The organism is Microcoleus sp. BR0-C5 (genome assembly GCF_036705045.1).
Taxonomy (GTDB): Bacteria; Cyanobacteriota; Cyanobacteriia; order Cyanobacteriales; family Microcoleaceae; genus Microcoleus.
In genome coordinates this window covers 1-57,671 of record NZ_JAUBTR010000019.1, presented here as the reverse complement: position 1 = coordinate 57,671, position 57,671 = coordinate 1, and the positions used below count along the sequence as shown (strand labels likewise).

The following is a 57,671-nucleotide window of genomic DNA, read 5'->3' as shown; positions in this document are numbered from 1 at the left end:
ATTTATATTTTGTGGAACAGGCATCTTGCCTGTTCATAAAAGGCTAATTGACAATGGTGCAATATCTCTGTTTTAACAGATTATACAATCATGTAGGGGCGGGTTTTACAAACAATATTTTCCCAAAATAGACAATCTCAAAAACCCGCCCCCACCCAACGGCAAATCTTCATCTTACTTCATTATGGATTTCATTTCCTGTGAGAAAAATTGAGCGATCGGACTATCAAACCCTGAGACACAAACCAAAAATAAAGTGCAATATTAATCCCGCTCAACAGCTTCGGTATTCCCTCCAGCAAGCTCGAAACTATCTCGTTTTTTAAAGGCAGCGCTTCTACAAAAAAGGCAACAAATAACAAACCAACGCCACTCAGCAGTAAAGGATAGGGAGTCGAGCGAAGTTGTCTCCTAAAAGCTAATCCGTATGCAATTGCCACCCAGGCGTAAAATATGACAATTGTCACTTTCGGGAAACCCAAACCTCCCAGATGAACTTGGGTGCGAAAAACTTCATAAAAGTAATACGGGAAGCGGGAAACGAGCGTGACTTTAGTCCTGAGAGGAAAGCGACTCGGGGGACTGAAGTCCCCGTGTCTTTCTTAGTTAGCAGAATGATATGGTAGTTAAGCAAGAACTTGACGTGGTTATTGGTTTGGTACTCTGGAAGTGGCAACATAAAGTTTTGTTGTTGTGGCTTGACTTGTCCACTATAATTCTCTCAACTAAATAAATCAACTAATTTATCGGAAAAAGAGGTGGCTAGAATCAAAAAAACAATGGGAGTACAGCAAGTATTACTGTCTCCTACCAAAGAAGTTGAAGCCGTGTTGCAATATCTCTGTCGGCAATCTGGAAAGTTATACAATAGCGCCGTTTATTTTACTCGTCAGACATTTTTTAAAACAGGAAAACTGCTGACAGGGAAGTTTGATTTATCTTTTGAACCGTCAATTTCTAAGTCGATGGTTGCCAAGTCGTTGCCTTCAACACCCATGCAGCAAACCTTGATGTCGGTAACAGAAGCGTTCAAAAGTTTCAAAGAGCTAAAAGCTTTGTACGGCAAAGGTCAATTGCATTTTAGACCCAAGCCTCCGAGCTATTTAACAGGTTCTAAGTTGTTTAAAGTTGCCTATCCAAATTCTGGTGGATTAAAGCCAGCGCTTGTCGGCGACCAGTTGAGATTTTCCCTGGGTTTAACAGTACGGCGCTGGCGCAGGGGTTTCTGAATTCTTTCTACCCATGCCGTCAAACATTGACTACTCAAAGGTTAAAGAATTCACAATTCTTCCGAAGAATGGTGCTTTCTACTTAGAAATGTCTTACGAAGTAGAATGTCAGCAGCACGCTTTAGATTATAGCCAAGCGTTATCAATCGATTTGGGGACTGCTGATAATTTAGCAGCTTGCGTTGATACGCTCGGAAATTCCTTTTTGATTGATGCTCGCGCCATGAAAGCGATGAATCAACTTTGGAACAAAAAAATAGCAACTAGAAAGGAAGGAAAGCCCACGGGCTACTGGGATAGCTGGCTAGACCGCGTAACCCGCAAGCGGAATCACCAAATGCGCGATGGAATTAATAAAGCTGCGAAGTTAATCGTCTCCCACTGCTTAAAGCATGGTATTGGAAATCTAGTAATTGGATGGAATCAGGGTTTCAAATCCAATGTCGATATGGGTAAACTGAATAATCAAAAGTTTGTTCAGATGCCGTTAGGAAAATTAAAAGATCGGCTGAGCCAGTTGTGTAATTTGTACGGCATTAAATTCACTGAAACAGAAGAAGCCTATACGTCTAAAAGTAGTTTTCTTGATGGAGACTCCCTACCCAAGTACGGTGAAAAACCGCCTGAGTGGAAAGCATCTGGGAAACGAATTAAACGTGGATTGTATCGCTCTGCCGATGGAACTGTAATCAATGCAGATCTAAACGGCGCTGCCAATATTCTAAGAAAAGTAGCCAGTAAGTTAGTTGTAAAGCTTGACCGACTGTGTAGACGGTGCTTGACCACCGTAGCGAGAGTAAAACTTTGGGTGTTACCTAAAGCTGCTTTGTCCGCAGAATCTCAGTGGCTTCAGCCCGCTTGAGTGTCAATGAACAGAAAGCACTGACGGGATTGTCACCCCCTCAACCCAAAACGCTCTAATTTAATCACCACTCTCCTGGATCTTAAGATTCCGCCACCAAGGCAAGTTTTATTTTTATTTATTATCACCTAAAACTCAGGAGAGTCTTAATCGCTTGGTAAACTCAATTTTAATACCTGTCCAACTGATACCTCGTGCTTGTGCGTCGCTACTACCACGGCACCTTCTAATCGCGGATCGTAACATCCCACCCACGCGGCAGGATGACATTCGTGCACTAAATACCCATAGAGCCAAATTGCTCCTCTACCTTCAATGACAATTCCTTGGCTTAATTGAACGTCTTGAGGAAGTTTCAAACCTTGTAAATCATCGGGTGTGATGATACCGTCTTGAGTGGTAATTCGCAAGCGCAAATGTTGGTAAGCTAAACCGTCTTGAGTTTGATGGGGGATTATTTTTAATTCAATAGGATTCATTGGATGCACAAATGGTTAATGCTGCGATCAAATCATATCATGTCCGGTAGTATGGGCGGGGGCGGGTTTATTATATTGTAGATTATGGGCAATTATTGTTGGCTCACGGGCCCCTACCAAATTTAACATCATACAAGTCCGAATCAAACAGACATGATTTCATCTACCTTTTTAGGGTAAATTGGGAATCCGATCGCCAACTTTGAGTCCCAATTGGGCCGCCCTTCCGCCTCTGAGTTCAATAACTCCGTCAACGGGAACATCCGGGCCGTAGTTGGGGCAGGTTTCGCTCAAACACGGCGGTACGTTAGGAATTATCGCCTGCACGACGCCTTCCCGCAGAAAAACCATATCCAGCTCAATCAACACGTTTTTCATCCAAAAACGCACGTTTCGCGCGGGATCGATCGGGAAAAGCATTCCTCTGTCGTCTGGCAATTCTGTGCGAAACATTAAACCTGTCGCTTGTTCTTGGGGAGTTTGCGCCACTTCTAGTGCGATCGCGCGATCGGCTATAATCGTGTTAACAGAAATTGGCAAAAGCTGACCCATATCTATCCCCCCAAACAGCGACATAAAGTTGGATTCAGTCAGATTTGGGTTTCCCGGAACAACTCCTAAATAATTCCCAGACTTTTTATCTTTCATAATAGTTTGGTTGTCGGCAACAGAAAGCTCTAAATCGCTAAACTTCATGCCTTCTGTCAAGACAATTTTATCATTGCCGTTGCCAAAATCTGTAATTATATCGGCTTGAGTAATAGTAGATGCGGCGGCGGTTTTTTCCATGACAAATAAATCATCGCCTGCCCCTCCTGTTAAGATATCCCTGCCTTCGCCGCCTATTAGCAAATCGTGACCCCGATCGCCAAAAATCCCATCTTCACCTTGTCCTCCATAGATTGTATCGCTTCCCTGCCCACCAGACAGCGTATCAGCGCCTTCATTTCCTGCTAGCAAGTCATTTTCCCGATCGCCAAAAATCCGGTCATTTCCCCCCAAACCTTGAATAGTATCATTACCCGCAAATCCTCTCATCGTATCGTTGCTGAGAGTTCCCGCGAGAAAATCGAAGCCGAAAGTACCGTCGATGTTAACCATTTTGCGTTTAATGATGCGTTTAATAGAAGGAAGATTTGGCGATCGGCATCCGCCAACCGGTACCAAAAGCTCGATCGCTAATTTTCAAACCAGGGGCTGCTTGCCGCCGTTTAAACTCCGCTTGCCTCACTAATTTTACTACCCGTTTAACCACCGCTTCATCGTGTCCTGCAGCGACAATTTTTTGGGCAGATTCGTGATGTTCTATCAACCGATACAAGATGTCATCCAAAACATCGTATGCAGGCAAAGAATCTTGGTCAATTTGACCCGGTTTCAGTTCAGCACTCGGCGCTTTACTAATAATATTAACCGGAATAATTTCCTTTCCCAGGGGCGGGCACGGGTGTGGGTACGGAGAGGGCGGGCACGGGGGCACCGCCCCTACATATCCGCCAGAATTCAGCCACCGACAAAGCGAATAAACGCGAGTTTTCGGCACATCGGAAATCACCGCCAATCCCCCATTCATATCGCCGTAGAGAGTGCAGTAACCCACCGCCATTTCCGACTTATTGCCCGTCGAAAGCAGCAAATGTCCGAACTTGTTAGAAATTGCCATCAACAGATTGCCTCGAATCCGCGATTGAATATTTTCCTCAGCAATCCCGAAAGTTGTGTTGACAAACAAATTGGCTAGAGTGCGATCGTAAGTTTTCATCAAATCGCCGATCGGCAAGAGTTCGATCGCGATGCCCAGATTTCGGGCTAATTCCAAAGCATCGTTAACAGAATGATCCGAACTGTAAGGAGAAGGCATCAACACCCCTAGAACATTTTCGGCCCCGATCGCGCAACTGGCGATCGCAGCCACCAAAGCCGAATCTATCCCGCCACTCAAACCGAGTACAACCTTAGAAAAACCGCACTTGCGAACATAATCTCGCACTCCCAAAACCAAAGCCGCCCAAATTTCGGCATCTCCTTCTGCCGGATGAAAACTCAAATCTGTTGTGGAACGGGCATCTTGCCCGTTCCCGCCGCTGCCAACGCCACTGCCGATCGAACCTAGTTTTTGTCGTCCTTCACATAATCCCAAATCTGTTGTGGAACGGGCATCTTGCCCGTTCCCGCTGCCAACTAAATCTTGTTTAGCTGGGTCATATTCCAGCAGCGCCAAATCAGTTTCAAAAGAAGCCAATACCTGAATTAAATCACCCTTTCGATTCACAGCAAAACTGCTGCCGTCAAAAATAATATCGTCATTTCCGCCTACCTGATTAGCGTAAACAATCGGTATTCCGCAGCGGATGGCGCTGTGCTGCAACATAGCCGATCGCACTCCCCGCTTCCCCGCAGAATAAGGCGATGCCGACAAATTCACCACTAAATCTACACCCAATTTTGCCAAATCGGAAACAGGATCGCCCGCGTAACTGCGTTTACCCCAAAACTCCTCATTGTTCCACAAATCTTCACAAATTGTCACGCCGATTTTGACTTTGCCAATAGTAAAATAATGGCTGTTTTGTCCCGGTTCAAAATATCTATCTTCGTCAAATACATCATAAGTAGGCAACAAGCGTTTATGAAAAACTTGTTTGACCACGCCATTTTGCAACAAAACAGCGCTATTAAACAATGATTTTCCGCCGAGTTTAACAGCATTAGCATTAGGTAAGGCAGTGCCGACTATGAGTGCCAACTCCGGTGGCAAAGCTTGCGCTAGTTGCAGCAACTGTGCACCTGCATCTGCAATGAAACTCGGATTGATTAACAAATCGCGCGGCGGATAACCGATCAGGGAAAGTTCCGGTGTTAGCAATAAGTTTGCGCCCTCAACCTCAGCTTTTTTCGCAGCCTCCAGAATTAGGTTGGAGTTGCCAAAGATATCACCAATAGTAGGGTTGAGTTGTGCGATCGCAATTTTCATCTCACCAAATCACCTAATAAATATTGCTAACAGTCCGCCCGCGCGGACTCACTTTCCTATAGTCCTAGATTTGAATGTAGCGAAAGATTACTTGGATTTGTAATGTTTCAACTCTTCCTCAATATAATAATTTACCAAATCCCGGTAAATATTTTCAACCACATCAGGATTCAAACCCGATTCTTGAGCCCACTCGCGCCGCTGCTGTAACATATCGTGAAAGCGATCGAAGGATTTAACGCTAGCTTCACTCGTTTTGAACCTTGCTGCCGCGATGACGTATTGAAATCTCTTGCTCAAAGCCTCGATCACTTCTCGATCGATGATATCAATTTCCTCCCGCACTTCGTGAATATTAGCGCATTCATCAGGGTCTTTCATCGTCTGCAATCCTTAATAGCTTCTATTCTAATGTTACTAAATTGATCCCAGAATGTCATCCAAGTAACAGCTAGATAAACACCAGTGGTTTATTTTTGAAAGGAGCAAAAGCGGCCGCATCAAAGCGGTACAAACTAGCAGGGCGGCCAGCCCCCCGCGAAACCTTAACACCGGTATCGCACAAAAAACCCAATTTTAACAATCGAGATCTAAAATTAGAATAATCAGAAAAACTTTCCCCCAAAATAGTTGTATAAAGCTGATACAAATCGCTCAAAGTAAAAACATCCGGCAAAACTTCAAAAGCTACCGGACTGTATTCAAGTTTGTTACGCAGTCGCCGGTATCCGTATTCGAGAATTTGATTGTGATCGAAGGCCAGCTTAGGAACTTGTTGCACGGGATACCAAGCAATGCCGCCGACGCGGTGGCCCACACCCGCCACTACACTCCCAGCAATTAACTCAGCTTCCTCAAAGCGAACCAAAGCAAAATAACTCACCGAAAGATAGCGATCGCCCCTGGTAATTTCCCGAGGATCGCGCCCCGGTTCTCCGAAAGTATACAATTGCTCCAGATACAAATTTTTTACCCGAATTTTCTCAGACAAAATTCGGTAAGCCGCATTTTCAAGAGACTCTCCCTGCCGCACCAAAGTACCGGGAAGACTCCAAGAATCGATAAACGGTTCGTCTTGCCGCATTACCAACAGTACCAACAAGCGGTTCTGCACGGCATCGACGGAAAAAATCACATTATCTACTCCTACTTTAAAGTCAGCTAATGAGCAACCTTCGCCCTTTTTCGTGCCTCGTGCCATGCGTACAAATGCTCCCTATTTATGTAATCTTCGATGGTCGGAGTCAGGGCTTGGGTGTCTCCTGTTTCCCGATAGAAGGTAGAAGAAACATTGGGACCATTCAAAGATGCGATCGCCACGTCTGCACCCATGCGCCTCAACTGCCACAAATCTAATTGTTCTGACGGATAACCCGGTCGCGGTACTATCAGCAAGTCCACTTGTTTTAACAATTGTTCAAATTTGTACCAGCGAGACAGTTGCCCCACCAAGTCCGAACCTATTACCAGCGTCAAATCTGCATTCGGCCACAGCAATCTTGCTTGTTCCACAGTTTCCACCGTCCTCGGACTGCTGAGTTCTGGATGCAAGCAAAGATTGTGTCTGGGCGAATTAATTTCTTGAATCATTAACAGCAGCATTGCCGATCGGTGTTCTAGAGAAGTTTGGTGCGACTTAAAAGGATTGTCCGACGCCCAAACAGCGACCCAATCAAAATGTTGCGAAAGCCAACTCAGAATTGTTTTATGTCCTGCTGTGGGTGGATCGGCACTTGTTCCAAAAAGAGCAATTTTCTGCATAGGGAATCGGTAATTGTTGACTGTTGACTGTTGACTGTTGACTGTTGACTGTTGACTGTTGACTGTTGACTGTTGACTGTTGACTACTGACTACTGACTACTGACTACTGACTTCAATCTAAAATCTAAAATCTAAAATCTAAAATCGATTGACTCTTTTTCGTTTTTTGGGTGAGAGTCTGCAAATCTGTTGAAATTTCCACTGACGGCGAAATCGGGTTGTCAAGTTGGCGAGTTTCGGGTCGAAGACTGGCGACAGAAGCAGCAGTGCGTTTGGCGATCTCCTCCAAACTTTCCTGGTTCTGGACTTGTTTACCATCCTTGACAACCAACTCCATTAATGGTACGTAATCATCGCTATTTTTAATAGTTTCTCCCGACAATCCCAAACAATCTCCGAGAATTTGCCCATTTTCAATATGTCTAAAAATTTGCTTTCTTCCTGGATATGTTACCTTGCCGCTTGCCTCTTTCATCACCGGAATTCCGTCAATTTCCACCAACTTATAAACACCGTTCACAGGGGAACCGCTGACCAACTTGGTTCCCAAACCGTAACCGTCAATGCAAGCACCGCTACTTTTTAATTTAGCAATTTCTCGATCGTCCAAATCACCACTAGCAAAAATTGGAACGCCCGGAAGGATCGATCGAACTTCCCGAGACAGCACCGCCAAATCGCCCGAATCCAGCCGCACGCCTTCCAACTGCATTTCACCGCTGTTTACTTGATCGGCCAACATCCGCGCCGCCGCCACAGTATCATAAGTATCGATCAGCAGCGGCGCCCCCGGAAAATAGCGGTGAAAAGCTGCAAACGCCTGATTCTCGGTGCCTTCGAGGGCAGCCACAGCCATTACCAAAGCATGGGCGATCGTACCGACAGGCTTGCGGCCCAACTTCAAAGCAGCCAAAACATTAGAAGTTCCATCGAAGCCCGCAGCCAGGGCAGCCCTAGCCGCCCAAACAGCAGCTTGAGGCCCAAAAGCCCTGCGCGTCCCGAATTCCAGCAACTTAGCCTCCGGGCCCGCCACATCGCGCAGCCGCGCGGCCCGCGTCGCAATCAAAGTTTGATAATTTATCGCATTCAATAAATAAGTTTCCACTAACTGAGCCTGCCACAGAGGAGCCTCAATTCGCAGCAGTGGCTCATTGGCAAACACCGCCGTCCCCTCCGGCACCGCCCAAACATCGCCAGTAAAACGGGCTGTGGCGAGTAAAGTCCAAAATCGCTCTCCTGCGCCGGCAAAAATCCCAGTGGACTGCAAAGCCTGAATTTGCGACTGAGAAAACCGAAATTTCTCCAGATAGTCGAGCACTTGGGCCAAACCCATCGCGATCGCGTAGCCAAAACCTTCTGGCAGCCTGCGCGCGAACAACTCAAAACTCGCGGCCCGCCCGTCGAGCCCTTCCCCGACGTAACAAGCGGCCATCGTTAGCTGGTAGAGATCGGTCAAAAGGCTGTAATCTGCTGAAGAAACCGTTAGTTCCTGGTCTTCTAAGATTTCTTCAAAACCTGTGAGCTGCAGGCTTTCTGTGGTAGTTTTCATAAAAAAAACCCCGGACAAACTTCTTTTTCTTAATTATAGTGACAAACACCATATCTTTTTGTAAATATTTGATGAAGATTGCAGATATTTGTCGGATAAATTCGCTTATAATGCCCTTTGATAGCGAATTTCGGTTAATTTGTACATTAATATTATGGTAAATTCAATATAAATATTGAATTTAACAAACTCAGGAATTAAGCACAAACACTCAAGCGTTCGGGGTTTTTTGCGAAAATATTTCCTTGCAGCCCTTGAATAGAGTTAGACAACCCGGTTTCTGAGCGTCGGAGGGCGATCGCGACTGCTTGAGTTGAGCAAGGAAAAATCTACCACCAAAAGGTCGATCGTCCAAAAATGCGTAATTTCTTAAACCTTCAGCTTGCTTTATTGTTGCAGACCAATAAGTAATTCAAATAAATATTGCTAAACTCATCTACAGCCCAAAAATCCGAGTAATATTAAAAGTATCAGAACTCAGACAAGAGAGGCAGATTCTATGAATCTTTCTAAATCTTTGGCAAACGCAATGCGTTACGTTTCGGAAGCAGCGGTGCGGATTTTTAGCCCCAGCGATGACAACTATCCAAATAGTGGAGTTCAACCTTTTGAGGGTAAGCTTTCCAAAAGTTCTAAATCCAAAGAATGAACAGCCATTCCGGCAGTTTATAGCGAGTTCGGCACAGGCATTCCGTTTAACAGTCAACGGTTAACAATTAACCGTTGACTGTTAACTTTTGACTTTTGATTTTGACCGAAAGCATCCAGGATACCCGCCACGTGATTCATTCCGAAAGCAGACTCAGGACCCAGAAATCAAAAACCTGTATCCGATAAGCAAGCCCCCGAATTTATCTCGCGCAAGTCAATGCTTCAATTCTTTAATCTAAAATCTAAAATCTAAAATCGATTGACTGTTAATAGTAATTGTAGGTGCGGTTTCTCTTCGTTCTACCCAACCTACAATTACCAATCACCAATTACACTGAACTTCCCCACTAGACAAAAGGTATATTCAGTGTAGAGTAAGCTTTTTAAAGAAAGATTCGGGCGCCCGGTTTACTGCGTATAAGTTAGAGAAACACAAGCAAAGCTAGAACCTTTTGTTGCACTAGGGTTGGTTCAGTAATTTTATCAAAAATCAAACTATATAGCAATCCTTGCAGGTGTCGTAAATGTTTTACCCACCTCATTGAACAAATCGCAGCACATTTTAAGTTGGTACTTCAATACCTTAGAGTAATTCTACTCATTGACAAAAGTGTTTTTAGCTTAACTGGTGACCAATGTGTAGGCCCTGGCTGCGGGCGATACCTAGCCAAAAGTTCGGGTCATTCCCCCGTCGGAAGACTGGCTGTAAGCTGGTCTTTTTGTTAGCTGAAAACTCTACTGTTAGTTAGGTCTTACGAGGGTTAATTGTCGTAAAGTGATTTTACAGGCAAGCTGCAAACAGGAGTGAGAACATTCAAGTAATTGCACGGAAGCTTTGAACGTTTGTTGGGAAATTGTTTGTGCCTCAATTGACTTGCAAGGAATTTCCCCTTCAAATACACCCCTGCTTACAGCCGCGATCGCACTCTCGAAAGGAATAGCTGATGCAGGTAAAACAAAACAAACTTTTCACTACTGAAGCGATCGATCGCTTATCTTCGCCGGAACGCCTCGACCAAATGATGCAGGTGGTTAGTCCTCGATCGTGGCTGCCACTAACTGCAATTGGCTGTTTAGTTGCTGCTGCGGGGGTTTGGAGTGCGATCGGGCGAATTCCGCTGACTGTTTCCGGTCAAGGCGTGTTGCTTCTGCCCCGCCGAGTCGTGCAATTTCAAGCTGCTAGTTCCGGTCAATTGGTAAAGCTAAATATCAAGCCTGGAGATGTTGTTAAACGGGGTCAGGAAATCGGTAGAATTGATAAACTAGACCTCAAGCAGCAGTTAGAGCAAGAAAAAGCAAAGTTAGCCCAACTGCAAGGGCAAAAAAAAGATACTAATAAGCTGCAAAAACAGCAAATTGCCCTGGAATTAAAAACCCTAGAACAGCAGCAAAAAGACCTTCAAGAAAGCTTGAATAGGGAGTCAGTTGCACCGATATTGCACCAGCAAAGTATGGCGGCATTAGAGCAAAAACGCCAAAGTTTGGAAGAAAGTTTGCGCCGCGAACAAATTGCGCCGGTACTGCGGCAGCAAACTCTGACAGCATTAGCAGAAAAACGCCAAAGTTTGGAAGAAAGTTTGCGGCGAGAACAAGTTGCGCCGATATTGCGGCAGCAAACTCTGGCCGCGATCGCCAAAAAACGGGACAGTCTTTTGCAGCGAAAACAGCACATCACTTCTTTGGTGGAAACTTTGCAGCAGCGGTTTGAAACTCGCCGCGTTCTTTACGAACAAGAGAGGGCGATTAGCGAGGATGTAATGCTGCAAGCGAGACAGGAATTCGCGGACTCTCAGATGCAATTGGCGGATATTGAAACGCAGTTAAAGGAACTCGACGTTCAGAAAACCAATAGCGATCGCGAATTCCTGCAAAATCTCAATAAAATTGACGACCTCAAAAACAGCCGGCAGCAACTCAAGGTAGAAGCTACCAATACCGAACGAGAGTACCTGCAAAATCTCAACCGCCTTAACGAAATTAAAAACAACCTCCAAGAACTTAAAGTTCAGAAAAGTAACACCGAACGGGAGTACCTGCAAAACCTGAACAAAATTGATGAAATCAAAACTAAGATTAAAGACATGGGAACCCAAGCGGTCAAACTAGCTCAACAAGATTTAGAGAAGTCGATCGCCCAAACAAATCAAATTCAGGAAGTTAAACGCAAGATTGCCCACTTGCAGAATCAGTTGACAGCCGACAGCAAAATTACCAGCCAATACGACGGCCGCGTTTTAGAAGTTAGCGCCGTTGCAGGTCAAATGCTGAACATCGGTACAAGGATCGGGACAGTTGAATCTAAAAATTCTCGCGAAAAAATGGTCAGTCTTGTTTATTTTGCTGACAGAGACGGCAAGCAAATTAAACCGGGAATGACCGTACAAGTTACCCCTAGCGTCGTCAAGCGGGAACGCTACGGCGGCATTGTCGGCAAAGTAACCCAAGTTTCTCCTTTTCCGGTTACTAATCAAGATATGTCGTCAATTATCGGCAATGAAAATTTGGCTGACAGCATCGCAAAAAACATAGCTGGTGGCGGTGCTCCCGTGCAAATATTTGTGGAATTGCAACAAGATCCGAACACTATCAGCGGTTACAAATGGTCTTCATCGAACGGGCCTCCTCTCAAGATTTCCCCCGGTACTACGGCGCTCGTTAGGGTTCAAATCGGGCAGTTAGCGCCGATTTCTTACGTGATTCCTATTTTTCGGTCTTTGACAGGAGTTTATTAATTTAGGACTAAGGCCAACTGTCACACTCCCATCGACTTGTAGGGTGCGTCAGACGAAGTTCTAGAATGATTATCGAGGATTTCGGGTCTAACGCACCTTACTATTAAACCGACCGTCTCTCTTGTTTATATCGAAGTCTAGATCCCCCCTAACCCCCCTTAAGAAGGGGGGGACAAGAGCAGTCAAAGTCAACCCCTACTCCCCAACAATCAGGGGGATTTAGGGGGATCGAGACTTGAATACCAGCAAAATTTATTATGGGTTTCAGCCTTATAGCCGATGAAAATACCCTGGATTCACAACTTTTTTACACCGCGCAAATTAAGGCGAGTTCGCACTCCCACCCTGTTACAAATGGAAGCAGTAGAATGCGGTGCTGCTGCTTTAGGAATTATTTTGAGTTACTGCGAACACCCGGTACCTTTAGCTCAATTGCGGAGCGAGTGTGGCGTTTCTCGCGATGGCAGTAAAGCTTCTAATATCCTTAAAGCAGCCCGAATTTACGGCTTAGATGCTAAAGGGTTTAAAAAAACTGTCGAAGAGTTGAAAGCTGTACCGCCACCTTTTATTGTTTTTTGGAATTTCAATCACTTTTTGGTGGTTGAGGGGATGAAGAAAAAGCGCGTTTATCTCAACGACCCCGCATCGGGGCCGAGGACTGTTTCTCTAGAAGAATTTAAGTCTGCTTATACTGGCGTTGTTTTGACTTTTGAGCCGGGGCAGGAGTTTAAAAAGGGCGGAAAAAAACCGAGTATTGCCCGTGCTTTAGATTCCCGATTGCAAAGTTCGCGTTGGGCGATCGCATTTTGTTTAATTGCTGGTTTATTACTGACTGTTCCCCGTTTAGCTGGGGCGGCATTTACCCAAATTTTTGTAGATGAAATTCTCGTCGAAAATCGTCAGGAGTGGCTGCGATCCTTAATATTAGGAATGTTGTTTGCCGCGGCTATTCAAGGGCTGCTAGCGCGAATGCGACTTTTCTATTTGCGGCGGCTGGCAAACAAGCTTGCGATTTCGATGTCGGGACAGTTTCTCTGGCATACTTTGCGCTTGCCTGTGGGATTTTACGCCCAGCGGTTTGCAGGTGAAATTAGCAGTCGCTGCCAAGTTAATGACAAGGTTGCTGAAATTTTATCGGGGAAACTTGCTGCAACTGCGATCGACGCGGTGATGATGGTTTTCTATGCGATAATTATGGTTATGTACGACTGGGTATTGACCAGTGTTGCGGCCGTTTTTGCAGCCTTAAACTTTTTGGCACTGCAATCTTTATCCCGCAGCCGCGTCGATGCTAACACCCGATTAGCTCAGGAAACAGGTAAGGTTGGCGGTGCTGCAATTGCAGGCATTCAATCTATAGAAACTGTCAAAGCTAGCGGTTTAGAATTCGATTTATTTTCTAAGTTTGCCGGATACTATGCCAAAATGAGCAACGCCCAGCAAGAATTGGCTTTGCCCACTCAAATTTTATCAATATTACCAGCATTTTTAACGGCATTAGCTGCAACTGCTATCTTAGTTGTCGGGGGCTTGCGGGTAATGAACGGCGGTTTGAGTATCGGGATGTTAATTGCCTATCAAAGTCTGACTCAACAATTCCTCCGACCTGTTAACAATCTCGTCAATTTTGGCAGCACTCTGCAAGAATTAGAAGCCGATTTAAACCGACTTGATGACGTTCTGCAAAACCCGATAGATCCAGAAGCAGACCGCGATACTTTTAATAGTAAAAACAACCAAATCACCATCGAACTAGATGCTTTTTACCTGCAAGGAAGCATTGAATTGCGCGGTGTCAGTTTTGGCTACAGCCGCTTGGAAGCGCCGCTAATTGAAGACTTAAACTTAAGTGTAAAACCTGGTCAGCGGGTAGCGTTAGTGGGGGGCAGCGGTTCTGGTAAATCTACTATTGCCAAACTTGTTACCGGGCTTTACGAACCAATGAATGGCGAAATTTTATTTGACGGGGTTCCTCGCAAATTGATTCCCCGTTCTATTCTAGCAAATTCGCTGGCAATGGTCGAACAAGAGATATTTCTATTTGCTGGCACTGTTCGGGAAAACCTGACGCTTTGGGACCCGACAGTACCGGAAGCAGATTTAGTGCAAGCGTGCATTGATGCGGCAATTCACGAACTTATCTTGAATATGCCGGGAGGATACGATGCTCAACTCAATGAAGGGGGAACAAATATGAGCGGCGGACAGCGGCAGCGCTTGGAAATTGCCAGGGCATTAGTGAGGAATCCAGCGGTGTTGGTGCTGGATGAAGCAACGAGTGCTCTGGATGCTGAAACAGAGTTAATTATCGATCGCAATTTAAGGCGTCGCGGTACTTCTTGTATTGTGGTTGCTCACCGTTTGAGTACGATTCGAGATTGCGATGAAATTATTATGCTCGCAGGGGGGAAAGTTGTTCAAAGAGGCACTCATGAGGAGTTGCAAAAGCTGGGAGGAGCTTATGCTCTTTTGGTTGGGAACGAACAATAAACAGCAGAAATACAGTAGCCAGCCCGACAGTCCGCCAGGGAATGAATTCCCTGTCTAATAGCTAAAGTCCTCTCAAGAGGACTGAAATGAGCGATGGTTTGATAGGGCTATTCAGTGTTCGCTATGGAGTCTTAGCTATTCAGTCGGTTTTAACCGACTTTAGCTATGAGACGGGGATTTTAATCACTCCTAGGATCTGTGGATTAGCCCGATCGATTCGATCGCACTGTCTTCTTTGAGGCAAGGCTTTAAACCCCTGCCCGACGTGATATTACTAATCGCCAATTACTAGCTATGCTCGATCTAAATCCTGTTAAGAAACTGCACCGAATTAAAGGAAATGAACCGCTGCTGCTGAATGACCCGCATCAGGTGTGGATTGTTCGATCGGGCGCGATCGCAGTTTTTGCAGCCAAGATACAAAGTGAGAAGCCGGCGGGCAACCGCTATTATCTGTTCGGCGTCAGTGCAGGCGAGGCTTTGTTTGGCGCTGCTACCACGCCCAACCAGGGCGGGCACGGGGGCACCGCCCCTACAAGGGGGGGAGAAATTTCAAAACCAGGTTGGGGACTTCTGGCGATCGCAATCGCGGAAACGGAACTGGAACAGATCGCGATCGCAGATTGTGCCGCTTTAGTGGCTGCTGGTGACGGCAAAAACATCGCCCTTGTGGAAGGGTGGATACAGCATTTGGGAGAACGGGCGATTCCCTACGGGATAGATCCGCCGCGCGTGCCGGAGGAAAAAGTTGCCCCAGAAACTGGGGTTGTAGCAGCCTCGCAGCAGATATCGCTAATTCCCGGTCAAATTCTGCGATCGCCGCCGGAAACAGTTGTCTGGGTGCGCGTCTCGTCGGGCGATGCGAGTGTCGGGGAATTGAAGTTAAATTCCGCTTCCCCAGCGTTTCCCCTGGCTGGGAATATGTTGCTGGTGGCATCCGGGGAAGTTGAGGTGCAAATTTTCTCAACAGCAGAAGTGGAAAATGCCGACTGGCTGCGCGCGAGTTTAGCTTTGCTGCACGAGTATTTCTGCTGCTGCTTGAATTTGCTGGTTTCCCGGCAAAAAGCCGAGGAATTCCGCCGCTTTCAGGAACGCGAACAGCTAAACTGCCAAGTCACTCAGACAGCTTTGGGAGAGTTAACCGAGGTGCTGCATCCCCGGAAAATCGTGTTGTCTGAGGAAGGAACACCGCTGTTAATCGCTGCTGGGGCTGTAGGTAAGGCACAAGGGATAACAGTCAATCCCCCGGCGGGTTCCGAAGATTTCAGCCGAGTTAAAGATCCGATGGAGGCGATCGCGCGATCGTCCCAATTTCGCACCCGCCGCGTGCTGCTGGTTGGATATTGGTGGCGGCAGAACTGCGGCCCGCTGTTGGCTTATACAAAGTCCGACAATCGACCTGTAGCTTTGTTGCCCGGTAAGGACGATCCTTATACTTTGTTCGATCCGATCGACCGCAGCCGCCAACGGGTAACTAAAGCAATCGCCCAAGAGTTGTCGCCAGAAACTCTCATGTTTTACCGGCCGCTGCCGCTATTAGTTCGCAACGCTGCGGAACTGTTTCGCTTCGGGACGAAGGGCTACGAAAAAGACATGATCGCTGCTTTCGGGCTGGGGATATTGGGAACGCTGCTGGGGATGGTGACGCCGCAAGCTACCTCGATTTTGGTCAATGATGCTATTCCTGACAGCGATCGTTTGTTACTGTGGCAGTTAGGGCTGGTATTGTTAGTTGCGGCGATCGGACGGGCTGTATTTAGCATCGCCCAAACCATTCTGACGCTGCGGATCGAAAATGTTGCCAGCGGCACTCTCCAGCCAGCAGTTTGGGATCGATTGCTGAGATTAAAACCGGCGTTTTTTCGCACCTATTCTTCTGGCGACTTGCTAACTCGCTTATTAGCTGTTAATCAAATTCGCGCCCAACTCAGCGGCACGACGCAGCGGACACTTTTGAGCGCGATATTTTCCCTGCTGAATTTGGGGCTGATGTTTATTTACAGCCTGCCACTGGCTTTAGTCGGAATTGGTTTAACTCTTATTGCGGTTATAGTAACAGTTACATCCAGCTTGCTCTTAATCCCAAAAGAGCGGCAGATGGAAACAGGAGAAGGCGACATTAACGGGCTGACAGTAGAACTAATTAACGGAGTATCAAAGCTGCGGGTAGCTGCTGCAGAAGGGCGAGCGTTTGCAGCTTGGGCGAAAAAATACAGCCAGCAAATCAAGCTAAGAACAGGAATTAAACGAATTGACGACAGTGTTTCAGTATTTAATGAAGCGCTGCCGTTAGTAAGTTCTATTCTGATGTTTTGGTTTGCAATTGTGTTCATGCAAACTCCTCAAACAGGAGGAGGCGGACTGAATATGGGAACCTTTCTTGCTTTTAATTCCGCCTTCGGCACCTTTCTTTCTGGCGTCACAGATTTGAGCAATACCCTAACTGATATTTTAGGAATTGTACCGCTGTGGGAGCGAGCCAAACCGATCGTCCAGGGCATCCCGGAATCTGACCCGACAAAAGCCGATCCCGGCCGCTTGCAAGGTCAAATTACTGTCGATAGGGCAACTTTCCGCTACCGGGAGGACGGGCCCCCAATTTTAGATGATGTCAGCATCAATATTCAACCGGGGGAATTTATCGCGATCGTCGGGCCGTCTGGTAGTGGCAAATCAACATTATTTCGGCTGTTATTGGGGTTTGAAATAGCACAAAGCGGCACTGTTTATTACGACAATCAAGATTTAGCAGGCCTCGACGTTCAAGCTGTGCGGCGGCAGTTAGGAGTAGTGCTGCAAAACGGCAGAATTAATGCTGGTTCAATGTTTGACAATATTACCTGCGGGGCGATGGTAACGCAGGAGGAAGCTTGGGAAGCGGCGCAAATGGCCGGTTTAGCCGCCGATATCGAACAAATGCCGATGGGAATGCACACGGTTGTCAGCGAGGGCGGCACGAATCTTTCGGGAGGACAGCGGCAGAGATTGTTAATTGCCCGCGCGATGGTTGTCAAACCAAAGGTTATCCTGATGGATGAAGCTACGAGTGCTTTGGACAACCGCACGCAGGCGATCGTTACTGAGAGTTTGGATAAGTTGAATGTGACGCGAGTTGTCATCGCCCACCGCCTGAGTACGGTTCGCAATGCCGATCGCATTTATGTAATTGAAGCAGGCCGTTTGGTGGAGGTGGGTTCGTTTGAGGAATTGATCGAACAGGGAGGATTGTTTGCTAGATTAGTTGAGCGACAGTTAGAGTAATGTAAGCGCGATTTCACACACCCCTAGGGGCGGGTTCACCAACAATATCTGGTAAAAATCAACAAGCTCGTAAACCCGCCCCCACCCACCAACAATACAAATCAACTGCTAATTTATAGGATAAAATGTTGATGTAAATCAAGGCGGGGGAGGGCGGGTTTATGGAATTGTTCGATCGGTGTTCGAGATTTTGGCGAACCCGCCCCTACAGCCATCACTATGAATCGAGCAGAATGAGGCTTATTCTTTTGTCAGCAAATCGGGCAACCACAACAAAATTAGCAATAGCAAGCAGGCGATAACTAAGCCAACGCTAAATATTGTAGTGTTACCCATATCGGGAGCTTGCTGCATCAGGTAAAATGGCTGTCTTGCATCCATATTTTTTAAATATTTATATAATCAGAATTTAGATGCGCTCTAGAGGTAAAAGCGGGTTGATAAAATCATTATTTTTAGTCGATTTCGGTTGGCAAAAACCGCCTTTATAAGAAGTATAATCGATTCAAATATACGTGATATGAGGTAAATAAAAACCCAGTTTATTTAAGAAACTGGGTTTCCATTGATGTTTTGTCCTTGAGTGTTTAAACTCAGCAGAAGCTCGATCGCTTCTAGTTACAAGCCGATCATTTCTTCTGTTAGCGATCGAAATTCCTTAATGCTTCCAAGAATTCCTTATTCATAGCCGGGCCTGGACCAAAATTAGGTCTTGGGCCGCTGACTGTGATCACAGGGATACCCGCAGCCCGAGCGCGATTGGCCATATTGGAATGGCCACCCGCGATCGCCTCTAATTCCAATTCGTCCAATTCTTCATTGATTGAGTTGGCCGATTCGGATGCTGCGATTTGGGACAACTGGGGCGATACTTCTTGCAAAAATTGATTGTTGGTTTCCATTTGATGTTTCCTCCTTATGTGGCTGAACTCAGCAGAAGCTCGATCGCTTCTAGTTAGAAGACGCTCTTTTTATCCTCTCCGTACATGGAGAAACCACTAGCAAATTTCGGCCTTGGCCCGCTGCCTGTGATCACAGGAATACCCGCAGCCCGAGCGCGATTGGCCATATTGGAATGGCCACCCGCGATCGCCTCTAATTCCAATTCGTTCAATTCTTCATCGATTGAGTTGACCGATTCTGATGCTGCGATTTGGGACAACAGGGGCGATACTTCTTGCAAAAATTGATTGTTGGTTTCCATTTGATGTTTCCTCCTGACATAATTAGTGAATTTTGCTTCCAAAAGCGATCGAACCAACTCCTAGCAAAGTTGCCTGCTATCCAACCTTTTTACCCGCTACTGAGTTAAAATTCAATACGGTTGACTTAACGCTTTTTGACGAATTTCCGTTCGCGATTTTATAGGCCATACAGGCATTCTTTGCAAGTCAGATTGTTCTTAAGTCCACTTCAACTGTGGTGAGTTGTCAGAATCCTGCCATCAGAGGTGGTGTGTTCTTAGTATCATCAGGATTGTCTGTATCTAAACGCCACTGCTCCATATAATCCCATAACATATGACCGCCTGCAATCGCATCTAATTCCGTATCGTTCAATTCTTCAGCAACAGAATTGGCTGGCGGCTGTTGCTGCTGCACGGCAGAATCTTGCTCAACTTCTGCAGAAAACTGATTGACCCCTTCAAATTCAAAAGACATGAGATTTGCTCCTGATTTAATTGTTAAGGAAGTAACTCCTTATTTGTTTTCTTCCAGCTAACCTAGTGCTGGTCTTGGCCTAAATTTAGTTTATGAAATTACCCGGATAAAGTCGCTAGCTCCAAGTTTAGTTTTGAACCTATAAAAACAACAGAGCTTTAACTCACCTTTAGTTGGGGAGATTACCTGAACTTTTGGCTAGGTATCGAAGATCCACACAAATATATACTGGCAACACTCTCTTCCAATGACTAAAGCTTGCGTGCCATGCCTGACCTTATTCAAGCGGTCAAAGCCTATATTTTAAGGCGGCACCTAGCCAAAAGTTTAGGATTTTTTCTCACAGAGGCTGAGTCGCAAGCTGACTATTTAGCTAATTTTCTACTCAACTAAAAGCTAGAAGCTTTTTAGGGTTATTATCTTACGCTGAAAATAGTAAATCATAAAAAAGACCATGAACTCAATTAAATTGTCTGGATTATCTGCTTCAATCGTACTATCGCTCTCCATCTTCCAGCAGCCGACCCATGCTCAAAAAGCAAGTACCTTTGCTACCAGTTGCACGGATTTTTCAATCAATGGCGCTCAATTATCTGCAACTTGTGAGAAAAAAAATGGTACAAATCAACGCACTTCCATTACCATTCAAGGGGTTCATAATAAAAATGGACAACTGGTACAAGGCAATATTGGGGAAGCAAGTACGTTCAACCGAACTTGCACAGACTTCGGTATTAATGGAGCTCAAATTTCTGCCAATTGCCGCACATCTAGCGGTGATTCTCGACATTCTTCTGTCACATTACTGGGAATTAATAATAACGATGGCAAGCTAATGTATTAATTATAGGAGGATTGAGCGTTTCTAAAGTCCGATCGGCAATTGTGAAAGTCCTAACCCCAGAGTCGTATAAACAAAGGGCGATCGAGATGCAAGAGGCGATCGGGCGGAGTCAAGCGCGCCGCTGACATTATCGAACAAGCTGTATGGACTGGGAAGCCTGTCTTGGCTTCTAAAATCTAAGATGTGGAGTCAAATCTAAAATCTAAAATCTAAAATCTAAAATCTAAAATCTAAAATCGACTGATGGCTCACGCACCTCTGGTGTGAGGAGCAAATTTATGCTATGTTCGACTGCAAAGTTGACCGCAGGCTGAATATGCTCACTTTTCCTGGCGTTGAAGTCACAGAGCTCATCTACGAAAGCGCAAACTCCCTGGTTTACCGAGCATTCCGACAACCCGACTGTCTCCCCGTCGTCCTCAAAATCCTCAAAGAAAATTATCCCACACCCCAAGAACTCGCCCGCTATCGCACAGAGTATAAAATTACACAATCTCTGAATCTGAGTGGCTGTATAAAAGCCTATGATTTGCAGCCATATCAAAACACGCTGGTGATGTTTGTGGAGGATTTTGGCGGCGAATCCTTGAAAATTTGGATGCAGCAGCAAAAATTTAGTATTGCAGAATTCTTGCGAATTGCGATCGCCACTACAGAAAGTTTACAACAAATTCACAGGACCCACATCATTCACAAAGACATTAACCCTTCAAATATTGTCTTCAATCCAGCTAACGGACAACTCAAAATCATCGATTTTGGCATTTCCACGCAGTTAACGCGCGAGAATTACACCATCAAAAATCCCAACATTTTAGAGGGAACTCTTGCTTATATGTCGCCGGAACAAACCGGCAGAATGAACCGAAGTTTAGATTACCGCACGGATTTTTATTCCCTGGGGGCTACCTTTTACGAACTGTTGACAAACAAATTGCCTTTTGACACTCAGGATGTGCTGGAATTGGTACACAGTCATCTCGCTAAACAGCCGTTATCTCCATCTCAGGTGAATCCCGAAATTCCGCAAATTGTTTCCGATATTGTGATGAAGTTGATGGGGAAAAATGCTGAGGAGCGGTATCAAAGTGCTTTGGGAATTAAAACCGATTTAGAAGAATGCTTGAATCAATTGCACAGCAATAATACAATATCACTTTTTCCGTTAGCTTGTCAAGACATTTCCGACAAGTTTCAAATACCCCAAAAACTTTACGGCAGGGAGCGAGAAATTGCAACTATTTTAACTGCTTTCGATCGAGCTTCCGACCAAAGCCAAATGTTTATGATTGCTGGTTATTCTGGCATTGGCAAAAGCGCGATCGTGCAAGAACTGTATAAACCGATTACTCAAAAGCGCGGCTATTTTATTTCCGGCAAATTCGACCAATATCAGAGGAATATTCCCTACAGTGCTGTTGTCATCGCCCTGCGAGAATTAGTCAAGCAACTATTAGCTGAAAGTGAAGCAAAACTCCAAGAGTGGCGGCAAAAATTATTCACAGCTTTAGGGATAAACGGTCAAGTCATAATTGATGTAATTTCCGAAGTAGAGTTAATAATAGGCAAGCAACCAGCCGTACCAGAGGTAGGGCCGAGCGAGAGCCAAAATCGTTTTAATTTAGTGTTTCAAAATTTCATTACAGTCTTTATTAAACCAGAACATCCTCTGACTGTATTTATAGACGATTTGCAGTGGGCTGATGGCGCTTCTCTCAAGTTAATCGAACTGTTAATGAGCGGTAGGACACCTGGTTTGTTTCTAATTGGCGCGTATCGGGATAACGAAGTTTCTCCCGCTCATCCGTTAAACTTGACAATTGAAGAAATTATCAAAAATGGAGCTAGTGTCGATCGCATTTTTCTGTCGCCTTTGGATTTAGCCACGGTTACTCAACTGATTGGCGATGCCCTGAATTGCCCGGAAGCAAGAGTCAAGTCCCTTGGCGAGTTAGTGTTTTTCAAAACGGGCGGTAATCCTTTCTTTATGAATGAATTTTTCAAATCACTTTATACGGAAGGGCTATTACAATTTGACTTAAACGCTTTTAGATGGGAATGGGATTTAGAGGAAATTCAAGCGAGGGGATTAACTGATAATGTTGTCGAGTTGATGGCTGAAAAAATTCAACAGCAGTCAGAGAAAACGCAGGAAACGTTAAAGATAGCAGCCTGCATTGGCAATCAATTCGATCTGAAAACATTAGCCTCACTTTGCAAAAATTCTGTGGGAGAAACGGCGGAGGATTTGTACGCAGCCGTTGCTGAAAATTTAGTCGTGTTGCTGGGGAATATGGGAGATGTGGAATTAGAAATTGCAGGGAAGTTCCCCAGTACGCAATCCGTAGAATACAAGTTTGTTCATGACAGAATTCAGCAAGCCGCTTGTTCCCTGATTGATGAACAGGATAAGCCGATCGTCCACAAACAAATAGGACAACTGCTGCTGCAAAATACTCCCATCGACAAGCGAGACGAAAAAATATTTGATATTGTTAATCAATTAAATTTCGGCTTAGAGTTGATTACTTCTCAGCCAGAAAAAGATGAACTGGCAGAATTAAACCTAATAGCAGGTCAAAAGGCTAAAGCATCAACTGCTTATCAGCCAGCTTTCAACTATCTGCAAACAGGAATAAATTTGCTGACAGTAAACACTTGGCTGCTGCAATACCAGCTCAGCTTGCAACTACATCAAGAAGCCGCACAGGTAGCCTACCGTTTGGGGAATTTTGAGCAAATGGAAGCTTTAGCTAACCTTGTCCTAGAAAATGCTAAAACTGTTCTAGAGCAAGTCCAAATATATGAGTTAAAGATTGAACATTGCATAAGAATAAGCAAGTTTAAAGAAGGGTTTAACCTTGGATTAAAAGTGCTACATTTGCTAGGAGTTGTTTGGCCACAATCTCCAAATAACATATATATAAAAGCGGAACCTTACAACTTAATTAACCTGCCCAAAATGACCGATCCAGAATCTCTAGCAGCTATGTCGATTCTGGGAGGAATGATAGGAATCGGCTATATAGGTATTCCAGAATTATTAGTGCCACTTGTGTTAACACAGATTGATTTATCTATTAAATTTGGCAATGCTCCTAAGTCTAGTTTTGCTTACGCAAGTTACGGAGTCATATTGTGTACAACTATACAAGATATTGAAAGTGGCTATAAATATGGAAGATTAGGTTTAAGGTTAGTAGAAAAATTAAATGCCAAATACCTGAAGGCTGGAGTTTTAGATATATTTGGCAATCATATATTGCATTGGAAAAAGCATCTTAAGGGAAGCTTGTCAATTTTAAAAGAGGCTTATTTCTGCGCTGTTGAAACAGGGAATATAGATTTTATTGGTTATTCTACTTTTGATTATTGTTTTAATGCCTACTCAGTAGGATGTGAACTTAAAGACTTAGAAAAAGAGTTAATTTATTTTTATGAAATACCGACCAATAAAAAAAACAATACTTGCTTGACTTGGTTAGCAATGTATTTACAAATTATTTTTAACTTATTAGGTAAGGCTGACAATCCAACTCAGCTAATAGGAGAGTTTTATAACGAAGAGAAATTTCTACCACTTCAGCCACTTCAGCTAGGATTGAGCGATAGACAAGGACTTTTATTGCTTTATCTAAATAAGTTGATATTGTGCTATTTGTTTGGAAAGTCCCAGGAAGCTGCTAAAAATGCAGTAGTTGCAGAACCATATTTAGATGGTGTGATGGGAATGACAGCTATACCTATCTTCCATTTTTATGATGCTCTAGCGCATTTAAGTGTATTTGCTGATTATTCAAATTTTGAAAAAGAAAATGCTCTCAAGCGGGTTAATGCTAATCAAGAAAAAATGCAGGTATGGGCGCATCACGCTCGCATGAATTACTTACATAAATTTTATCTAGTTGAAGCTGAAAAAGCGCGAGTTTTGGGGCAAGTTGTGGAAGCGATCGACTATTACGATCACGCAATTTCCCTCGCCAAAGAAAACGAGTACATCCACGAAGCCGCCCTCGCTTACGAACTCGCTGCCAAGTTCTATTTATCCAGGGGTAAAGAATTAACAGCCAAAGCTTATATGCAGGAAGCTCGCTACTGCTATCAACTCTGGGGTGCGGTGGCTAAAGTTAAAGATTTAGAAACGCGATATCCGCAATTATTTACCATCGAGCAACCTACACATAAAAACATTTCAACCACTACATTAACCAGGGGCAGCCGTTCTACTTCTTCCTTGGATATCGCTACAGTCATGAAAGCTTCCGAGGCCATTTCTGGGGAAATTGTACAGGATAAATTACTCTCCAGATTGATGAAAATTTTGATTGAAAATGTCGGCGCTCAAAAAGCATATTTAATTTTAGAAACCGAGAAAAAATTGCTGATTGAAGCTGAAGGTGTAATGAATGATGAACAGATAACAGTGCTGCAATCTGAGCCTGTTGAAAATTGCCCGGAACTTTCCGAAGCTATTATCAATTATGTCGCTAGAACCAAAGAAAATTTAGTGTTAAATGATGCCACTCGTGAAGGTAACTTTACGAATGATCCTTACATCAAATCACGTCAGCCTAAGTCTATTTTGTGTGCCGCTTTGATGAATCAAGGTCAACTCAGTGCTATTGTTTATCTCGAAAATAACCTCACTACACAAGCTTTTACGCCCGATCGCCTGGAAGTATTACAATTGCTATCTGGACAAGCAGCGATCGCACTTACCAATGCTAAACTCTACGCGGAAGTCAAGGAACGCGAAAACCGACTGACTCAATTTATCGACGCTATGCCAATTGGGGTAGCCGTGCATGACACCACCGGACAAATTACCTACGCAAATCAGACGGCACATCAACTAAGTGCTATTCCCACAATACCCGAAGCAAATACTGAGAAATTAGCAGAAGCTTGTCAACTTTATCTCGCGGGAACTAACGAGTTATATCCCGCCGCACAAATGCCAATCGTGCGTTCTTTGGCGGGTGAAACGGTTAAAGTAGATGATATCGAGTTCCACCGACCTGATAAGATTGTTTCTTTAGAGGTTTCTAGCACTCCAATTGTTGACGAAACAGGTAAAATTAATTATGCGATCGCCACATTTCAAGACATCACCGATCGCAAACAAGCCGAAAAGCTGCTAGCCGACTACAACCGCACCTTAGAACAGCAAGTGAGCGATCGCACTCTCGAACTTCAGCGAGAAATCATCGAGCGACAACGAGCCGAAGACGCAGCACAAGCAGCCAACCGAGCAAAAAGCACATTCCTGGCAAATATGAGCCACGAATTGCGGACTCCCCTCAATGCAATTCTGGGTTTTTCCCAACTGTTGAATCGTTCTTCTAACCTATTGCAGGAACAGCAAGAACACCTGAGTATTATCACCCGCAGCGGAGAACATTTGCTCGAACTGATTAACCAAGTATTAGATTTGTCCAAAATAGAAGCGGGACGCACGACTCTCAACCAGACCAATTTTGACCTCCACCGCCTGCTGGACGACATCGAAAATATGTTCCAACTTCCGGCACAAAATAAGGGATTGCAGTTATTAGTAGAGCGGATGCCAGACGTTCCCCAATATGTGCAAACTGATGAAATAAAATTGCGCCAAATCTTGATTAACTTGCTTTCTAACGCGATTAAATTTACCTCCGAAGGCTGCATTTATGTAAAAATTAAATATCAGGATTTTGCTCAGCAAATCTGGTTTGAGATAGAAGACACAGGAGATGGAATTGAGGCTAGTGAATTAGACAAGATATTTGAAGCTTTTGTTCAAACCAAAACCGGGGAAGAATCGCAACAAGGAACAGGATTAGGTTTAACGATCGCACGTTCTTTTGTGCAGTTAATGGGCGGTGAAATGACAGTCAGTTCTCGTGCTAGAGGCGGTACTATCTTCAAATTTGACATTAAAGTTAATCCAGTTGAAAGTGCCGATCGCCAACGGGAACAGCCAACCAGACGAGTTATTGCGATCGCACCCAATCAACCCCGCTATCGAATTCTCGTTGCAGACGACGCTTTTGACAACCGCCAACTGCTAGTTAAACTGCTTTCCGCGATCGGTTTTGAAGTCTACGAAGCCACAAATGGGATGGAAGCAATAGAAAAGTGGGAGCAATATTCGCCGCACTTAATCTTTATGGATATGCGGATGCCGGTGATGGATGGGTATGAAGCAACCAAACAAATTAAAGCCAAAGTATCATCAAGATCCACCATTGTTAACGGCGGGGATATCGAAAGTCAAGCAACAGCAATTATTGCCATAACAGCCAGTAGTTTTGAGGAAGATAAAGCTATGATTCTTTCTATCGGCTGCGATGATTTTATTCGCAAACCATTTAGAGAAGCAAACATATTTGATGATCTGCACAAATATATCGGGGTGAAATTCGTTTTTGAAGAACTAAATGCTGCGCCCACTTTAACAGAAAATGAAGTGAATGTATTGACAAAAACTGCTTTTTCTGAATTACCTCCAGAGTTAGTAGCCAATCTCCAGCAAGCCATTAGCAACCTCGATTTAGAACAGATGCAAACAGTCATCAATCAAATTCGCGAAATCAATCAGCCCTTAGCTAGGGCGAGCGCAGCTTGCATTAAAAATTTTCAGTACGAACAGTTGCTAAACTTAATACACACATTGAGGGATGAGACATGAACAAAAACCTCAGTTTTACCAGCGAAGAAAGTATTTTAGTTATTGATGATTGTCCTGAGAATTTAAAACTTTTAAGCGGGATACTATCTGTCGCTGGGTATAAAGTTCACCTAGCTCCCAGTGGGAAATTAGCTCTAAACTTTATCAATGCCAACTTACCAGACTTAATTTTACTCGATATTATGATGCCTCACATGGATGGCTACGAAGTCTGCGAGCAGCTCAAAGCTACTCCGAAAACTCAAGATATTCCAATAATTTTTATCAGCGCTTTGCAAGAAGTTTTCGATAAGGTAAAAGCATTTTATCTGGGCGGAGTAGACTATATTACAAAACCTTTTCAACAACAAGAAGTTTTAGTGCGCGTGGAAAACCAATTACGTATAAAAAGGATGTCTAAACAACTCATAGACCAAAATATTCTCGAAGAGCGCAACCGTATGGCGCGGGAAATTCACGACACCTTAGCGCAAACTTTTGCAGGCATTATCATACATTTGGGAGCAGCAGAGCGGGTAATAGCAGCCAATCCCGAACAAGCACAAGCACACATGAAAACAGTCTGCGAATTAGCTCGTTCTGGACTTGCTGAAGCACGGCGATCCGTAGAATCTTTGCGCCCGCAACTGTTAGAAGATGGCGATTTGTATAGCGCTCTCAACCAAATTGCAAAACAAATGTCATCAGATACTGATACGCGCACTATTTTAGAAGTAGTTGGCACAGCCTATTCCCTACCATTAGAGGTAGAAAATAACCTGTTGCGAATCGGGCAGGAAGCATTAACAAATATTTTCAAATATGCCAAAGCTACAGCGATCAAAATTGAGTTGGTTTACGAAACATCCAAGTTCCTTTTGCGGGTGAAAGACAACGGAAAGGGATTTGATACAGAAAGTATCTGTTTTAGGAATGGCTTTGGTTTATTGGGCATGAGAGAACGCGCCGATCGCATTAACGCGCAGCTAACTGTAAACAGCCACCCCGGAAACGGAACAGAAGTTATAGTTTCAGTTAATCGCCAGTAAAGTAAGGTGCACATTTCGCACCATATAGCAATCCTAAATAAGTAGTAAATTTTTTACCCCACCCCCACCCTCCCCTTACCAAAGGGAGGGAGTAAGAAATTCACAAATGATTTAGGATGACTATATAGCAATCCTCGCATCATTTGCATAATTATTGTAGGGGCAATCCCACGCCCGGTTGCCCGATAGATAGCGGGTAGGCAAAGAAAGGCACTACCCTACAAATTTATCTGAATCATTTAGGATGACTATAGATAGTAAGTTTGTCGTGAGATTTTCAGTTTTTTTAAAAAAAATTAACAGGTAAACATGATTAACCAATCAAATATTATTCGCGTTTTAATTGCCGACGATCATTATATTGTGCGGCAAGGTTTAGTGGCGCTGCTGAATCATGAATCAGATGTTAAAGTTGTGGCGCAAGCAAGCAACGGGCAGGAAGCTGTGACAATGTTTCGCGAATATCAGCCGGATGTAACGCTGATGGATATGCGGATGCCCCAAATGGATGGAGTCGCCGCCATTGCTGCGATTTGTGCGGAGTTTCCCAACGCCCGGATTGTGGTGCTGACGACTTATGATGGCGATGAAAACATCTATCGCGGATTGCAAGCTGGTGCAAAGGGCTATCTGCTGAAGGATGCGGAACCAGAGGAGCTTTTAGCAGCAATTCGGGCGGTTTTTGAGGGTAAAAAGTACATTCCGCTGGCAGTGGGTGTTAAGTTAGCCGATCGCCTGAGTGGGCCTGAATTGAGCGATCGCGAATTAGAAGTCATCCGCCTCATAGTCGCGGGTAAAAGCAACAGCGAGATTAGTGAAGTTCTGCACATCAGCGAAAGCACCGTCAAGTTTCACATCAACAATATTTTGAGCAAAATGGGAGTTAGCGATCGCACGCAGGCAGCAATTTCCGCCTTAAAACGGGGGATTGTCAGCCTGTAGTTTAATGAGCAGTATTTTTTTTACACATAAATATAGGAATCCTAAATCATTTGTGAATTTCTTACTCCCTCCCCTTGATAAGGGGAGGGTTGGGGTGGGGTAAAAAGTTGACGACTCATTTAGCATTGCTATATGACTATTATGACTGCAAATAATGATAAATAAGACCTTAAGTTTTATGTAAAAACTTTTTAGTAAGGCTAAGCTGGAGCTCCTAGGACAAATTAGCCCTGCTCAAAAAAAATGCTTTATTCATTTTTGTCCAAATCTCAAGTCAAAGTCCGCGTTTTAAAACAGTTTGCAGCCGCTATTTCGGCGTCTTTAGCTCTTAGTGCAATAACCAGTTTGAAACCCTCGCCGGTATTAGCAGCTAGCAATATCCCCCCCGCCAATCAAACTTCGACTCAGCTAGCCGCAAAACCTGATTCTAGCTTGCAGCTAGGGCAGTTACGCAGCACTGTTCCCGTGCAGACAATGCAGCTCGATCCGGGTGGATTTATCCCGATCGCGATCGGCGGTATGATAATTATTCTGGTGCTGCCATTATTTTTTGGCGGATTGGTAGTAATTGGCGATCGCGAAGTTGGCATTGTCAGTAAAAAGTTTAGCTTCGGCGGCAAGTCTTTACCGCCCGGAGATTTAATTGCCTTAAACGGAGAAGCTGGATATCAAGCTGATACTTTGCCCCCCGGTTGGCATTGGGGTTATTGGCCTTTGCAGTACAACGTTCGCAAAGAGTCTCTGACTGTGGTTCCCCAAGGTGAAATTGCTCTCATTATCGCAGCAGGTGGTCAGTCAATTCCGCCGCAGCGCATCCTCGGCAAAATCACAGAATGCGACAATTTTCAAGATGCTCGCAAATTCCTCAAAGGCGGCGGCGAAAAAGGTAGACAACTAGGTATCGTGACTGGCGGTAGCTATCGAATTAATACAGCATTATTTACAGTAATTACAGCGGCAAATGCTGCCAAACACGGGATGACAGCCGAACTATTAAAGCTGTACAAAATTGCCCCAGATAAAGTGGGGATTGTCACAACTTTTGACGGCGTTCCCATTCAAGATGGCGAAATTGCCGGCCCGATTATCCCGAATCACGACAACTTCCAAAACGCGCAAAAATTTATCGCCGCCGGCGGGCGGCGCGGTTTGCAGGAACAGGTTTTGCTTTCCGGTTCGTGGAACTTAAATCCTTGGTTTGTCGGGGTTGACCAAGTGGCGATGACCGAAATCCCGATCGGCTATGTCGGCGCGGTTATTTCCTATGTTGGCAAAACCTCGGAAGATGTGAGCGGCGCTGCTTTCACTCACGGAAATTTAGTAAATGTCGGCAACAAAGGGGTGTGGGTGACTCCTCTTTATCCAGGCAAACATCCGCTGAATACGCGCATTTTGAAAGTAGAGTTAGTGCCGACCACAAATATTGTTTTGAATTGGTCTGGCAAAACAGAAAGGCACAGTTATGATTCTAAACTTTCCTCTTTAACCGTGCGTTCTCAAGACGGTTTTGCCTTTGATTTAGAAGTAGCTCAGATTATTCACGTTGGAGCTCTGGATGCTCCGAAAGTCATCTCTCGCGTCGGTTCAATGCAGAATTTAGTAGACCACGTTTTGCAGCCGACAATTGGGAATTATTTCCGCAATTCGGCTCAAGCTTATTCTGTATTAGATTTTCTCTCCGCAAGAAGCGGCAGGCAAGCGGAAGCCGCCGAGTATATCAAAGCAGCTTTGCGTACCTACGACGTGCAGGCAATTGATACTTTAATCGGGGATATTTTGCCGCCTGCAGAGTTGATGCAAACTCAAACCGATCGCAAAATTGCTGAGGAACAGTGTAAGACTTATGAGGTGCAGCAATTAGCACAAACTCAGCGGCAACAATTGGTGCGGGAAACGGCGCTGGCTGAGATTCAACAAGAGATGGTGAAATCCGAACAAGGCGTGAAGATTTCTGAGTTGAAAGCGAATTCTCAGGTTAAACAAGCTCAAGGCGAAGCTGAGTCGATTCGGGTGAAGGGAAATGCTCAAGCTGAAGCTTATCGCGCGGGTGTGGTAGCTTTGGGAGGTTCTGGTTATACGGCTTTGCAGTTAATGCAAATTATAGGCGATCGCAACGTGCGAGTTGTGCCGGATGTTGCGGTTAGCGGCAACGGTAGCGGCGGCGGTTTGGTGGACGGTTTGCTGGGAATGATGTTGTGGAATCAAACGGGCAAAAATGGAGAAAATGGAGGAGAATTACCTGTCGTTAACCTACAGATATCGGAACCTGCATCCAAGTTACCGGTAGCCAAGGTGAATTCTGTTAAGCCGCCGGCATCTCGCCCTAATTCCCCTGTTGCGAATGCTGAGGCTGATATTAATTCGCGGTTTGATGAATTGCCGTTTGACGATCGATCTTTTAGTTAGGCTGTGCCGTTTGTACGATAGAATACTCATATACCCTGACTTCTTAAAGAAGTCAGGGTATCTAACGATTAACTCCCCACTTTGTGTTCATTGGCTAAGCGATCGCACTCAGCTTCTTCCATCGCAATATCGGCATCAATTTGCTCTTTATTGGCGTAGTAGTAAGCTAATGCTGCATGAACTTGTGCTAAATTTAAGTGGGGAATTTCGGCAATAATTTTTTCTGGTTTCATCCCCATTTTGTACCAAACAGCGATTCGTTGAACTGTTATTCTAGTGCCTGCGATGCGGGGGCGATTTCCACAGGTTTCTGGTGTAGAAATGATGAGAGTGCCAATATCAGTTAAAGTTGGCATAGATGAATCTGGGGTTAAAAATTAGAATTTGAGTATAGCATAAATTTATTAATTTTTTGAGCTATAATCAAATCAACTTGCCCTAAGTGTTCCACAAGATAAGAAGCGAGAGGATTTGCTATGTTAACTACTGTTCGAGAAGTTTACGATCGCGTTCTGTCTACCCTTTCACCAAAGGATAGACTGCGCTTGGCAACTCTTATTCTCAACGATTTGGTGCAGCAAAATCTGTCGGTTGTCGATGAAAGCGAGACTTGGACTGAGGAAGATAAACTCGATGTGACGGCATTTTCTTTGCAGTACGCGGCCACCATTTTTTCTGAAAATGAGGAGATGTAATAGTGTCTTTTAATCCTGGTGATGTGGTGACAGTTGATTTTCCTGGTGTCACTGGCATTAAACGTCGTCCGGCTGTAATTCTATCATCAGTTACCTATAACACAACCCGCCGCGATGTAATAGCTGGACTCCTGACTACACAGACAACTGCTTTAGGTTTAACTGATTATATACTCCAAGATTGGGCCGCCGCAGGTTTACGAGTCGCTTCAGTTTTTCGCAGTTTTATTGTCACTCTACCCCCATCTTCCAACTTAGTTCTAATTGGTCATCTGTCACAACGTGACTGGAAGGAGGTTCGTGCTTGTTTGAAAGTCGCTCTTGCGGATTGGGAATGATATAATTGTTACTGTTTGACTAAGAAACGTTCGATAACATACTCACATAGAGTAGTTGGTTCGGGAATGAGTAAACCATCTTTTCGCAACCCTTCTAAGTGAAATTCGATCGCTTCTTTAATTTGCTGCTGTACTTCTGCAAGGGTAGCGCCTGTGGCTGCACATCCGGGTAAATCTGGCGCATAAGCTGAATAAGCTGTTCTCCATTTAAATTGTGTGTCAAAAATCACTCAAATTATTGTGGGATGGGCTTCTAGCCCGTCCCGAATATGCAATTTAAACGCGCAACAGCTTAGTTATTGGGTGTTTTTTCAATGACAATGGCATAACGCATCATTTAGTCTAGAATTTAGAGTAGATTAGGATTGACGCACTGACCAAAGAAACCGGGTTTTTACCGAATCTGATGACTACAACCAAATATTTCGTAAAAAACCCGGTTTCTGAACCCCAAACAGTTTGTGTTGGCCAATTGCTATGACGCGAATTTCGCGAGTCTAGTGCTTGAAGAGTGATATCAAGGTGTAACAGGTAATGAAATGACGAACAGCCGATAACTTCGTTAAAAAAGGTTCGATAAAAAAGACTTGACAAGGGGCTGAAATCGTTATTATATATTACAGCGTACACAAGTCTTCATAAGAGTCGGTAGCCCCCACCAGTACCCCAAGTCCGATCCATAACCATCCAAACTCAGCGGTAGATGGCCTATTGGTGCTTGCAAATTAAAGGTCAGATCCGTGTAATTCAACCACTTGCCTCCTTTTCGCCAACCGATCCGATCGCCTATCTTACACTCCGTCTCACGATCAAGTTTACCCCCCACTTCTAACCAAATTTTCTTCTGGACGCTAAAGCCAAAACGACCCTGACTATATTTTACCCAAAGTTGGTCGATCGTCCGTAAATCATCGCAAGGAAAATTCTTGATATACTCCCCATTTAAGTAACCTTTCTCTTGAGGATTTTCTAGCAAGCAACGGTGTGTTTCTTGCTGCGCTTCTTTCCACTTCCCTGCTGCTAATAAATCCCGCAGATGAGAATAGTCAATACCCCGCGCCGATTTAAGCTGTACCGAAACAGCGGCAACCGTTGACGGAATTGGTTCCCGCAGATAACTCAACCAATCTTGCATCGACTGCGGCCGTTTTTGCGGATCGGATGCCATCCCTTTTTCTATTGCTAAACTTACCCAATCTTTAACCCCAAAATTTTTCGCAGGTGGCAATGCTTCATTTCTAAAATGCCGATTGATGGAAGCTGTTGGCACTTGTCCCGTTACCGCATAATATAAAGATGCAGCCAAAGCATAAATATCAACCGTTGGTTTACCACTACCTTCGATATGCTGTTCCCAAGGAGCAAAAGCAGGGTTATGAGGATGTCTGCTACTAATAATAGTTGGCATTAATTCATTCGCCAGACCAAAATCAATTAATACCGCTTGCCCATTGGGACGCAACATAATATTACCCGGATGGGCATCTTGATGGACAATTCCGGCTTGGTGAACATCACTTAATGCTTCTCCAATTTGGCGGATAATTGCCACTGCTTCTGTATCCGGGAGTCGTCCCTGTTGCTGTACGGTATTATATAAACTTTGCCCGACGACTAAATCCATTACCAAACAGTAAAGGCCTTTTTCCTCAAACAAATCGCTAATGCGGACAATTCCAGGGTGCGCGTTTTGGCAAAATTTTGCTAAGATTTGCCCTTCGCGGATAAATCTACGAACAAAGTTGGCGTATTCCGCGTCATTTTGCAAACTCAGATTCGGTGTTTTGAGGACAACTTGATAGTTAAGTTGCAAGTGTGTGGCCTTGTAAGTCATGCCAAATCCCCCCATTCCCAGGATAGTGTCGATGCGGTAGGGGCGAGTTTTGAGGATTTGTCCGGGCGTCCACAGCATGGCAGGTTGTTTAAATTCTATTTAGTTGCTAATTATGATAAACTGTCTCGCCTTTAAAAAGCAATAAAAAGGAAGCCTTCTCAGGATTTACGCACTCCGATTAAAGAAACCGGGTTGTTAGAAAATATCTCGGTGACAATGCGTCTTACCGTAAAAACCCGGTTTCTGGACTAAAGTCCTTACTACAAAGAAAAATATGTTTTTCAAAATTAGCAAATTGTGAAGTAATTGGTCAACTGCGAATTTGTCTTACCGATCGCAGTACAATCGATCGATATTGCATCTGAGGAATCTCCCCATGTCAGAACCGTTTTCTACTGAGATTAGCGATCGCATCTGCGCTCACATGAACGAAGACCACGCTAGTGCTGTAGTGCTGTACGCTCAAGCATTTGGCCACCAACCAGAGGCAACGGAAGCTCAAATGCTCGCTATTGATGCCAACGGCATGGATTTAACCGCTAAAGTCAATGACGAAACAGTGCCCGTCAGAGTAAATTTCGATCGCACTTTAAAAGACGCCGAAGATGCTCACCACACTCTCATTGAAATGGTGAAACAAGCTCGAAAAGTTGCTAAGTAGCCAATTGCGTACTATTTTGTTATAATTTTAACGTTTGCAGTACGGACTTTAGTCGGGTTCAATAGTTGTTAAGAACTCAAGTTCTTAGTAAAAACCTTTAGTTAGGTTAATCTTTTTTAAAGACTAAAGTCCGTACTGCAAAAAAAATAATAAAGTTTAATTTTACTCTAAAATATCAAATAAAATGACCGAAAATTACCCCAAATCCCAAGAATTAGATGTCGTCAAGGGCAGTAAAAATAACCATTTCGAGGCACTGGTAAAACGACTAGATTTGATGATTCGTGCCCGCTATTCGCTGCTGTACATTGTCGGCGCGGAGGAGGAACCAGTCGAAGCTGTAATTGCCCAAGTAGCGCTACAAGTAACTCCCGCGCGCCGAGTATTGTTCTGGGATCTCGTGCGCGGCTGGGAGGATAACGGTTCTGGGAAAGGTTCGGTAATGGCAGCACTCGATCGCGTCAGCAAAACTGCTGTTGAAGAATATACCATATTTGTCCTGCGGGATTTGCACCCAATTTTGAAATATCCATACACCGAAAAAAATGCGGCGGTAGTGCGGGAATTGCGGAATTTAACGCGGGAATTGAAGCGCAGCAAAAAAACTATAGTTCTGACTTCTCACACGCTGGAATTGCCGGAGGAATTGAAAGAAGAAGTAACTGTAATTGATTTTCCTTTGCCCAACGTACAAGAAATCGACAGTTTAATTTCCCACGTTGTGGAAAAGCCACAACAGTTGCAAGTTAGCGGTTTAGCAAGGGAACAGTTGGTTAAAGCTTGTCAAGGTTTGAGTCGCGCTAGAATCGGGCGGGTTTTGGCTAAAGCTTTGGCCGCCAAACAGCAAATTAACGAGTCAGATATTGACGGAGTTTTGGAGGAAAAACAGCAAGCAATTCGCCAAACTGGCATTTTGGAGTTTTTCAACTCCAGAGAATCCCTAAAAAGTGTGGGCGGCTTGGAGAATTTGAAACAGTGGGTAAAGATGCGGCAAGATGCTTTTACTGACGAAGCGCGACGCTACGGCATACCGAATCCTAAAGGCGTTTTGTTAGTAGGAATTCAAGGCACTGGCAAATCTTTATCTGCGAAAACTATTGCTTGCGAATGGCGTTTGCCACTGTTACGATTGGATACTGGGAGATTGTTTGGTGGCGTGGTCGGGGAAAGCGAAAGTCGCGTCAGGCAAATGATACAATTAGCAGAGGCGATCGCACCTTGCGTTTTGTGGATCGATGAAATAGATAAAGCCTTCGGCAACATTATCAGCGGTGGCGACGGCGATTCGGGAACTTCGCGCCGGGTATTCGGCAGTTTGATAACTTGGATGCAGGAAAAAACCAGTCCGGTGTTTATCGTCGCAACTGCAAATAACGTCAGGATTTTGCCGGCAGAGTTGCTGAGAAAGGGCAGGTTTGATGAAATTTTCTTCTTGAATTTGCCCTCTGAATCGGAACGACAAGATATTTTTAAAGTGCATTTGCAGCGTTTGCGGCCGACTAGATTGCGCGAGTTTGATTTGGAGATTTTGGCGAAACGCGCTGAGAATTTTAGCGGTGCAGAAATTGAACAAGTGGTAATAGATGGATTGTATCGAGCCTTTGGCACTTTTGTCAACGGACAGCGCCGGGATTTGATGACGGAGGATATTTTGAGGTCGATCGAGGATACTGTACCATTAGCTGCGATCGCGCGATCGCAAATTGAAGATTTGAAGCGCTGGGCGGCGGAAGCGGGCGCGAGAACAGCTTCTAACGATACTCACTTAATTGATGAATTGAAACGCTACAGCCAGCGGCGAAGGGATGCGGATGCGATCGACAATTAACCGAATTTAGCATTTGTTTGTAGTGAGGACTTTAGTTTTTAGTCCTGATTCACCAAAACTCACCCGCCCTCCCACACGCAACTACAAACCCAACCTAAAAATATCAGCAAAAATAGCATTTTCCCCAACCATTCTCCCCGCATCCGGCGAATCGTAAACCACTAACAGCGAATTCTTATCCCCCAAATATGGAAACAGCGACAACCCCTCAGCATTGTCCGTACCAACCTTAAAAGGCAAATCAAACAATACCTCCAAATCTCCCCCATCTTGTCCAGTAATACTGTCGCCCGATCGCCCTAAAATCCCCTTTAACCGAAAAACCCTCATCGCCCCAGATAAAGTCATCGTCGGCCCCGCTAAAACAATCAAATTTTCCCCGTTCCAGCACAATTCTCGCACGCCCAAACCGTTCAAATCAACAAAATGTTTCTTGTACAATCTCCCTCCTTCCCCAATTGCCTTAAGCCTTAAAACTCCCGCTTGGGCCTCTTCAACTTCTATTTCTAAAATTATCGCCCAACCCCGCAGCACAGGCCCCCGCAAACCAAGAAAAATCCGATTTCCGCGCACCGCCAACCCTTCAATATCAAACCCATTTTCTTTACTCGGAACCGGCACAGATAAATATAGACCGAGGTGGCTGTCATCTTTGAGTGCATCTGTCAGCAAATTGCCTGTTTCTGTCCGCTGAAGGCATCCCACTGTCAGTTGAATTTCGGGATTGTCTGAATCGGGAATTGACTCGCACAAAATCCCGTCTTTCATAGGAATGCGCGCCAGTAAATAGCGGTTGACCTCTGTCACGATTTGTGCTAATCTTTCAATGTCTTTGCCGGGGTCTTTGCCTTTAGCTTTTTTGCGTTTTGTACTGTGAGAACCCACCACCCAAAGATAATCGCTGCAGAAATCAATTCCTTCGATATCGATTTCGGATTCTCCAGGTAGATCGATAAAATCTGCGATCGCAAATCTTTGATGTTCTCCAAAAATATGAGGCGCGACAAGCGACAAACGCTCGATCGAAGTCGTTTCATCGGAACCCAGCCACAAATGGCCATCGGGAGTTAAAGCAACAGCGGATAAGTCTGTAATAATATCAGCGACTTCGCTGTTTAATTGCAGCATCAGCCGGCCGAGCAAAAAGGATTCTGGCATAATTATTAGGATCTAAACTATTCTTAGGGTAAGTCATTATAGTTAAACCTGCTTGAAACTCATAGGTTGCACCATTCTCAATCAGGCTTTTATGGGCGGGCTCGCGTGCCCAACCCATACTCCCCACAAGAAAGAAAATTCATCTGTTGTGGAACAGGCATCTTGCCTGTTGCTGACAATGGTGCAAAAAGAAAATTCATCTGTTGTGGAACAGGCATCTTGCCTGTTGCTGACAATGGTGCAAAAAGAAAATTCATCTGTTGTGGAACAGGCATCTTGCCTGTTGCTGACAATGGTGCAAGATTTGAGTTAAAACCCGCTGAAAATTAAAACAGAAAACTCAAACAGATATCCTCCTCAAGCCTCATAGCAAAAACTTCCGTTTTGGGATAAGGATTTTTAACCCCTAACGGGCCAAACGGCAGTCGGCGGTAATTATTCAGCAAACCGAACCTCCACAGACGGATAACACCCTAATTGAAACATTAACATCGCCGTTACCTTTCGTTACGATAAGGAGACAGAGAGAAAAACCTCTCATTCGTAAAATCAGAGGTAGCCATTATGAACGGTACATTTCGCGTCGGCAACCTGTTTGGGATTCCCTTCTTTGTCAACGCATCTTGGTTTTTAGTTCTGGGTTTAGTAACCTGGCAGTACGGTGGCGCATTAGCTGCCCTGTTTCCCACATTGGGCCCCGTAGCGCCCTGGATGCTGGGATTATTCACAGCGTTACTGTTATTTGCTTCCGTCTTAGCCCACGAATTAGGACACAGTTGGGTAGCCATTAAACAGGGAATTGGCGTGAAATCGATTTCGCTATTTCTGTTTGGCGGACTGGCTAATTTAGAAAGAGAATCCAAAACCCCAGCCGAAGCATTTTGGGTAGCAATTGCAGGTCCCTTGGTTAGCTTATTTTTGTCCGGTTTGTTAACAGCCATAGGCATGGGTGCTGGTCTCACAGGCCCCGCAGCCGCCATCGTCGGACTTTTAGCTTCCATCAACTTAGTTCTAGCCTTATTTAACTTAATTCCCGGTTTGCCCCTCGACGGCGGCAACATCCTCAAAGCGATCGTCTGGAAAATTACTGGCAACCCTTACAAAGGTGTAATTTTTGCTAGCCGCGTTGGTCAAATCATTGGTTGGATTGCCATTGCTACAGGCATTTTCGGCAATATCTGGAATCTAGTAATCGGTTGGTTCTTACTGCAAAATGCCGGTCAATCCGCACAATATGCCACAGTCCAAAATCAACTGGCAGGTTTGACAGCCGCAGATGCTGTTACCCCCGAAAGTCCGATCGTCTCCCAAGACTTGTCCCTCAGAGAATTTGCCAACAACTACGTGATCGGTAGCACTCAAACCTGGCGCAGGTTCCTGGCAACAGATGATGCCGGACAATTGGTAGGGGCGATCGACCTTGATGACCTCAAAACCATTCCTACCGGACGCTGGCCCGAAGTTTTAGTTAAAGAACTCCTGAAGCCGATCGAATTTTCCACCACCGTCAAACCAGAATTATCCCTCCTTGAAGTCGTCACCCTCCTAGAACAACTCAAAGTACAAGAACTCCCCGTCATTCGCGAAAACGGCGTTCTCGTCGGACTTGTAGAAAAAGCTGAAATTGCCCGCCTGCTACAAAGACGAGCCGAAGCGAACCCTGCTTAATATCCTCAGATACTTGACAAATAATAGTTAACCCCCTCGATTTCCCCTTACCAAAAGGGCGATCGGGGGGGTTAACTCTAGCTTCCCAAAAGTCAATTCAAACACTCAATTATTAGCAGCAAATCAACCATGATAATTATCAGAGTGTATAGACCTTTGAGCGAGGATTTTATCCCATCCCAAGACTATTGTGGCCGCAGCTAAAATAACTGTTTGGGGAGGAGGGCTGTTTCATTCGACCTAGGGGCCGTACCCGTGCCGGCTCTCTTGGTCTGACCTGCCGAACGAATCGTCTAGGTCGGGGGTAGGCATTCTTGGCACTACCCCTACAGCAAATTTATAGGATAAGATGCACATTCCGCCGCCGAAAGCTCCGATGCACATTGCGCCCCCTACCGCTCAATTTCATCAATCAAATCTAGTATTTTTTGATAATCAAAATTATATAGATGATTCCTCAGAACTTCCGCAAAAACATCATTATCGCTGCCGATTTCCTCAATACTTGTGGCAATCAAGTCGAAGTCAGCCTCACGGACTGCCTGTTTTAGATTCCTCGTCCATTCTGGGGAAACTTTTGGCTTGGAGTCCAGTGTAAATATTGCAGCACTATCAGATATTTTTTCTTGTACCATACTTGAACTCTGCGATAAATCATTGACTTCAGCATATGTATTGATTACTTCACCAGCACCCGCTGCGGTAACAACTTGAATATCAAACTTGAAGATAGTCCCTTGTCCCACTTCGCTCTCGACGGTAATGTCGCCGCCCATTAATCTTATGAACTCGCGGCTGATGTTTAATCCTAAACCCGTACCTGTTTGAACTTTTTTTTCTGATGAAGTTTGCACCAATAATTCAAATATGGTTTCTAATTTGTCGGGATAAATACCCACTCCTGTATCGGCTATTTCAAAAGTAATAAAAAAAAATTCTTGAGTTTCCCTAATATTTAAAAAATCTTTTTTTATAGGCTGAATTATTCCTCCTTGCTTGGAGCATACAGTGACTATAACTGAACCATTGTGGGTAAATTTAACCGCATTATCTAATAGATTAATTAGCACTTGTCGCAACTTAACATCATCAGTTTCTACGTATTGGGGAACATCGGCAGAGCAGTCAATAATTAATTGCAGTTTTTTATTTTTTATTGAAATTTTAAACATATTTTGCACGTCGCCCAGCAAGCGGTACAAGTCAAAAAGTTTGGCGTTTAGTGTCATGCGCCCAGCTTCTATTTTAGATAAGTCTAAGACTTGATTGATCAGTTGGAGCAGGTGCTCTCCGCTGCGGCGAATAATTTGGATATTTTCTTTTTCCGGCAAAGTTAAATTAGCGCTGGGTTCCATTAATTGAGCGAAGCCGAGAATGGCGTTGAGGGGGGTTCGCAATTCGTGGCTCATGTTGGCGAGAAAGAGGCTTTTAGTTTTGTTGGCAGCTTCTGCGGCTTCTTTGGCTTGTTGGAGTTCTTGTTCTGCTTGTTTACGATCGCTCATATCAATGATTATGCCGTGCCAGACAATATCTCCATTTTCGCGCAATTCAGGTCGAGAATAACCTTGCAGCCATTTGAGTTTTCCCGATGCTGTCACAATCCGCCACTCGTGGGAAAATAGTTCTAGATCAGTGGCACTTTTGACAATTGCCTCGAAGTGACTGGATCGATCGTCCGGGTGCATTTGTTCGTAGAGTAAAGCAGAGTTGTTCTGGATTTCCTCCGGCTCTAATTCTTGAATTTCTCGGCACAGAGGGCTGATATATTCCATCTTGACTGAGCCGTCGGGATGCTGCACGAATATGTAAAGTTCTCCGGGAACAGTGTTCGCTAATTTATGAAACAGAGCTTCGCTTTTTTGCAAGGCTAATTGTGCTTGTTTGCGATCGCCAATATCAATCCCAAATCCAAACAAGAAATCCAGACTGCCACCTTCGTCGAGCACCGGTGTGCCGTGCCACTCGACTAACAAAGTCCGATCGTCCGAAGTGAGAATGCGATGTTCGTTAACCGTTTGCTCCCGCGCTGTTACGCCCGTAAAAATCGAATGTAATCCGGCTCGATCGCTTGGGGGTACAAATGTAGCTAAGTAATCTTTGCCTGCAACTTCTGTGGCAGTATAGCCCACAGCTTCCAGCATACAGTTATTCGCCAGCAGGATTTTACCCTCAGAGTCGATCGCCACAAAAAAAATCGGAGAATTTTCGATAATCTTTAAGTTAAAGTCGCGCTCTTGACGGATAATTTTTTCAGCTTGCTGGCGCTCCTCAATTTCGAGCTGCAAGCGGGCATTGATCGAGGCTAGCTCCCTCGTGCGATCGACTACTTCAATTTCGAGGGTACGGTTGTAGTCAGCCAATATTTGCTCTGCGTGTTTGCGAGCCGTAATATCTGTAAAAACATTAAGAACATAAAGGATATTGTCCGCACCGTCAAACACCGGCAGCGCTCGCACTTCCAAACGAATATTTTGCCCGTCTCGGCGAATTTCCATATCTTCAGCAATCACCTCGAAGCCACTCAACGCCCGCACAAACGGCATTTGCTCGGCCGGGTACAGTTGATTAGTGCCTGTTATATAAGTTTGATAAGCTTCTGGTAGCTCTTGTGCGGTAGCATCGGGCATTTCTCCCCTGCCTAATATTTGCTCTCCCGCCGAATTCATGAAAATAACTGCGCCGCCCGGATTGATCGCCGAGACTCCAACGGGCAAATTTTCTACCAGTTGGGCAAATTTTTCTTCACTTTCTGCCAAAGCTTGAAAAGACTGTTTCAGTTGATCTGCCATCTCATTGAAAGACTGCGCTAATTCGCCGACTTCCTCAAGCCTACTGACAGTAACAGCGCGATCGAACTCTCTGGCGGCAATATCTTTAGCTGCTTCATTGAGCCGCCGCAGCGGCAGCGTTACCCACCTCGCTGTCAGCACTCCAGCAATTGTCGATAGCAGCAGCGCCCCCCAACAAAGTAAAATTGTAGTGCGCGTATTTTTGTTAATTTGCCCCATGAAATCAGATTCGGGAACTGCGATCGCAATCACCCAGTTCAAACCGTAAACATCAGAAAACGGCAGCACTTCCACAAAATATTCCTGCGCGTCTCGGCTAAATTTCAGTTGCTGCCGCTGCTTAATGTCGCCAAAGCCCCCGAAGTGTTCGTACAAATATTTACCTGCGGTGCGAATGACAGGAGTTTGGCTGTCTAAAACATTTAGCCGCTGCCGTTGCTGCTTTCCCGGCATCTTTCTAAAGGGTGATTCTTGACTCGAACTGGCAACCAGCAAGCCCGATCGTTCCATCACGAAAATTTGTCCCGTTTTGCTAAACTTGATGCGATGAAGATATTGCTCAAGCTCCGAGAGTGAAAAGTCTACGGCACAAACTCCCAGCAATTTACCATTTCGATCGCGAATTGGTTGGCTGGCAGCAATAAAAACAGTCCCAGGAGTAAAACCTGGATAAATGCTCGTCCAAATCGGTTTGTTTGCTGCGACAGCTTCTTTGTACCAGGGGCGGAGACGGGCATCGTAGGTTCTGGGTTCTGCCTTTAATTTAGCGGTGCGAGTGCCTCTGCCGTCTGTAGCGTAGTACATGCTCTGAAAGTTGCTAGACTTCGAGGCGGCGACAATTTGCAAGCTGTTGTCGTGAGGGTTGCGCCAAATGCCGAGATATTCTCCTGATTTTTCCGCACCGAAGGATATCCATTCAATGCTTTTAAAAGATCGCATTTGTTGCCAGAGGAACTTCTCTCCCCGAGGCTGCGGCTTTTCTAAGTGTAAGTTTAATTCACCGCCCTCGATCGCCGAGGCGTTAAGTTGATTTACCCACTGGGTAGGTTCGAGAAAAGAAATCAGCTTTTCTTCAACTCTCTTTCCCGTCTCCGCGATCAATTTCTCGGCGAGATCTTCGACTGCTTTGTCTCCGTTGCGAAAAGACAGATACCCGACAATCCCAACGGCTGCGACGATTTGCAGCACAAAAGAGGCCACTAGAAGGTGACGCAGGGGGATTTTTATTTGGTGTTGAGAAGTTTTGCTCGCGAATCGGGGCAACGGCATAGGCTGGTGACTAATTGCTCCCTAACACTTTAACTGTTCTAGCCTGTAATTTCACTCACGGGCGATCGAGGTGTTTCCTTGCCCTCAAAACCCCTCCCACACACACACCAATCAGGAGCAAGCACGAGACTTATACAATTTGAGATTTGAGATTTGAGATTTGAGATTAAATAATTGGCGATGAATGAGGAAGCTCGTGCTTTGGAGTTTGCCGACAGTTGCATTCTTTTTTTTAAACTGGTATGACGCACTCTTGGCCCAGAATACCTCTGCCATTTTCTTGCTTTGTTCGGTTTCGTAGCTCAACCTAACCTGCTTCTTGCCTGGAACCTCGACCATCGAAACTCAACATTCATCCGTTAAATCCGCTATACAATCCCTTGGTGAACATCCATGCGTTACATCCGTTACACCCGGTACACAATCCGTTGCCGAACTTCTCTTTAACAGCTACGCGGAAAATCCCCCGCTTGTCCAAACGGATATAGCGAGGGTCGAGAATAGGTATTCTCGGAAAATATAAAGTAGTGGCAGTGGCTTTTGTCTAGCCATTGCCATCTATAGAAGCCATACTTTTTGAGGCTCACAGAAAGATTTCAGAGCCAACTCTCTGCTTGCAGTCAATGCTTGAAGCCAAACCAACCTGTTCAAGCAAGAAGTCAAAGCAAGTCGTAAAAGCCTAGGATTCTTCTTCTTCTCGATCGATTTGGCGCAGGTGAATGTGCTTGCGTCCCAGAGAGATTTCAAATTCATCTCCTGGCTGGAGTTCCATCTGTTTGGTGTAGGCCGCTCCAATCAGTAAGTTGCCGTTAGATTGAACGCTAATCCGATAGCTGGCAGAGCGTCCGCCGCGTCCATTGCCGTTTTGCTTCCCGTCTAGCTGAATGCCTTCTGCATCAATCAGCGCATTCAGGAATTTCATCATGTTGACCCGTTCTACGCCGTTCTTGGTAACGGTGTAGTAGCCACAGGCTCTAGCTTTTTCTTCCTTGGTAAGGTTCTCTAGGTCTTTGACCTTTTTGATCAGATCTTCGCCTTCAAGGGGTTCGATATTTTTCTTTTTAGCCATTTACTGAGTCCTGAAATATTCAACTGGTGTACGGATTTTTTCTCGGTTGGTTTTTAGTTTGACCAAGAAACTTTAGCTTTATAGCTGGTCGTAAAACCATATTACACCGATCGGCTCAATTGTTAACCACTATTATCTAAATATTTTTAACAACCTGCAGTCTTTCTTGAGGAGTAGCGGCAGCCGGTGCGAGCAATCTCTAAACTCGGTAGCATAAGCTATCAGCTATCAGCTAGCTAAATATTTGCCCCGCTCTTAAAATCCCATGAAGTTAACCACACGCGGACACTACAGTGTCAAAGCATTACTGGATCTAAGTTTGCAACCTCGCTTTGGCCCGACATCGGTGAAATCGATAGCGAAGCGACAGGAGTTACCTGCTCCGTATCTAGAAAAATTGCTGATTGAAATGCGACGAGCCGGTTTAGTCCAATCTGTTCGGGGTTCCCAAGGTGGATATCAATTAGCCCGCATGCCCGCTCAAATCTCTTTAGGACAAATCTTAGAGGCTGTAGGTGAAACTATTGAACCTTTACCTCGACATTTTCCCGACGCGACGCAAGCAGAGGACTGGGTAACATTCAGTTTGTGGAACCGATTGCACAAAAAACTTGCCGAAGCGCTGTACAGTATTTCCCTCGAAGACTTATACTATGATGTCCGCAGTTGGCAAGCGGCTCTTGGGGAAGAAACTAGCTTTATCATTTAAATGGTAAGTTCATTCATTCGATCGGCAGCAAGCACACATGGACGCAACACTTGTTACTTACTTTGGTGGCTGTCACTGCGGAGCTGTCCGCTTCCGTGTCGCCGTTGACAAACACGAAGCATCTGATTGCAACTGCTCTATCTGTAAAAAGAAGGGATTTTTGCACCTCATTGTGCCACCGGAACGTTTTACCTTGCTCAGTGGCGAAGATGTTTTGACCACCTATACATTTAATACAGGAACTGCTCAACATACTTTCTGCCGAATTTGCGGCATTCACTCGTTCTATCGCCCCCGATCGCATCCCGATCATTTCGATGTCAACGTCCGCTGTCTTGACGACTATGCCATTGAACACTTTCAGATCCTACCCTTTGACGGTGTTAATTGGGAGCTGAACGTACACTTGCTGGGCGACGAAAGTAATCTCAGCCGTTAAAATTGCAGCTCAAAAATCTTGCCTCCGCAAGGGTAGCAGTAGTTAAAACCTGCGCTACCATTGCGATCGCTCCTGCTCGGCCGGACTATCAAGTTTGACACAATATATAATGATGCCGGATGAATTTCCTGTTTTGATGTTAGCTGCGGTATTAGATTATTCGATCGGCGATCCTTGGGGTTGGCCACATCCGGTGCAGGCGATGGGTTGGGCGATCGACCGCTATACTCGACTTGTCTTTAATATATGGAATAATCCCCCAGGCAAAATGCCTGAAGCAGAGGATAGTCCCGCTGGCGAGCCGCACAAACTGCTGCTACGATGTGCTGGTACAATACTAGCGATCGGGCTGATTGTAGGCAGTTATACTGTCAGTTGGTCGAGCGTCCAAGCTGCTAGTTGGGTAGATCCTCTTTTAGGTATTGCCATACAGACCATTTTGCTGGCAAGCTGTTTTGCAGGTCGCAGTTTGAGGGCAGCAGCAGAGGATGTGCTAGCACCTTTAAATGTTGGAGATTTAGTCAAGGCGCGAGAAAGGTTGAGCCTTTACGTCGGCCGGGATACCGAAAACTTATCCGAGCCAGAAATTCTGCGAGCATTGTTAGAAACTGTAACAGAGAATGCAGTCGATGGTGTGACAGCACCGCTATTTTATGCCTTACTTGGGTTCGCTCTGCCGCATCTATTATTAACTGTTACCGCTGCGCCGATCGATCCTAACTCGATGTGGGCGAGTGCTATAGTCCCCTTGGCGATCGCTTACAAAGCAGCCAGCACATTAGATTCTACGATCGGCTACAAAGAAGCGCCATACACAGATTTAGGATGGTTTAGCGCCAAACTAGAAGACGTGCTGACGTGGATTCCTTGCCGGCTAACAGTGATTACTTTAGCCGTTATATCGGGCAAACCGATTTACATTTGGCAGATTTGTCAGAGAGATGCTGTTAAAGATGCCAGTCCCAATTCCGGTTGGAGCGAGTGCGTTTACGCCGCCATCTTGGGAGTGCAACTAGGAGGTACTAATTCCTATCGCGGAGTTCTCAAACACAAACCGCTGTTAGGCGAGCCGGTTCACCCTATCACAGCGCCGCTAATTTGCCAAGCATTGCAATTAACTCGGTATTGCTTTCTGATTTGGTTGGGACTATCATTGCTTTTTTATACCTTATTAGGTTTGAGCCGCTAACTTATGACCTCACTAGAACAGTCCAGGAGGCATAAATAACGTATTTCTGTGATTGTTCGCGCTCAGCCAAGCAATCGCAGCATCTGCTTTTCATCCGTTCGGGGTAAGTCCTGCAGAAGACAGAGATCCGCCACCGACAGCAGCAAAAAAAGTTTTGACCTTTGTTCAAACCCCCAGATTCATCTGTCAAGTCAATCTCAAATCTCAAATCTCAAATCTCAAATCTCAAATTGTTCGATATGCCAACAGCCAACAATTAGCTCGCAGCAACCAATGACTAAAATTATCCAAATTTTATCGCCTGATGAAGTGAGGCGCACTCTCACCCGCGTCGCTTCCCAGATTGTCGAAAAATCAGGGAATCCCTCGGAGTTAGTGCTGTTGGGCATTCATAGTAGAGGAGTGCCTTTAGCTCAAATTTTGGCAGATCAAATTGAAGTCCTCGAACAAGTCAAAGTACCCGTGGGCGCTTTGGATATTACCTTTTACCGAGATGACTTGGATCGAGTTGCGATGCGGACACCGGCTAAAACAGAAATTCCTTTCGATTTGACGGGCAAAACTGTGGTGTTGGTAGATGACGTTATATATAAAGGCAGAACGATTCGAGCGGCTTTGAATGCGGTCAACGATTATGGGCGGCCGGAGAAAATTTGGTTAGCGGTATTAGTCGATCGTGGCCACCGAGAAGTACCGATTCAGCCGGATTTTACGGGTAAAAAGTTGCCGACTGCAAAGGAAGAACAAGTTAAGGTTTACGTTCAAGAACTCGACGGGCGCGACGGAGTGGAGTTAATTAAGGGATAATACGATTTGAGATTTGAGATTTTAGATTGGGCAAAACTGACAATCAAGCATCCGGGATACAAGCCCCCGGATTCATCCGTCCAGAAATAAAAAACCTGTATCCGATAAAGGAGCCCCCGAATTTATCCGTGGGGTCAATGCTTCAATTCTAAAATCTAAAATCTAAAATCTAAAATCTAAAATCGATTGACTGTTCGACTAAATTAGTATATTTTGGGCGGGCTAGGAGCAACGCCCCCCAAAAAGATTGAGAGTCTTTGACGCACGGGTGGTCATCCACCGGGTTATTTCACAGCAATACTTGGGTGACGCCTGCAGAAACGGTAAAAAAAGCCGATTTATCAGAGTCACAGCCGGCAGAAACCGGCTTTTTAGTGTCCTTAGCGAATTTTTGGCCAAATAAACCAGGTTTCTACGAGAATATTGGCTTGAGCAACCAAGTACCTAGGAACTCAAATGTTGCACCATTCTCAATAAGCTTTTTAGGGACAGGCTTTTCGGCCTGTTCCACAAGAAAATTCACTCTTTGTGGAACAGGCCGAAAAGCCTGTTCTTGAGAATGGTGCAACATATCAGTAGGAAGAAACCTGGTTTTGCGCGCTTGGAGCGTCATGATTAATTTTAAATCGGCAGTGCAGGAGTTGAACCTGCCTGGGGCGAATTATGAGTTCGCTGCCTAAACCGCTCGGCCAACTGCCGTTAAGTCGATTTCTTCGACCTAACTCAAAATGAATTATAACATAATTTCTCAGTCCGTGCTAGAACTAGAGAACAAAAATCAAAATCTTTAGATCTGCTGAGTCCCCGATCGCCTGTTAGCCAATGTGCTGGAGCCGATCGACCGGACAAAGCAGTTTCTAGGACTCGGCATAAACTTATAGGCAATGGCAGTGAATTCGACGGTAGTGCTGACTCTAATTCTGCTGGCTCTGATGTTTGGAGCAGGCGTGACGAGTTCTGTTTGGGGATTTACTATAGGTCGCGAAGCCTTGCAAGGAACGACTCAACCCGATATTCGCCCCAGCAACAATGCTGGTAGCGGCAAGCAGGGAACTCAGGCTAGCAAAGACCAAGTAAGCATTTTGAAAGAAAAAGACATTCTCACAACCGTCAAAGCACGGGTAGAAGGTCGCGATCCCGAAAAAACGGCCGGGGCAAATACTAAAACAGAGAAGGCAAGCTCTAAACCAGCCGCGGCCAAAAAACCGGCTGCACAAAATACCAGCGCCAAGTTTCCCCTGAACAGTCGCGACGGGGGAATAACCCTGGAAGTGAGCGCGGCCAGTCAGCGCAACAATTCCATGCTGCTAGACGTGAGCATGAAAAATGAAGGTTCCCAAGCTGTGAGGTTTCTCTACAGTTTCTTGAACGTCACTGACGATCGTGGCCGGGCCCTGAGCGCGACTGCCGAGGATTTGCCGTCGGAACTCCCCCCCAACGGGCAGGTGTTTTACGGTACGGTGAGTATTCCCACAGCTTTGCTGGAAAATGCTAAGGAAGTTTCGCTGACGCTGACAGATTATCCAGGTCAAAAACTTCAGTTGCAAATATCTGGCATTCCAGTGGCGAAGTAAAATAAAAGAAGACCAAACCTGCAGACGGATTCTCAGGTTTGATCGAGAAAGTTTTTTTAGGGAGCATTGTGTCACTTTTAGGGGCGAGAGTGCAGGAGATATCTGATTTACCCGCGATGAGTTTGACAGAGGTGCTGTCGCGGTTGCTGTCAGTGCTGTTGCTGATTGCGATTAATGCTTTTTTTGTGGCGGCTGAGTTTTCGATGGTGACGGTACGCCGATCGCGCATCAATCAGTTAGTGGAAGCTGGCGACGTTGCAGCTTTAACTGTGCAATCTTTGCAGCAAAGTATTGAGCGATTGCTCTCGACAATGCAGTTGGGAATCACTCTTTCTAGTTTAGCTCTCGGCTGGATTGGGGAAAGTACGATCGCCGTGCTAGTGAGAATGTCGATCGGCTATTTGCCACTGCCAATTTACATCAAGTCGGCGATCGCCCATTCTTTTAGCATATCAATAGTAACTTTTTTGTTGCTAGCTTACCTGCAAATCGTACTGGGCGAACTCTTTCCCAAATCTGTAGCGTTGCTGCATTCCGAACAGCTAGCCAGAAGTTTAGGGCCTCCGAGTTTATTGATTGCCCGTTTGTTCAAGCCCTTTGTGTCGTTTCTCAATCAATCTACTCGCTCGCTTTTGCGGTTTGCTGGCATCGAATACGATCTAAGACATCGGCCGGTTACTCCCGAAGAACTGCAATTAATTATAGCTACTTCCAGCGAATCCAGCGGCTTGGAAGCAGAAAAGCGAGAATTGCTCAACAACGTGTTTGAATTCGGCGAAGTTTGGGTAGAAGAAGTAATGGTGCCGAGGCCTAGCATTGTCGCACTTCCCAAGACGGCAACTTTTCAAAATTTGCTCGACGAAATGGCGATTTCTAACCATTCCCGCTATCCCGTGACGGGAGATTCTTTCGACGACATTATCGGCATTATTGGCTTCAAACAACTTGCAAAACCCCTAGCTGAAGGTTTGCTATCTCCCGACACGCCAATTGTAACTTGGATGGGTTCGGTGAGGTTTGTGCCGGAGATGATGCTGCTGGGGGAACTGCTGCCTTTGATGCAGAGTTCGTCGGAAGAAATTGCGATCGTAGTTGATGAATTTGGCGGCATTTCCGGGTTAGTGACATTGCGGGATTTGATAGCCGAAATTATCGGCCGCAGCTACGAGTCACCCGACAGTAAAGAAATTGCTTTGCAAGTATTGGACGATCGCACTTATTTAGTGCAAGCGCAGTTAAATTTAGATGATGTGAATCAAATATTGAATTTGGATTTGCCAGTAACTGACGAATATCAGACAATCGGAGGTTTTCTGAGCTATCAGTTGCAAAGAATGCCGGCTGTGGGGGAAGTTTGGCGCTGCGAAAATGTGGAACTTACGGTTGTTTCTGTGTCCGGGCCGCGGTTGGAGCAACTTCAAATTCACTTGTTGTCAGGGGCGGCGGGCGATCGAGCTTTAGATGAAGTTGCAGCAGCGGATGAGGAAGTTGTGGGGAAAGGGCGAAAGAATAGCGGGGTGAGTAGTGTGGCGAAATTTTCTAGTTGAGATTTTGATGAAAAGGGCGAGCAAAATAGCGCAACTTTTTATACCAAATCTGAGTGGGCAACCCCGTTTATTCTTTAGTCTCTTAGAGAGCGAGCAGAGTTTATGGAGGAGCGCTTTCAACCGCCGAATCGGAATACTGTTTAAGCATAAGGCACCGGATCTTTCAGCCCCAATTCCTCAAAAGCAGCCAGCCGCAACCGACAAGAATCGCAAACGCCGCACGCATTTTCGCCGCCTGCGTAGCAAGACCAAGTTTGCTCCCAAGGCACTCCCAACTTGTTGCCTAATTGAATAATTTCTGTTTTTTTAAGTTCGATCAAAGGTGTTATAATATTAATAGCTTCTCCTTCCCTTCCCTGCTTTGTTCCTAACCGAAATACTTCCTGCATTGCTTGGATGTAATCGAGGCGGCAGTCGGGATATCCCGAATAATCTAAAGCGTTGACACCGATGTAAATGCGATCGGCTTCTAGAGTTTCTGCGTAGGCGAGGGCAAAGCTGAGAAAGATCGTATTTCTAGCTGGAACGTAGGTAATAGGGATGTTTTGGGACATTTCTGCCAGATTGCGATCGATCGGCAATTCCATCTGATTATCCGTCAAAGCCGAACCGCCCCACAGTGTGAGGTCAAAGTTTACTATCTGATGTGCCTTAACCGCTGCCGAAAGTGCGATCGCCCGCGCTGATTCCAACTCCCGCCGATGTCTTTGCTTGTAGTCAAAGGAAATAGCATAACACTCGCAGCCGTCGGCTTTGGCTTGATACAAAACAGTTGAGGAATCCAGCCCTCCTGATAATAAAATAACTGCTTTCACTTAAAACATCCTCACTAGAATTAGCTTTTATATTTATATCAAAATAGTGGCGAATTGACAATATACCAATGCTAAATGCTTTTTAAAACCTACATATTACACCATTGTCAAGAACGTGCAATATGCCCGTTCCACAAAACTCAATTAACTGGTTCCCCGGCTCTGCCTAGTAACGAGTAGAAAGAAAATTCATCTTTGTGGAACAGGCATCTTGCCTGTTCTTTATATTGGTGCAAAATGTCACATTTAAGTTGCTAACAATTCGTCTAGTTCGCGGTAATCTGGCAAAGCTGTATCAATTTTAATGCCCTGCCGCAAAACTGTGCGATCGCCCTGCGCTCTAGATAACAATTCGCTGAAATTCCGCGCCTTAAACAAAATCAAATCTGCTGGTAAACCAACTGCAATTCGTCCTAAATTCGGCAATCCCATTAAATCGGCTGGAGTCTTTGTCACTGCACAGGGCCAGTCTCCATAAGGCCTATCTAAATGAGCGATGCGGACTGCCATATTAAAAACTTCCAAAACATCATGATCGCCAAATCCGTAAAACGGATCGCGACAATTGTCGCTAGCAACTGCAACGGGAATTCCGGCTGCTTTGAGTTCGTGCAGCAGTGTCACTCCCCGCCAGCGCGGTGTATGCTGAGATTCTCGGTCTTGCAGGTAAAGGTTGCACATCGGCAAGCTGACAATGCCGATATTTGCTTGCTTGACTAATTCCAGAGTTTCTGTTACTAAATCTGAGGGTTGTACGGCTAAACTACAGCAGTGTCCGCAGATAATTTGACCGGAAAATTGATGGCGGATGGCGGTTTTTGCGACTTCCCGCAGTGTTACTGATTCTGGATCGTCGTTTTCGTCGGTGTGGAAGTCGAGGTTTAAATTTCGTTCTTTGGCTAAGGCAAAAACTCGATCGAGTTGTTTGTCTAAGTCGGGATTCATATAGGCGAAGCCGCCGAGAATGCTGCCGGTTTGGGCCATGCGATCGGCTAATTTTTCGCCGGCTGGTGTCAGGAAATAGTCGAGGGAAACTAGGGAAACTGCTTGCAATATCAGCCGATCGCCCCATGCGGCTTGCAGCGCTTCAAATACTTCTAAACTCACGGTTCCCTGTTCGCCCGCGCTGTCGATGTGAGTGCGGATAGCCTTGGTTCCGTGGGCGTAGCTGCACTTGAGGCCAAACTCCATTCGCCGGTAAACATCCTCTGCATTCCAGTTTTTTTTGGCATCAGCGCCTACCGCTTCGATCGCGCTGGCAAAAGTTCCATCGGGATTGGGCGATCGTTCCCAAATGTGGCCTTTGTCTAAATGGGTGTGCATATCCACAAAACAAGGCCAAACTAAGCCGCCCTGCAAATCTATAACTGGGATATCTCCAGAGGAGGATACAGGTTTTGTACCTGCTGGGATAATTTGGACAATCGCCCCTGCTGCAATTTCCAAATCCACCAAACAAAAATTGTTCTCACTCCCCCTTGTCGCCACAGTAGAAGCTGACGGGGCGATCGATTTCATCTCTAGAAGAGAGGCGGGTACGCGACCATTTTTGAGCAAATAATTAGATGTACTTGGCAACATTAATTTTGTGAGGTAGTATGTATTTTCTTGATAATTCAGAACTACCAGTTGTAACTATAGCAACCCTTGCAGGAATTGTGAACATCTCTATTTTCCTCTTTCTATATTTTATATAGGCTCTGCGTCCTCTGCGCCCTCTGTGGTTAGTTCAAAAAAATCTCATGCACAAATGAAATAGAATCGCTAAAGAAACTTGAATTAAATATGTAGCTTTGTTGTTGGTAGTGCAGCCCCGATCACTGAAGCACAAATATAAAATTTTTATATTTTTGAAGAAACCGCGCAAGTCAGCTTCACGAGTTTGGCTATGCCGGATACTTCCAGAGCCTGAATCCTTTTGCTATCATAAATCACTGCTTCACATTGCAATTTCACTTTCAACTAACAGCAGCATCCATAGCAAGAGCCAAAAACAACTGTGTCAAAACCCAAGCATATAGTTTTAACATCCCATCCCGACAGATCCGGCACAAAACCTCATCCCATCCACTGGGGAGAAATCGATCCGCTGAAACGGGGGCCTGTGATTGGCAGCCTTACCAAATCGTCTCACCGGAATGCGATCGGCACTCATTCGGGTTCCTACTCTGTTTATCGCGCGCTAGCAGTTGCTTCCGGCGCACTCCAAGCAGATCACCGCCCCGATTTTACCAACACCTCTCCGGCCGCACACATCGGGCCGCACGCGAGTTGGGGCGATCGCAATTTGATTGTTTCTCTCGATCCGTTTGGGGGTTTGGTCAGCGAAATTTATACTTCATTTATCCAGCAGGGATATGATATTCGACCGACAATTGCTGTCACTAAAGCTCACATGAATATGCCAGAATTGCAAGATGCCATCGCTAAGGGGCGAGTGCAAATTGATGGCAAAATAGTCAAAGCAGGTGGCAATTTAGCAGTAACTAAAATTGCGATCGACCCGGTATGGTATTTGCCGGGAATTGCTCGGCGTATCGGCGCCCAAGAAAGCGTCCTCCGCCGTGTCCTGTTTGAGCAAACAGGGGGAATGTTCTCGGATTTAGTGACGCGGCCAGACTTACAGGTTTTCTTGCCACCAATTGGCGGAACTACGGTTTATATTATTGGCGATGTCGCGAATATTTCTGACCCGGATAAGCAGTTGGCGGTACGGGTACACGATGAATGTAACGGTTCTGATGTGTTCAGTTCCGATATCTGCACTTGTCGCCCTTATTTGGTACACGGGATGGAAATTTGCATCCAAACGGCACAAGCCGGCGGTTCTGGGGTAATAGTTTACTTCCGCAAGGAAGGGAGAGCTTTGGGGGAAGTGACTAAGTTTTTGGTGTACAATGCCAGAAAACGGCAGGAAGGCGGCGATCGAGCTGATGCCTATTTTGCTCGCACTGAATGCGTGGCGGGAGTTCAAGATATGCGGTTTCAAGAACTAATGCCAGACGTGCTGCACTGGTTGGGGATCTCTCGCATTGACAGTTTAGTTTCTATGAGCGATATGAAATACAATGCGATTATCAATTCTGGCATTCATGTGGTCGATCGCATCCCCATTCCTGAAGATTGGATTCCCGCAGACGCACAAGTCGAAATCGTCGCCAAAAAAGCCGCCGGCTACTACACGCCTGACCCTGTGCCAGATGCTACAATTCTTGCAGAAGCGATCGGACGCGATTTAGGAGATTAAGAGGGCAAAGACGCGACCGATGGGACGCGAACAATCGCGTCTTTGCTACATAAAATTTATTGCTGGTTTTTGATCAGTCAGGGTAGGTTATGGCTAATTTGCGTTCTAGTGTGATCGTAAAAACAGATATTTGTGGATATACCGCCAGAGTCAAAAAATTATCTCAGTCGGACTTAAGTAGTTTGTTAAACGAGCATAAAACTTTTGTTTCAGATATTAGCGCCCGAAATGAAGGCAGCGTGATTAAAGGGGAAGGTGATTCATTTTGGATAATTTTTCCTAGCGTCACAGCAGCGGCTGTAGCCGCCATAGAAATGCAGCAAGAATTGAGAGCGCAACAATCTAGCAAGGCGAACGACGAACGATTGGCTATTCGCGTGTCGATTACATTAGGAGATGTCTTGCATCAAGATAAAGATATCTTTGGCGATACGGTGAATTTAACAGCGCGCATAGAATCAGTAACTCCGCCGGATGAAATATATTTGTCCCAAGCAGCATGGCTGGCGCTCAACAAAGCAGAAGTGCAAACGTCTTTTGTCAACGAGTTTTCTTTGAAAGGGATGAGCGAACCTGAAAAAGTCTACAAAGTTGACCAAAGTTACAAAACGCGAATCATCAAGAATCAAGCAATAATTAAAGCAGATTTGAGAGGTTTTATAGCTTATCAAGAATCTAATTCTATCAAAGACGTTGAATATTTGCTCACAAACTTTGATACTTTTGAAAAAACAATTTGCGAAGAATACGGTGGCACAATTCGGAGTATTGTTGGTGATTCGCATTTGTTGACTTTCCCGGAAGCTCACTCAGCCTTAGCGGCAATGGAAAGTCTGTGCGAGAATTGGAAACTTTTTATTAACGCCAATCAAATACCTTGTGGCTTGTCGGTGGGAGTTGCTAAGGGAAATTTATATATATTTAGGTCTTGCACTTACGGAAAAGATATTCACATCGCGGACAGGCTGGAAGATTTAAGTAAAATAGTGTCTCCGGGAAAAGAAAAAAACTCGGTGATAGTTTCCGATCACATAAAACGCGAAGTCAGCGGGTCGAAGTGGGAATATAAGCTGATCAAAATCGATAAAAATGCGATTTTAGATAATCTTTTAGATTACAGTCAGTTTGACTTTTTTCAAGAAAACGATGTTTACCGATGTTTGGTAGTATGAAGTTGCACAATATTGAACTTGAGACTGTAGAATATCTGAGAACGCCGGCTGCTATTCGCCAAAAGTGCGATCGGCTTTTTGATTTAGCCAGCCAGGACAAACTCCGCTACTTCCGCGTCGATTTATCCCAACTCGACAAAGCAGCAAATTATGTAATTGACACAACGCGCCAACAGTATCCCGATTTTAACATTCCCTTTCACAGTCGCTGGCGACATTTTGAAGCTGGCAACTTGTCGCGACTCGCCGAATTGAATGCAGCTTTAGCAGAATTTGCACTCATAGAGCAAGCTAAGATCAAATTTGATTTAGCAATTGTCAGCGTTTTGCTTGATGCCGGTGCTGGTGCAGATTGGCAGTATTGTGAACAAGAAACCGGGCAGGTTTACCGCCGTTCTGAAGGGTTAGCAATAGCCAGCTTGCGGATGTTTTGTCAAGGTGTTTTTTCCAGCAATCCCGATTTTCCTTGGCAAGCTGATTCTCAGGGACTTTCTAAATTAAAACTAGAAAGCTTAGCGGCGGGATTTCAGGTAAGTCGAGACAATCCGCTAGTTGGTTTAACAGGCAGATTAGAATTATTGCAGCGTTTGGGAAATGCGATTTGCCAGCATCCATTATTATTTGGCAGCGAAAACCCGCGTTCCGGTAATTTAGCAAAATACTTGCTCGACAGTGGGGTTTCGGGAGTCAACACTGTGAAGGCTGCTGAAGTATTGAGCGCTATTTTGACAGGTTTTGGGGAAATTTGGCCGGGAAGATATGCAATTGGTGGTGTTAATTTAGGCGATGTTTGGCGGCATCCGGCTTTAACAGGAGAAAATCTCGGCGATGACTTGGTGCCGTTTCACAAACTCTCGCAGTGGTTGACTTATTCGCTGTTGGAACCGCTGCAGGAACTTGGTTTAGAAGTGACTGGATTGGATGAGTTAACGGGATTGCCGGAGTACCGCAACGGCGGTTTGTGTTTGGATATCGGGCTGCTGCAGGCAAAAGATTCGGCTATTTTTGAACAGAGTTACTTGCCTGGTTCGGAAGTTATAGTGGAATGGCGATCGCTCACTGTCAATCTTTTAGATAAAATTGCCGCAGCTATTCGAGAAAAGCTGCATTTGAGTGCGGATCAATTGCCGCTGGTGAAGATTTTGCAAGGAGGAACTTGGACGGCGGGGCGGAAAATTGCGGGCGAATTGAGGCCCGGTGGAGTGCCGCCAATTCAGATTGAAAGTGACGGCACTGTGTTTTAGAGGGAAGAAGGAAGAAGGAAGAAGGAAGAAGGAAGAAGGAAGAAGGAAGAAGGAAGAAGGAAGAAGGAAGAAGGAAGAA

At 45.1% G+C, this 57,671-nt stretch carries 46 protein-coding genes and 1 tRNA gene; 26 read left to right on the top strand and 21 right to left on the bottom strand.

The annotated features are described in order from the left end of the window. Nucleotides 1-191: 191 nt before the first annotated feature. Nucleotides 192-467: a hypothetical protein gene (locus QUB08_RS11830; protein ID WP_333224891.1), complete on the bottom strand. Its 276-nt coding sequence runs from the start codon at nt 465-467 to the stop codon at nt 192-194. A gap of 291 nt (nt 468-758) precedes the next feature. On the opposite strand from QUB08_RS11830, the gene QUB08_RS11825 reads away from it, so the two are divergent. Together QUB08_RS11825 and QUB08_RS11820 are read left to right on the top strand one after the other, a co-directional pair. Next, nucleotides 759-1,229: a hypothetical protein gene (locus QUB08_RS11825; RefSeq protein WP_333224890.1), complete on the top strand. Its 471-nt coding sequence runs from the start codon at nt 759-761 to the stop codon at nt 1,227-1,229. Between the two features lie 13 nt (nt 1,230-1,242). Further along, entirely contained in the window at nt 1,243-2,091 is an 849-nt protein-coding gene (locus QUB08_RS11820) for a transposase (protein WP_333224889.1), read from the top strand. Nucleotides 2,092-2,237: 146 nt separating this feature from the next. Here QUB08_RS11820 and crn3 read toward each other — a convergent pair whose 3' ends face one another. The 7 genes from crn3 to QUB08_RS11785 form a co-directional block, all read right to left on the bottom strand. Next, entirely contained in the window at nt 2,238-2,570 is a 333-nt protein-coding gene (crn3, locus tag QUB08_RS11815; RefSeq protein WP_333083735.1) for a CRISPR-associated ring nuclease Crn3/Csx3, read from the bottom strand. A 171-nt stretch (nt 2,571-2,741) separates the two neighbouring features. After that, on the bottom strand, nt 2,742-3,671 hold the full coding sequence (locus QUB08_RS11810) for a DUF192 domain-containing protein (RefSeq protein WP_333224888.1): 930 nt from the start codon (nt 3,669-3,671) through the stop codon (nt 2,742-2,744). A 19-nt stretch (nt 3,672-3,690) separates the two neighbouring features. Then, nucleotides 3,691-5,544 carry an NAD+ synthase gene (locus QUB08_RS11805; RefSeq protein WP_333224887.1) on the bottom strand — a complete coding sequence of 618 codons (1,854 nt, stop codon included), beginning with the start codon at nt 5,542-5,544 and terminating at the stop codon, nt 3,691-3,693. Between the two features lie 87 nt (nt 5,545-5,631). Beyond that, entirely contained in the window at nt 5,632-5,925 is a 294-nt protein-coding gene (locus tag QUB08_RS11800; RefSeq protein ID WP_333105335.1) for an isochorismate lyase, read from the bottom strand. Nucleotides 5,926-5,995: 70 nt separating this feature from the next. Then, nucleotides 5,996-6,745 (bottom strand): NrtR DNA-binding winged helix domain-containing protein, encoded by a 750-nt coding sequence (locus QUB08_RS11795; protein WP_333224886.1) that lies wholly within the window; start codon nt 6,743-6,745, stop codon nt 5,996-5,998. Next, a complete protein-coding gene (locus tag QUB08_RS11790) occupies nt 6,706-7,305 on the bottom strand; it encodes a nicotinate-nucleotide adenylyltransferase (RefSeq protein WP_333105332.1) in 600 nt (199 codons plus the stop codon). The genes QUB08_RS11795 and QUB08_RS11790 overlap by 40 nt, the downstream gene beginning before the upstream one ends. 125 nt (nt 7,306-7,430) lie before the next feature. Next, nucleotides 7,431-8,855 carry a nicotinate phosphoribosyltransferase gene (locus QUB08_RS11785; protein ID WP_333224885.1) on the bottom strand — a complete coding sequence of 475 codons (1,425 nt, stop codon included), beginning with the start codon at nt 8,853-8,855 and terminating at the stop codon, nt 7,431-7,433. Between the two features lie 499 nt (nt 8,856-9,354). Here QUB08_RS11785 and QUB08_RS11780 point away from each other — a divergent pair, with 499 nt between their 5' ends. The 4 genes from QUB08_RS11780 to QUB08_RS11765 all read left to right on the top strand — a co-directional run bounded on the left by QUB08_RS11780 (nt 9,355) and on the right by QUB08_RS11765 (nt 17,989). Further along, nucleotides 9,355-9,504: an isochorismate synthase gene (locus QUB08_RS11780; protein WP_333143642.1), complete on the top strand. Its 150-nt coding sequence runs from the start codon at nt 9,355-9,357 to the stop codon at nt 9,502-9,504. Nucleotides 9,505-10,450: 946 nt separating this feature from the next. After that, nucleotides 10,451-12,238 carry an NHLP bacteriocin system secretion protein gene (locus tag QUB08_RS11775; RefSeq protein WP_333224884.1) on the top strand — a complete coding sequence of 596 codons (1,788 nt, stop codon included), beginning with the start codon at nt 10,451-10,453 and terminating at the stop codon, nt 12,236-12,238. 279 nt (nt 12,239-12,517) lie between these two features. Then, entirely contained in the window at nt 12,518-14,728 is a 2,211-nt protein-coding gene (locus QUB08_RS11770) for an NHLP family bacteriocin export ABC transporter peptidase/permease/ATPase subunit (RefSeq protein WP_333224883.1), read from the top strand. Between the two features lie 294 nt (nt 14,729-15,022). Beyond that, nucleotides 15,023-17,989: an NHLP bacteriocin export ABC transporter permease/ATPase subunit gene (locus tag QUB08_RS11765; RefSeq protein ID WP_333224882.1), complete on the top strand. Its 2,967-nt coding sequence runs from the start codon at nt 15,023-15,025 to the stop codon at nt 17,987-17,989. Between the two features lie 240 nt (nt 17,990-18,229). Here the strand turns inward: QUB08_RS11765 and QUB08_RS11760 are convergent, their stop codons facing one another. The 4 genes from QUB08_RS11760 to QUB08_RS11745 all read right to left on the bottom strand — a co-directional run bounded on the left by QUB08_RS11760 (nt 18,230) and on the right by QUB08_RS11745 (nt 19,650). Next, nucleotides 18,230-18,370 carry a hypothetical protein gene (locus QUB08_RS11760; protein ID WP_333224881.1) on the bottom strand — a complete coding sequence of 47 codons (141 nt, stop codon included), beginning with the start codon at nt 18,368-18,370 and terminating at the stop codon, nt 18,230-18,232. A gap of 260 nt (nt 18,371-18,630) precedes the next feature. Continuing rightward, the gene (locus QUB08_RS11755; protein WP_333224880.1) at nt 18,631-18,891 is read right to left on the bottom strand and encodes a hypothetical protein; all 261 of its coding nucleotides are present in this window, start codon (nt 18,889-18,891) and stop codon (nt 18,631-18,633) included. A 53-nt stretch (nt 18,892-18,944) separates the two neighbouring features. Further along, a complete protein-coding gene (locus QUB08_RS11750) occupies nt 18,945-19,193 on the bottom strand; it encodes a hypothetical protein (RefSeq protein WP_333224879.1) in 249 nt (82 codons plus the stop codon). Between the two features lie 226 nt (nt 19,194-19,419). Beyond that, nucleotides 19,420-19,650, bottom strand: coding sequence for a hypothetical protein (locus QUB08_RS11745; RefSeq protein ID WP_333224878.1), 231 nt, complete (start codon nt 19,648-19,650; stop codon nt 19,420-19,422). A gap of 454 nt (nt 19,651-20,104) precedes the next feature. Here QUB08_RS11745 and QUB08_RS11740 point away from each other — a divergent pair, with 454 nt between their 5' ends. The 5 genes from QUB08_RS11740 (at nt 20,105) to QUB08_RS11720 (ending at nt 31,540) form a co-directional block, all read left to right on the top strand. Beyond that, the gene (locus tag QUB08_RS11740; protein ID WP_333224877.1) at nt 20,105-20,494 is read left to right on the top strand and encodes a CVNH domain-containing protein; all 390 of its coding nucleotides are present in this window, start codon (nt 20,105-20,107) and stop codon (nt 20,492-20,494) included. Between the two features lie 283 nt (nt 20,495-20,777). Then, a complete protein-coding gene (locus tag QUB08_RS11735) occupies nt 20,778-27,164 on the top strand; it encodes an AAA family ATPase (RefSeq protein ID WP_333224876.1) in 6,387 nt (2,128 codons plus the stop codon). Next, nucleotides 27,161-28,192, top strand: a complete 1,032-nt coding sequence (locus QUB08_RS11730; RefSeq protein ID WP_333224875.1) for a response regulator — start codon at nt 27,161-27,163, stop codon at nt 28,190-28,192. The genes QUB08_RS11735 and QUB08_RS11730 overlap by 4 nt, the downstream gene beginning before the upstream one ends. Before the next feature lie 312 nt (nt 28,193-28,504). Continuing rightward, the gene (locus tag QUB08_RS11725; protein WP_333224922.1) at nt 28,505-29,134 is read left to right on the top strand and encodes a response regulator transcription factor; all 630 of its coding nucleotides are present in this window, start codon (nt 28,505-28,507) and stop codon (nt 29,132-29,134) included. 243 nt (nt 29,135-29,377) lie between these two features. Further along, complete coding sequence (locus QUB08_RS11720) at nt 29,378-31,540, top strand: flotillin family protein (RefSeq protein ID WP_333224874.1); 2,163 nt, start codon at nt 29,378-29,380, stop codon at nt 31,538-31,540. A gap of 68 nt (nt 31,541-31,608) precedes the next feature. Here the strand turns inward: QUB08_RS11720 and QUB08_RS11715 are convergent, their stop codons facing one another. Then, nucleotides 31,609-31,896 carry a DUF433 domain-containing protein gene (locus QUB08_RS11715; protein WP_333224873.1) on the bottom strand — a complete coding sequence of 96 codons (288 nt, stop codon included), beginning with the start codon at nt 31,894-31,896 and terminating at the stop codon, nt 31,609-31,611. Nucleotides 31,897-32,016: 120 nt separating this feature from the next. On the opposite strand from QUB08_RS11715, the gene QUB08_RS11710 reads away from it, so the two are divergent. Together QUB08_RS11710 and QUB08_RS11705 are read left to right on the top strand one after the other, a co-directional pair. Continuing rightward, a complete protein-coding gene (locus QUB08_RS11710) occupies nt 32,017-32,235 on the top strand; it encodes a hypothetical protein (protein WP_190734845.1) in 219 nt (72 codons plus the stop codon). 2 nt (nt 32,236-32,237) lie between these two features. After that, nucleotides 32,238-32,573 carry a type II toxin-antitoxin system PemK/MazF family toxin gene (locus QUB08_RS11705; RefSeq protein ID WP_333224872.1) on the top strand — a complete coding sequence of 112 codons (336 nt, stop codon included), beginning with the start codon at nt 32,238-32,240 and terminating at the stop codon, nt 32,571-32,573. Nucleotides 32,574-32,581: 8 nt separating this feature from the next. Here the strand turns inward: QUB08_RS11705 and QUB08_RS11700 are convergent, their stop codons facing one another. Beyond that, complete coding sequence (locus tag QUB08_RS11700; protein WP_333224871.1) at nt 32,582-32,803, bottom strand: type II toxin-antitoxin system HicB family antitoxin; 222 nt, start codon at nt 32,801-32,803, stop codon at nt 32,582-32,584. Nucleotides 32,804-33,183: 380 nt separating this feature from the next. Beyond that, entirely contained in the window at nt 33,184-34,485 is a 1,302-nt protein-coding gene (locus tag QUB08_RS11695; protein ID WP_333224870.1) for a serine/threonine-protein kinase, read from the bottom strand. A 298-nt stretch (nt 34,486-34,783) separates the two neighbouring features. Here QUB08_RS11695 and QUB08_RS11690 point away from each other — a divergent pair, with 298 nt between their 5' ends. Further along, nucleotides 34,784-35,068, top strand: a complete 285-nt coding sequence (locus QUB08_RS11690) for a DUF2470 domain-containing protein (protein WP_333224869.1) — start codon at nt 34,784-34,786, stop codon at nt 35,066-35,068. Nucleotides 35,069-35,252: 184 nt separating this feature from the next. Further along, nucleotides 35,253-36,896: an AAA family ATPase gene (locus QUB08_RS11685; RefSeq protein WP_333224868.1), complete on the top strand. Its 1,644-nt coding sequence runs from the start codon at nt 35,253-35,255 to the stop codon at nt 36,894-36,896. 81 nt (nt 36,897-36,977) lie between these two features. Here the strand turns inward: QUB08_RS11685 and QUB08_RS11680 are convergent, their stop codons facing one another. Next, nucleotides 36,978-38,054, bottom strand: coding sequence for a DUF3616 domain-containing protein (locus QUB08_RS11680; RefSeq protein ID WP_333224867.1), 1,077 nt, complete (start codon nt 38,052-38,054; stop codon nt 36,978-36,980). 148 nt (nt 38,055-38,202) lie between these two features. Here QUB08_RS11680 and QUB08_RS11675 point away from each other — a divergent pair, with 148 nt between their 5' ends. Both QUB08_RS11675 and QUB08_RS11670 read left to right on the top strand, forming a co-directional pair. After that, nucleotides 38,203-38,367, top strand: coding sequence for a hypothetical protein (locus tag QUB08_RS11675; protein WP_333224866.1), 165 nt, complete (start codon nt 38,203-38,205; stop codon nt 38,365-38,367). 251 nt (nt 38,368-38,618) lie between these two features. Beyond that, nucleotides 38,619-39,722 carry a site-2 protease family protein gene (locus QUB08_RS11670; protein ID WP_333224865.1) on the top strand — a complete coding sequence of 368 codons (1,104 nt, stop codon included), beginning with the start codon at nt 38,619-38,621 and terminating at the stop codon, nt 39,720-39,722. Nucleotides 39,723-40,114: 392 nt separating this feature from the next. Here QUB08_RS11670 and QUB08_RS11665 read toward each other — a convergent pair whose 3' ends face one another. Together QUB08_RS11665 and QUB08_RS11660 are read right to left on the bottom strand one after the other, a co-directional pair. Continuing rightward, a complete protein-coding gene (locus QUB08_RS11665) occupies nt 40,115-43,699 on the bottom strand; it encodes a PAS domain S-box protein (RefSeq protein WP_333224864.1) in 3,585 nt (1,194 codons plus the stop codon). A gap of 760 nt (nt 43,700-44,459) precedes the next feature. Next, nucleotides 44,460-44,849, bottom strand: a complete 390-nt coding sequence (locus QUB08_RS11660) for an AbrB family transcriptional regulator (protein ID WP_015179394.1) — start codon at nt 44,847-44,849, stop codon at nt 44,460-44,462. A 265-nt stretch (nt 44,850-45,114) separates the two neighbouring features. Here QUB08_RS11660 and QUB08_RS11655 point away from each other — a divergent pair, with 265 nt between their 5' ends. From QUB08_RS11655 to pyrR, 4 genes are all read left to right on the top strand, one after another. Next, nucleotides 45,115-45,558 (top strand): Rrf2 family transcriptional regulator, encoded by a 444-nt coding sequence (locus QUB08_RS11655; protein ID WP_333149870.1) that lies wholly within the window; start codon nt 45,115-45,117, stop codon nt 45,556-45,558. 37 nt (nt 45,559-45,595) lie between these two features. Further along, complete coding sequence (locus QUB08_RS11650) at nt 45,596-45,997, top strand: GFA family protein (RefSeq protein ID WP_333224863.1); 402 nt, start codon at nt 45,596-45,598, stop codon at nt 45,995-45,997. 109 nt (nt 45,998-46,106) lie between these two features. After that, on the top strand, nt 46,107-47,186 hold the full coding sequence (cbiB, locus tag QUB08_RS11645; protein ID WP_333224921.1) for an adenosylcobinamide-phosphate synthase CbiB: 1,080 nt from the start codon (nt 46,107-46,109) through the stop codon (nt 47,184-47,186). Between the two features lie 273 nt (nt 47,187-47,459). Continuing rightward, on the top strand, nt 47,460-47,993 hold the full coding sequence (gene pyrR, locus QUB08_RS11640) for a bifunctional pyr operon transcriptional regulator/uracil phosphoribosyltransferase PyrR (RefSeq protein ID WP_333224862.1): 534 nt from the start codon (nt 47,460-47,462) through the stop codon (nt 47,991-47,993). Between the two features lie 626 nt (nt 47,994-48,619). Here the strand turns inward: pyrR and QUB08_RS11635 are convergent. Further along, nucleotides 48,620-48,692: transfer RNA gene (locus QUB08_RS11635), tRNA-Ile, on the bottom strand. Between the two features lie 185 nt (nt 48,693-48,877). Here QUB08_RS11635 and QUB08_RS11630 point away from each other — a divergent pair. Together QUB08_RS11630 and QUB08_RS11625 are read left to right on the top strand one after the other, a co-directional pair. Continuing rightward, nucleotides 48,878-49,567, top strand: coding sequence for a hypothetical protein (locus QUB08_RS11630; RefSeq protein WP_333224861.1), 690 nt, complete (start codon nt 48,878-48,880; stop codon nt 49,565-49,567). A gap of 68 nt (nt 49,568-49,635) precedes the next feature. Continuing rightward, the gene (locus QUB08_RS11625; RefSeq protein WP_333224860.1) at nt 49,636-51,114 is read left to right on the top strand and encodes a hemolysin family protein; all 1,479 of its coding nucleotides are present in this window, start codon (nt 49,636-49,638) and stop codon (nt 51,112-51,114) included. A 140-nt stretch (nt 51,115-51,254) separates the two neighbouring features. Here QUB08_RS11625 and queC read toward each other — a convergent pair whose 3' ends face one another. Both queC and QUB08_RS11615 read right to left on the bottom strand, forming a co-directional pair. Continuing rightward, a complete protein-coding gene (gene queC, locus QUB08_RS11620) occupies nt 51,255-51,929 on the bottom strand; it encodes a 7-cyano-7-deazaguanine synthase QueC (RefSeq protein WP_333224859.1) in 675 nt (224 codons plus the stop codon). A 246-nt stretch (nt 51,930-52,175) separates the two neighbouring features. Continuing rightward, a complete protein-coding gene (locus tag QUB08_RS11615) occupies nt 52,176-53,510 on the bottom strand; it encodes a cytosine deaminase (RefSeq protein ID WP_333224858.1) in 1,335 nt (444 codons plus the stop codon). 418 nt (nt 53,511-53,928) lie between these two features. Here QUB08_RS11615 and QUB08_RS11610 point away from each other — a divergent pair, with 418 nt between their 5' ends. The 3 genes from QUB08_RS11610 to QUB08_RS11600 all read left to right on the top strand — a co-directional run bounded on the left by QUB08_RS11610 (nt 53,929) and on the right by QUB08_RS11600 (nt 57,592). Continuing rightward, nucleotides 53,929-55,176, top strand: a complete 1,248-nt coding sequence (locus tag QUB08_RS11610; protein WP_333224857.1) for a GTP cyclohydrolase II — start codon at nt 53,929-53,931, stop codon at nt 55,174-55,176. Nucleotides 55,177-55,265: 89 nt separating this feature from the next. Further along, nucleotides 55,266-56,348 carry an adenylate/guanylate cyclase domain-containing protein gene (locus QUB08_RS11605; protein ID WP_333224856.1) on the top strand — a complete coding sequence of 361 codons (1,083 nt, stop codon included), beginning with the start codon at nt 55,266-55,268 and terminating at the stop codon, nt 56,346-56,348. Beyond that, a complete protein-coding gene (locus tag QUB08_RS11600; protein WP_333224855.1) occupies nt 56,345-57,592 on the top strand; it encodes a URC4/urg3 family protein in 1,248 nt (415 codons plus the stop codon). Before QUB08_RS11605 ends, QUB08_RS11600 begins: the two co-directional genes overlap by 4 nt. Nucleotides 57,593-57,671 lie beyond the last annotated feature (79 nt).

Bases quoted from the DNA above. Each gene is read 5' to 3' on its own strand.
- QUB08_RS11820 (WP_333224889.1), top strand. From the start codon at position 1,243: ATGCCGTCAAACATTGACTACTCAAAGGTTAAAGAATTCACAATTCTT.
- crn3 (WP_333083735.1), bottom strand. From the start codon at position 2,570: ATGAATCCTATTGAATTAAAAATAATCCCCCATCAAACTCAAGACGGT.
- QUB08_RS11810 (WP_333224888.1), bottom strand. From the start codon at position 3,671: ATGGTTAACATCGACGGTACTTTCGGCTTCGATTTTCTCGCGGGAACT.
- QUB08_RS11805 (WP_333224887.1), bottom strand. From the start codon at position 5,544: ATGAAAATTGCGATCGCACAACTCAACCCTACTATTGGTGATATCTTT.
- QUB08_RS11800 (WP_333105335.1), bottom strand. From the start codon at position 5,925: ATGAAAGACCCTGATGAATGCGCTAATATTCACGAAGTGCGGGAGGAA.
- QUB08_RS11795 (WP_333224886.1), bottom strand. From the start codon at position 6,745: ATGGCACGAGGCACGAAAAAGGGCGAAGGTTGCTCATTAGCTGACTTT.
- QUB08_RS11790 (WP_333105332.1), bottom strand. From the start codon at position 7,305: ATGCAGAAAATTGCTCTTTTTGGAACAAGTGCCGATCCACCCACAGCA.
- QUB08_RS11785 (WP_333224885.1), bottom strand. From the start codon at position 8,855: ATGAAAACTACCACAGAAAGCCTGCAGCTCACAGGTTTTGAAGAAATC.
- QUB08_RS11780 (WP_333143642.1), top strand. From the start codon at position 9,355: ATGAATCTTTCTAAATCTTTGGCAAACGCAATGCGTTACGTTTCGGAA.
- QUB08_RS11775 (WP_333224884.1), top strand. From the start codon at position 10,451: ATGCAGGTAAAACAAAACAAACTTTTCACTACTGAAGCGATCGATCGC.
- QUB08_RS11770 (WP_333224883.1), top strand. From the start codon at position 12,518: ATGAAAATACCCTGGATTCACAACTTTTTTACACCGCGCAAATTAAGG.
- QUB08_RS11765 (WP_333224882.1), top strand. From the start codon at position 15,023: ATGCTCGATCTAAATCCTGTTAAGAAACTGCACCGAATTAAAGGAAAT.
- QUB08_RS11760 (WP_333224881.1), bottom strand. From the start codon at position 18,370: ATGGATGCAAGACAGCCATTTTACCTGATGCAGCAAGCTCCCGATATG.
- QUB08_RS11755 (WP_333224880.1), bottom strand. From the start codon at position 18,891: ATGGAAACCAACAATCAATTTTTGCAAGAAGTATCGCCCCAGTTGTCC.
- QUB08_RS11750 (WP_333224879.1), bottom strand. From the start codon at position 19,193: ATGGAAACCAACAATCAATTTTTGCAAGAAGTATCGCCCCTGTTGTCC.
- QUB08_RS11745 (WP_333224878.1), bottom strand. From the start codon at position 19,650: ATGTCTTTTGAATTTGAAGGGGTCAATCAGTTTTCTGCAGAAGTTGAG.
- QUB08_RS11740 (WP_333224877.1), top strand. From the start codon at position 20,105: ATGAACTCAATTAAATTGTCTGGATTATCTGCTTCAATCGTACTATCG.
- QUB08_RS11735 (WP_333224876.1), top strand. From the start codon at position 20,778: ATGTTCGACTGCAAAGTTGACCGCAGGCTGAATATGCTCACTTTTCCT.
- QUB08_RS11730 (WP_333224875.1), top strand. From the start codon at position 27,161: ATGAACAAAAACCTCAGTTTTACCAGCGAAGAAAGTATTTTAGTTATT.
- QUB08_RS11720 (WP_333224874.1), top strand. From the start codon at position 29,378: ATGCTTTATTCATTTTTGTCCAAATCTCAAGTCAAAGTCCGCGTTTTA.
- QUB08_RS11715 (WP_333224873.1), bottom strand. From the start codon at position 31,896: ATGCCAACTTTAACTGATATTGGCACTCTCATCATTTCTACACCAGAA.
- QUB08_RS11710 (WP_190734845.1), top strand. From the start codon at position 32,017: ATGTTAACTACTGTTCGAGAAGTTTACGATCGCGTTCTGTCTACCCTT.
- QUB08_RS11695 (WP_333224870.1), bottom strand. From the start codon at position 34,485: ATGCTGTGGACGCCCGGACAAATCCTCAAAACTCGCCCCTACCGCATC.
- QUB08_RS11690 (WP_333224869.1), top strand. From the start codon at position 34,784: ATGTCAGAACCGTTTTCTACTGAGATTAGCGATCGCATCTGCGCTCAC.
- QUB08_RS11685 (WP_333224868.1), top strand. From the start codon at position 35,253: ATGACCGAAAATTACCCCAAATCCCAAGAATTAGATGTCGTCAAGGGC.
- QUB08_RS11680 (WP_333224867.1), bottom strand. From the start codon at position 38,054: ATGCCAGAATCCTTTTTGCTCGGCCGGCTGATGCTGCAATTAAACAGC.
- QUB08_RS11670 (WP_333224865.1), top strand. From the start codon at position 38,619: ATGAACGGTACATTTCGCGTCGGCAACCTGTTTGGGATTCCCTTCTTT.
- QUB08_RS11660 (WP_015179394.1), bottom strand. From the start codon at position 44,849: ATGGCTAAAAAGAAAAATATCGAACCCCTTGAAGGCGAAGATCTGATC.
- QUB08_RS11655 (WP_333149870.1), top strand. From the start codon at position 45,115: ATGAAGTTAACCACACGCGGACACTACAGTGTCAAAGCATTACTGGAT.
- QUB08_RS11650 (WP_333224863.1), top strand. From the start codon at position 45,596: ATGGACGCAACACTTGTTACTTACTTTGGTGGCTGTCACTGCGGAGCT.
- cbiB (WP_333224921.1), top strand. From the start codon at position 46,107: ATGATGCCGGATGAATTTCCTGTTTTGATGTTAGCTGCGGTATTAGAT.
- pyrR (WP_333224862.1), top strand. From the start codon at position 47,460: ATGACTAAAATTATCCAAATTTTATCGCCTGATGAAGTGAGGCGCACT.
- QUB08_RS11630 (WP_333224861.1), top strand. From the start codon at position 48,878: ATGGCAGTGAATTCGACGGTAGTGCTGACTCTAATTCTGCTGGCTCTG.
- QUB08_RS11615 (WP_333224858.1), bottom strand. From the start codon at position 53,510: ATGTTGCCAAGTACATCTAATTATTTGCTCAAAAATGGTCGCGTACCC.
- QUB08_RS11605 (WP_333224856.1), top strand. From the start codon at position 55,266: ATGGCTAATTTGCGTTCTAGTGTGATCGTAAAAACAGATATTTGTGGA.
- QUB08_RS11600 (WP_333224855.1), top strand. From the start codon at position 56,345: ATGAAGTTGCACAATATTGAACTTGAGACTGTAGAATATCTGAGAACG.